This window comes from Thermococcus sp. (genome assembly GCF_015523185.1).
Taxonomy (GTDB): Archaea; Methanobacteriota_B; Thermococci; order Thermococcales; family Thermococcaceae; genus Thermococcus.
Genome location: NZ_WAKV01000022.1, coordinates 1 through 50,827, shown reverse-complemented (window position 1 = coordinate 50,827; position 50,827 = coordinate 1). Strand labels below are relative to the sequence as shown.

The 50,827-nt window shown below is 51.6% G+C and carries 76 protein-coding genes and 8 tRNA genes (1 of these 84 cut by a window edge); 14 read left to right on the top strand and 70 right to left on the bottom strand.

Going from position 1 to position 50,827, the window contains the following annotated elements:
• Positions 1-2,053 carry the 3' portion of a plasma-membrane proton-efflux P-type ATPase gene (locus F7B33_RS02720; protein ID WP_297072960.1) on the top strand. The gene continues 416 nt to the left of window position 1, outside the view, so 2,053 of the gene's 2,469 nt are visible here — the last part of the coding sequence; its start codon lies beyond the left edge, outside the window; the stop codon is at positions 2,051-2,053.
• Positions 2,054-2,113: 60 nt separating this feature from the next.
• Here the strand turns inward: F7B33_RS02720 and F7B33_RS02715 are convergent, their stop codons facing one another.
• On the bottom strand, positions 2,114-2,989 hold the full coding sequence (locus tag F7B33_RS02715) for an MEMO1 family protein (protein WP_297062568.1): 876 nt from the start codon (positions 2,987-2,989) through the stop codon (positions 2,114-2,116).
• A gap of 35 nt (positions 2,990-3,024) precedes the next feature.
• Entirely contained in the window at positions 3,025-4,089 is a 1,065-nt protein-coding gene (locus F7B33_RS02710) for a pyridoxal-phosphate dependent enzyme (protein WP_297072958.1), read from the bottom strand.
• A 70-nt stretch (positions 4,090-4,159) separates the two neighbouring features.
• On the opposite strand from F7B33_RS02710, the gene udp reads away from it, so the two are divergent.
• Both udp and F7B33_RS02700 read left to right on the top strand, forming a co-directional pair.
• Positions 4,160-4,993 (top strand): uridine phosphorylase, encoded by an 834-nt coding sequence (gene udp / locus F7B33_RS02705; protein ID WP_297062566.1) that lies wholly within the window; start codon positions 4,160-4,162, stop codon positions 4,991-4,993.
• A gap of 1 nt (position 4,994) precedes the next feature.
• Positions 4,995-6,059: a hypothetical protein gene (locus F7B33_RS02700; RefSeq protein ID WP_297072956.1), complete on the top strand. Its 1,065-nt coding sequence runs from the start codon at positions 4,995-4,997 to the stop codon at positions 6,057-6,059.
• 1 nt (position 6,060) lies between these two features.
• On the opposite strand, the gene F7B33_RS02695 is transcribed toward F7B33_RS02700, so the two are convergent.
• Positions 6,061-6,138 (bottom strand) — tRNA-Arg (locus F7B33_RS02695).
• 112 nt (positions 6,139-6,250) lie between these two features.
• Here F7B33_RS02695 and F7B33_RS02690 point away from each other — a divergent pair.
• Positions 6,251-6,327 (top strand) — tRNA-Gly (locus tag F7B33_RS02690).
• A gap of 282 nt (positions 6,328-6,609) precedes the next feature.
• Here F7B33_RS02690 and F7B33_RS02685 read toward each other — a convergent pair.
• The 3 genes from F7B33_RS02685 to F7B33_RS02675 form a co-directional block, all read right to left on the bottom strand.
• Positions 6,610-7,038 (bottom strand): hypothetical protein, encoded by a 429-nt coding sequence (locus F7B33_RS02685; protein ID WP_297072953.1) that lies wholly within the window; start codon positions 7,036-7,038, stop codon positions 6,610-6,612.
• Positions 7,039-7,080: 42 nt separating this feature from the next.
• Positions 7,081-7,902 carry a hypothetical protein gene (locus F7B33_RS02680; protein ID WP_297072951.1) on the bottom strand — a complete coding sequence of 274 codons (822 nt, stop codon included), beginning with the start codon at positions 7,900-7,902 and terminating at the stop codon, positions 7,081-7,083.
• 398 nt (positions 7,903-8,300) lie between these two features.
• The gene (locus tag F7B33_RS02675) at positions 8,301-8,843 is read right to left on the bottom strand and encodes a hypothetical protein (RefSeq protein ID WP_297072949.1); all 543 of its coding nucleotides are present in this window, start codon (positions 8,841-8,843) and stop codon (positions 8,301-8,303) included.
• A gap of 284 nt (positions 8,844-9,127) precedes the next feature.
• On the opposite strand from F7B33_RS02675, the gene F7B33_RS02670 reads away from it, so the two are divergent.
• Entirely contained in the window at positions 9,128-10,633 is a 1,506-nt protein-coding gene (locus F7B33_RS02670; protein ID WP_297072947.1) for a hypothetical protein, read from the top strand.
• 4 nt (positions 10,634-10,637) lie between these two features.
• Positions 10,638-10,805 (top strand): hypothetical protein, encoded by a 168-nt coding sequence (locus F7B33_RS02665; RefSeq protein ID WP_297072945.1) that lies wholly within the window; start codon positions 10,638-10,640, stop codon positions 10,803-10,805.
• Between the two features lie 26 nt (positions 10,806-10,831).
• On the opposite strand, the gene F7B33_RS02660 is transcribed toward F7B33_RS02665, so the two are convergent.
• The 11 genes from F7B33_RS02660 to F7B33_RS02610 form a co-directional block, all read right to left on the bottom strand.
• The gene (locus F7B33_RS02660; protein WP_297072943.1) at positions 10,832-11,089 is read right to left on the bottom strand and encodes a hypothetical protein; all 258 of its coding nucleotides are present in this window, start codon (positions 11,087-11,089) and stop codon (positions 10,832-10,834) included.
• A 62-nt stretch (positions 11,090-11,151) separates the two neighbouring features.
• Entirely contained in the window at positions 11,152-11,316 is a 165-nt protein-coding gene (locus tag F7B33_RS02655; RefSeq protein WP_297072941.1) for a hypothetical protein, read from the bottom strand.
• A 108-nt stretch (positions 11,317-11,424) separates the two neighbouring features.
• Positions 11,425-11,673 carry a hypothetical protein gene (locus F7B33_RS02650; RefSeq protein WP_297072939.1) on the bottom strand — a complete coding sequence of 83 codons (249 nt, stop codon included), beginning with the start codon at positions 11,671-11,673 and terminating at the stop codon, positions 11,425-11,427.
• A 137-nt stretch (positions 11,674-11,810) separates the two neighbouring features.
• Entirely contained in the window at positions 11,811-11,969 is a 159-nt protein-coding gene (locus tag F7B33_RS02645) for a hypothetical protein (protein ID WP_297072937.1), read from the bottom strand.
• On the bottom strand, positions 11,966-12,259 hold the full coding sequence (locus F7B33_RS02640; RefSeq protein WP_297072935.1) for a hypothetical protein: 294 nt from the start codon (positions 12,257-12,259) through the stop codon (positions 11,966-11,968). The genes F7B33_RS02645 and F7B33_RS02640 overlap by 4 nt, the downstream gene beginning before the upstream one ends.
• Positions 12,260-12,323: 64 nt before the next feature.
• Positions 12,324-12,989: an integrase gene (locus tag F7B33_RS02635; RefSeq protein ID WP_297072933.1), complete on the bottom strand. Its 666-nt coding sequence runs from the start codon at positions 12,987-12,989 to the stop codon at positions 12,324-12,326.
• An 809-nt stretch (positions 12,990-13,798) separates the two neighbouring features.
• Complete coding sequence (locus F7B33_RS02630) at positions 13,799-15,142, bottom strand: FAD-dependent oxidoreductase (RefSeq protein WP_297072970.1); 1,344 nt, start codon at positions 15,140-15,142, stop codon at positions 13,799-13,801.
• A gap of 99 nt (positions 15,143-15,241) precedes the next feature.
• A complete protein-coding gene (gene mtnP / locus F7B33_RS02625; RefSeq protein ID WP_297072930.1) occupies positions 15,242-16,045 on the bottom strand; it encodes an S-methyl-5'-thioadenosine phosphorylase in 804 nt (267 codons plus the stop codon).
• A gap of 42 nt (positions 16,046-16,087) precedes the next feature.
• On the bottom strand, positions 16,088-17,389 hold the full coding sequence (locus tag F7B33_RS02620; RefSeq protein ID WP_297072928.1) for a hypothetical protein: 1,302 nt from the start codon (positions 17,387-17,389) through the stop codon (positions 16,088-16,090).
• A 79-nt stretch (positions 17,390-17,468) separates the two neighbouring features.
• Positions 17,469-17,678: a hypothetical protein gene (locus F7B33_RS02615; protein WP_297063704.1), complete on the bottom strand. Its 210-nt coding sequence runs from the start codon at positions 17,676-17,678 to the stop codon at positions 17,469-17,471.
• 78 nt (positions 17,679-17,756) lie between these two features.
• Positions 17,757-18,611, bottom strand: a complete 855-nt coding sequence (locus F7B33_RS02610; RefSeq protein ID WP_297072926.1) for a damage-control phosphatase — start codon at positions 18,609-18,611, stop codon at positions 17,757-17,759.
• 409 nt (positions 18,612-19,020) lie between these two features.
• Between F7B33_RS02610 and F7B33_RS02605 the strand changes: the two genes are divergently transcribed.
• From F7B33_RS02605 to F7B33_RS02585, 5 genes are read left to right on the top strand one after another with little or no spacing between them, the layout of a single operon-like run.
• Positions 19,021-20,367, top strand: a complete 1,347-nt coding sequence (locus F7B33_RS02605; RefSeq protein WP_297072924.1) for a signal recognition particle protein Srp54 — start codon at positions 19,021-19,023, stop codon at positions 20,365-20,367.
• Positions 20,364-20,603 (top strand): Lrp/AsnC ligand binding domain-containing protein, encoded by a 240-nt coding sequence (locus tag F7B33_RS02600; RefSeq protein WP_297072922.1) that lies wholly within the window; start codon positions 20,364-20,366, stop codon positions 20,601-20,603. The genes F7B33_RS02605 and F7B33_RS02600 overlap by 4 nt, the downstream gene beginning before the upstream one ends.
• A 1-nt stretch (position 20,604) precedes the next feature.
• Entirely contained in the window at positions 20,605-21,096 is a 492-nt protein-coding gene (locus F7B33_RS02595) for a YkgJ family cysteine cluster protein (protein ID WP_297072968.1), read from the top strand.
• A gap of 56 nt (positions 21,097-21,152) precedes the next feature.
• Entirely contained in the window at positions 21,153-21,869 is a 717-nt protein-coding gene (locus F7B33_RS02590; protein ID WP_297063662.1) for a phosphoribosyltransferase family protein, read from the top strand.
• Position 21,870: 1 nt separating this feature from the next.
• Positions 21,871-22,200, top strand: coding sequence for a hypothetical protein (locus F7B33_RS02585; protein WP_297063660.1), 330 nt, complete (start codon positions 21,871-21,873; stop codon positions 22,198-22,200).
• Here the strand turns inward: F7B33_RS02585 and F7B33_RS02580 are convergent.
• Entirely contained in the window at positions 22,183-22,632 is a 450-nt protein-coding gene (locus F7B33_RS02580) for an Lrp/AsnC family transcriptional regulator (protein WP_297063700.1), read from the bottom strand. The genes F7B33_RS02585 and F7B33_RS02580 overlap by 18 nt on opposite strands.
• A 67-nt stretch (positions 22,633-22,699) precedes the next feature.
• On the opposite strand from F7B33_RS02580, the gene F7B33_RS02575 reads away from it, so the two are divergent.
• Both F7B33_RS02575 and F7B33_RS02570 read left to right on the top strand, forming a co-directional pair.
• Positions 22,700-22,777: transfer RNA gene (locus F7B33_RS02575), tRNA-Arg, on the top strand.
• A gap of 610 nt (positions 22,778-23,387) precedes the next feature.
• Entirely contained in the window at positions 23,388-24,149 is a 762-nt protein-coding gene (locus F7B33_RS02570; RefSeq protein WP_297063658.1) for a metallophosphoesterase, read from the top strand.
• A 7-nt stretch (positions 24,150-24,156) separates the two neighbouring features.
• On the opposite strand, the gene F7B33_RS02565 is transcribed toward F7B33_RS02570, so the two are convergent.
• Positions 24,157-24,456, bottom strand: coding sequence for an FUN14 domain-containing protein (locus tag F7B33_RS02565; RefSeq protein ID WP_297063699.1), 300 nt, complete (start codon positions 24,454-24,456; stop codon positions 24,157-24,159).
• A gap of 105 nt (positions 24,457-24,561) precedes the next feature.
• On the opposite strand from F7B33_RS02565, the gene F7B33_RS02560 reads away from it, so the two are divergent.
• Positions 24,562-24,891 carry a PadR family transcriptional regulator gene (locus F7B33_RS02560; RefSeq protein ID WP_297063656.1) on the top strand — a complete coding sequence of 110 codons (330 nt, stop codon included), beginning with the start codon at positions 24,562-24,564 and terminating at the stop codon, positions 24,889-24,891.
• Here F7B33_RS02560 and F7B33_RS02555 read toward each other — a convergent pair whose 3' ends face one another.
• From F7B33_RS02555 to F7B33_RS02305, 51 genes are all read right to left on the bottom strand, one after another.
• A complete protein-coding gene (locus F7B33_RS02555) occupies positions 24,892-25,047 on the bottom strand; it encodes a 50S ribosomal protein L40e (RefSeq protein WP_014122450.1) in 156 nt (51 codons plus the stop codon).
• A 57-nt stretch (positions 25,048-25,104) separates the two neighbouring features.
• Positions 25,105-25,192: transfer RNA gene (locus tag F7B33_RS02550), tRNA-Leu, on the bottom strand.
• Between the two features lie 41 nt (positions 25,193-25,233).
• Positions 25,234-25,839, bottom strand: coding sequence for a 30S ribosomal protein S2 (rpsB, locus tag F7B33_RS02545; RefSeq protein ID WP_297063653.1), 606 nt, complete (start codon positions 25,837-25,839; stop codon positions 25,234-25,236).
• A 14-nt stretch (positions 25,840-25,853) separates the two neighbouring features.
• Complete coding sequence (locus tag F7B33_RS02540) at positions 25,854-26,879, bottom strand: hypothetical protein (protein ID WP_297063652.1); 1,026 nt, start codon at positions 26,877-26,879, stop codon at positions 25,854-25,856.
• 6 nt (positions 26,880-26,885) lie between these two features.
• Positions 26,886-27,059: a DNA-directed RNA polymerase subunit K gene (locus F7B33_RS02535; RefSeq protein WP_042692889.1), complete on the bottom strand. Its 174-nt coding sequence runs from the start codon at positions 27,057-27,059 to the stop codon at positions 26,886-26,888.
• Positions 27,060-27,115: 56 nt separating this feature from the next.
• Positions 27,116-27,193, bottom strand: a tRNA-Pro gene (locus tag F7B33_RS02530).
• Positions 27,194-27,210: 17 nt separating this feature from the next.
• A complete protein-coding gene (locus F7B33_RS02525; protein WP_297063650.1) occupies positions 27,211-27,408 on the bottom strand; it encodes a DNA-directed RNA polymerase subunit N in 198 nt (65 codons plus the stop codon).
• A 32-nt stretch (positions 27,409-27,440) separates the two neighbouring features.
• Positions 27,441-27,848 carry a 30S ribosomal protein S9 gene (locus tag F7B33_RS02520; RefSeq protein ID WP_015859569.1) on the bottom strand — a complete coding sequence of 136 codons (408 nt, stop codon included), beginning with the start codon at positions 27,846-27,848 and terminating at the stop codon, positions 27,441-27,443.
• A gap of 10 nt (positions 27,849-27,858) precedes the next feature.
• Positions 27,859-28,287, bottom strand: a complete 429-nt coding sequence (rplM, locus tag F7B33_RS02515) for a 50S ribosomal protein L13 (RefSeq protein WP_297063647.1) — start codon at positions 28,285-28,287, stop codon at positions 27,859-27,861.
• Positions 28,288-28,293: 6 nt separating this feature from the next.
• On the bottom strand, positions 28,294-28,659 hold the full coding sequence (locus tag F7B33_RS02510; protein ID WP_297072919.1) for a 50S ribosomal protein L18e: 366 nt from the start codon (positions 28,657-28,659) through the stop codon (positions 28,294-28,296).
• Positions 28,660-28,717: 58 nt separating this feature from the next.
• Positions 28,718-28,805 (bottom strand) — tRNA-Leu (locus tag F7B33_RS02505).
• A gap of 1 nt (position 28,806) precedes the next feature.
• Entirely contained in the window at positions 28,807-29,589 is a 783-nt protein-coding gene (locus tag F7B33_RS02500; protein WP_297063644.1) for a DNA-directed RNA polymerase subunit D, read from the bottom strand.
• 29 nt (positions 29,590-29,618) lie between these two features.
• Positions 29,619-30,038, bottom strand: coding sequence for a 30S ribosomal protein S11 (locus F7B33_RS02495; RefSeq protein WP_297063642.1), 420 nt, complete (start codon positions 30,036-30,038; stop codon positions 29,619-29,621).
• A complete protein-coding gene (locus tag F7B33_RS02490; RefSeq protein ID WP_297063640.1) occupies positions 30,035-30,577 on the bottom strand; it encodes a 30S ribosomal protein S4 in 543 nt (180 codons plus the stop codon). The genes F7B33_RS02495 and F7B33_RS02490 overlap by 4 nt, the downstream gene beginning before the upstream one ends.
• A gap of 10 nt (positions 30,578-30,587) precedes the next feature.
• Complete coding sequence (locus F7B33_RS02485; protein WP_297063638.1) at positions 30,588-31,037, bottom strand: 30S ribosomal protein S13; 450 nt, start codon at positions 31,035-31,037, stop codon at positions 30,588-30,590.
• Positions 31,038-31,079: 42 nt separating this feature from the next.
• Positions 31,080-31,166: transfer RNA gene (locus tag F7B33_RS02480), tRNA-Ser, on the bottom strand.
• The gene (locus tag F7B33_RS02475) at positions 31,152-31,739 is read right to left on the bottom strand and encodes a class I SAM-dependent methyltransferase (RefSeq protein WP_297063637.1); all 588 of its coding nucleotides are present in this window, start codon (positions 31,737-31,739) and stop codon (positions 31,152-31,154) included. The genes F7B33_RS02480 and F7B33_RS02475 overlap by 15 nt, the downstream gene beginning before the upstream one ends.
• A gap of 75 nt (positions 31,740-31,814) precedes the next feature.
• On the bottom strand, positions 31,815-32,825 hold the full coding sequence (locus F7B33_RS02470) for an RNA-guided pseudouridylation complex pseudouridine synthase subunit Cbf5 (protein WP_297072966.1): 1,011 nt from the start codon (positions 32,823-32,825) through the stop codon (positions 31,815-31,817).
• 58 nt (positions 32,826-32,883) lie between these two features.
• Positions 32,884-33,600, bottom strand: coding sequence for an SDR family NAD(P)-dependent oxidoreductase (locus tag F7B33_RS02465; RefSeq protein ID WP_297063695.1), 717 nt, complete (start codon positions 33,598-33,600; stop codon positions 32,884-32,886).
• A gap of 71 nt (positions 33,601-33,671) precedes the next feature.
• On the bottom strand, positions 33,672-33,923 hold the full coding sequence (locus F7B33_RS02460; protein ID WP_042692860.1) for a 50S ribosomal protein L14e: 252 nt from the start codon (positions 33,921-33,923) through the stop codon (positions 33,672-33,674).
• Positions 33,924-34,502: a (d)CMP kinase gene (cmk, locus tag F7B33_RS02455; RefSeq protein WP_297063635.1), complete on the bottom strand. Its 579-nt coding sequence runs from the start codon at positions 34,500-34,502 to the stop codon at positions 33,924-33,926.
• A gap of 9 nt (positions 34,503-34,511) precedes the next feature.
• Entirely contained in the window at positions 34,512-34,781 is a 270-nt protein-coding gene (locus F7B33_RS02450; protein WP_297063632.1) for a 50S ribosomal protein L34e, read from the bottom strand.
• Between the two features lie 41 nt (positions 34,782-34,822).
• A complete protein-coding gene (locus F7B33_RS02445; protein ID WP_297063629.1) occupies positions 34,823-35,347 on the bottom strand; it encodes an EMC3/TMCO1 family protein in 525 nt (174 codons plus the stop codon).
• On the bottom strand, positions 35,340-35,930 hold the full coding sequence (locus tag F7B33_RS02440; RefSeq protein WP_297072915.1) for an adenylate kinase: 591 nt from the start codon (positions 35,928-35,930) through the stop codon (positions 35,340-35,342). The genes F7B33_RS02445 and F7B33_RS02440 overlap by 8 nt, the downstream gene beginning before the upstream one ends.
• 69 nt (positions 35,931-35,999) lie before the next feature.
• Positions 36,000-37,451 (bottom strand): preprotein translocase subunit SecY, encoded by a 1,452-nt coding sequence (gene secY / locus F7B33_RS02435; RefSeq protein ID WP_297063625.1) that lies wholly within the window; start codon positions 37,449-37,451, stop codon positions 36,000-36,002.
• A 29-nt stretch (positions 37,452-37,480) separates the two neighbouring features.
• A complete protein-coding gene (locus tag F7B33_RS02430; RefSeq protein ID WP_297063623.1) occupies positions 37,481-37,927 on the bottom strand; it encodes an uL15m family ribosomal protein in 447 nt (148 codons plus the stop codon).
• 11 nt (positions 37,928-37,938) lie between these two features.
• Positions 37,939-38,406, bottom strand: a complete 468-nt coding sequence (locus tag F7B33_RS02425) for a 50S ribosomal protein L30 (RefSeq protein ID WP_297072913.1) — start codon at positions 38,404-38,406, stop codon at positions 37,939-37,941.
• An 11-nt stretch (positions 38,407-38,417) separates the two neighbouring features.
• Positions 38,418-39,122: a 30S ribosomal protein S5 gene (rpsE, locus tag F7B33_RS02420; RefSeq protein WP_297063619.1), complete on the bottom strand. Its 705-nt coding sequence runs from the start codon at positions 39,120-39,122 to the stop codon at positions 38,418-38,420.
• Positions 39,119-39,724, bottom strand: a complete 606-nt coding sequence (locus F7B33_RS02415; RefSeq protein ID WP_297072911.1) for a 50S ribosomal protein L18 — start codon at positions 39,722-39,724, stop codon at positions 39,119-39,121. Before F7B33_RS02415 ends, rpsE begins: the two co-directional genes overlap by 4 nt.
• Positions 39,725-39,734: 10 nt before the next feature.
• The gene (locus F7B33_RS02410) at positions 39,735-40,187 is read right to left on the bottom strand and encodes a 50S ribosomal protein L19e (protein ID WP_297063615.1); all 453 of its coding nucleotides are present in this window, start codon (positions 40,185-40,187) and stop codon (positions 39,735-39,737) included.
• Complete coding sequence (locus F7B33_RS02405) at positions 40,187-40,570, bottom strand: 50S ribosomal protein L32e (protein WP_297063614.1); 384 nt, start codon at positions 40,568-40,570, stop codon at positions 40,187-40,189. The genes F7B33_RS02410 and F7B33_RS02405 overlap by 1 nt, the downstream gene beginning before the upstream one ends.
• Positions 40,571-40,580: 10 nt before the next feature.
• Positions 40,581-41,135, bottom strand: a complete 555-nt coding sequence (locus F7B33_RS02400) for a 50S ribosomal protein L6 (RefSeq protein WP_297063611.1) — start codon at positions 41,133-41,135, stop codon at positions 40,581-40,583.
• A 10-nt stretch (positions 41,136-41,145) separates the two neighbouring features.
• On the bottom strand, positions 41,146-41,538 hold the full coding sequence (locus tag F7B33_RS02395; RefSeq protein ID WP_297063609.1) for a 30S ribosomal protein S8: 393 nt from the start codon (positions 41,536-41,538) through the stop codon (positions 41,146-41,148).
• Between the two features lie 11 nt (positions 41,539-41,549).
• Positions 41,550-41,720, bottom strand: a complete 171-nt coding sequence (locus tag F7B33_RS02390) for a 30S ribosomal protein S14 (RefSeq protein ID WP_011250478.1) — start codon at positions 41,718-41,720, stop codon at positions 41,550-41,552.
• Position 41,721: 1 nt separating this feature from the next.
• Positions 41,722-42,273, bottom strand: coding sequence for a 50S ribosomal protein L5 (locus tag F7B33_RS02385; RefSeq protein ID WP_297063601.1), 552 nt, complete (start codon positions 42,271-42,273; stop codon positions 41,722-41,724).
• 11 nt (positions 42,274-42,284) lie between these two features.
• Positions 42,285-43,016: a 30S ribosomal protein S4e gene (locus F7B33_RS02380; RefSeq protein WP_297063693.1), complete on the bottom strand. Its 732-nt coding sequence runs from the start codon at positions 43,014-43,016 to the stop codon at positions 42,285-42,287.
• Entirely contained in the window at positions 43,016-43,381 is a 366-nt protein-coding gene (rplX, locus tag F7B33_RS02375; RefSeq protein ID WP_297063599.1) for a 50S ribosomal protein L24, read from the bottom strand. Before rplX ends, F7B33_RS02380 begins: the two co-directional genes overlap by 1 nt.
• Before the next feature lie 10 nt (positions 43,382-43,391).
• On the bottom strand, positions 43,392-43,817 hold the full coding sequence (locus tag F7B33_RS02370) for a 50S ribosomal protein L14 (protein ID WP_042692821.1): 426 nt from the start codon (positions 43,815-43,817) through the stop codon (positions 43,392-43,394).
• Positions 43,818-43,821: 4 nt separating this feature from the next.
• Positions 43,822-44,166 carry a 30S ribosomal protein S17 gene (locus F7B33_RS02365; protein ID WP_297063596.1) on the bottom strand — a complete coding sequence of 115 codons (345 nt, stop codon included), beginning with the start codon at positions 44,164-44,166 and terminating at the stop codon, positions 43,822-43,824.
• Entirely contained in the window at positions 44,163-44,540 is a 378-nt protein-coding gene (locus F7B33_RS02360) for a ribonuclease P protein component 1 (protein ID WP_297063595.1), read from the bottom strand. Before F7B33_RS02360 ends, F7B33_RS02365 begins: the two co-directional genes overlap by 4 nt.
• The gene (gene yciH, locus F7B33_RS02355) at positions 44,426-44,692 is read right to left on the bottom strand and encodes a stress response translation initiation inhibitor YciH (protein ID WP_206205113.1); all 267 of its coding nucleotides are present in this window, start codon (positions 44,690-44,692) and stop codon (positions 44,426-44,428) included. Before yciH ends, F7B33_RS02360 begins: the two co-directional genes overlap by 115 nt.
• 36 nt (positions 44,693-44,728) lie before the next feature.
• On the bottom strand, positions 44,729-44,929 hold the full coding sequence (gene rpmC, locus F7B33_RS02350) for a 50S ribosomal protein L29 (RefSeq protein ID WP_055429654.1): 201 nt from the start codon (positions 44,927-44,929) through the stop codon (positions 44,729-44,731).
• Positions 44,916-45,545, bottom strand: a complete 630-nt coding sequence (gene rpsC, locus F7B33_RS02345) for a 30S ribosomal protein S3 (protein WP_297063593.1) — start codon at positions 45,543-45,545, stop codon at positions 44,916-44,918. Before rpsC ends, rpmC begins: the two co-directional genes overlap by 14 nt.
• Before the next feature lie 5 nt (positions 45,546-45,550).
• Entirely contained in the window at positions 45,551-46,021 is a 471-nt protein-coding gene (rplV, locus tag F7B33_RS02340; protein WP_297063591.1) for a 50S ribosomal protein L22, read from the bottom strand.
• Between the two features lie 10 nt (positions 46,022-46,031).
• Positions 46,032-46,433: a 30S ribosomal protein S19 gene (locus tag F7B33_RS02335; protein ID WP_297063679.1), complete on the bottom strand. Its 402-nt coding sequence runs from the start codon at positions 46,431-46,433 to the stop codon at positions 46,032-46,034.
• A 2-nt stretch (positions 46,434-46,435) separates the two neighbouring features.
• Entirely contained in the window at positions 46,436-47,155 is a 720-nt protein-coding gene (locus F7B33_RS02330; protein WP_297063589.1) for a 50S ribosomal protein L2, read from the bottom strand.
• A gap of 11 nt (positions 47,156-47,166) precedes the next feature.
• Positions 47,167-47,427, bottom strand: a complete 261-nt coding sequence (locus F7B33_RS02325; protein ID WP_297063587.1) for a 50S ribosomal protein L23 — start codon at positions 47,425-47,427, stop codon at positions 47,167-47,169.
• A gap of 6 nt (positions 47,428-47,433) precedes the next feature.
• Positions 47,434-48,201 carry a 50S ribosomal protein L4 gene (rpl4p, locus tag F7B33_RS02320; RefSeq protein ID WP_297063585.1) on the bottom strand — a complete coding sequence of 256 codons (768 nt, stop codon included), beginning with the start codon at positions 48,199-48,201 and terminating at the stop codon, positions 47,434-47,436.
• Positions 48,202-48,211: 10 nt separating this feature from the next.
• Entirely contained in the window at positions 48,212-49,252 is a 1,041-nt protein-coding gene (locus F7B33_RS02315; protein ID WP_297063584.1) for a 50S ribosomal protein L3, read from the bottom strand.
• Between the two features lies 1 nt (position 49,253).
• Positions 49,254-50,021, bottom strand: coding sequence for a putative RNA uridine N3 methyltransferase (locus F7B33_RS02310; RefSeq protein WP_297072909.1), 768 nt, complete (start codon positions 50,019-50,021; stop codon positions 49,254-49,256).
• Positions 50,022-50,676: 655 nt separating this feature from the next.
• Positions 50,677-50,754, bottom strand: a tRNA-Val gene (locus F7B33_RS02305).
• Positions 50,755-50,827: the final 73 nt, after the last annotated feature.

The following is a 50,827-nucleotide window of genomic DNA, read 5'->3' as shown; positions in this document are numbered from 1 at the left end:
GGAGCTCGTCCCTGGGGACATAATCCGGCTGAGAATGGGGGACATAATCCCCGCGGACGTCAAGCTAATTGAGGGTGACTTTCTGACGGTTGATGAATCTGTGTTGACAGGCGAAAGCGTGCCGGTAACGAAAAAGGTTGGGGACATGGTTTACAGCGGCTCGATAGTTAAGAGGGGTGAGATGACAGGAGTCGTTGTCGCAACGGGACTTCACACGTACTTTGGAAGAACTGTTCAGCTCGTTCAGTCCGCAAAGACGACAAGCGAGTATCAGAAGCTCGTCATAAACATAGGCAACTACCTCATAGTCCTGAGCCTCATAATGGTCTCCATAATGTTCCTGGTGGAGTTGCACAGGGGCAAACCAGTTATTGAGCTCCTCAGGTTCGCCCTCGTCCTCACGGTTGCGGCAATTCCCGCGGCGTTGCCAGCTGTGCTGAGCATCACGATGGCCATAGGGGCCTATGAACTTGCCAAGAGGCAGACCATAGTAACGAAGCTCGTGGCAATCGAAGAGCTCGCGGCCGTGGACACACTCTGCGCCGACAAGACGGGAACCCTCACCAAGAACCAGCTGACCGTTAACAATCCAATCGCGTGGGACGGCTTCAGCGTCGATGAAATGCTATTCTACGCGGCACTGGCAAGCAAGGAGGAGAACAAGGACCCGATAGACCTAGCCGTCCTGAGGGCCGTCAAGGAAAAGGACCAGCTCAAGGCCTGCAAACAGGTGAAGTTCGTCCCATTTGACCCTGTAATAAAGCACACCGAGGCAGAGGTTGAATGCAATGGAAAGAGATTCAGAACGGCGAAAGGTGCACCACAGGTCATCCTCGACATGGTAAAAGCTGACGAGAAGCTTAGGGAGGAGGTTATGAAGAAGGTAGAGGAACTCGCGAGGGAAGGCTACAGAACCCTCGGTGTTGCAGTGGATTTTGGCGACGGCTGGAAGTTCGTCGGGCTGATACCACTCTTTGACCCGCCGAGAGACGACTCCGCCAGCACTGTCAAGTTCCTCCAGAGGAACGGGATAAGGGTTAAAATGATAACCGGCGACCACATAGCGATAGCAAGGCAGATAGCGAAGATACTCGGTATTGGGACGAGGATTCACACGGCCGAAGAACTGGACAGGGCTAAGGGTCATGAGCTCATTAAGCTCTGCGAGGAAGCGGATGGATTCGCGCAGGTTTATCCCGAGCACAAGTTCAAGATAGTTAAGGCCCTCCAGGAGGCAGGCCACAAAGTTGCCATGACAGGCGACGGCGTGAACGATGCCCCTGCACTCAAGCAGGCTGACGTTGGGATAGCGGTTTCAGGCGCAACGGACGCGGCAAGAGCCGCCGCGGACATAGTGCTCCTAGCATCAGGGATAAGCGTTATAAAGAACGCCATAGTCGAGGCTAGGAAGATATTCCAGAGAATGTATAGCTATGTCATCTACCGCATAACAGAGACCATAAGGGTTCTCTTCTTCATAACCCTCAGCATACTGGCCTACAACTTCTATCCCGTAACCGCTGTAATGATAATTCTCCTAGCGTTGCTCAACGACCTGCCGATAATCACTATAGCTTACGACAACGTGAAGATAAACCGCAGGCCCGAGAAATGGAACATACGGGAGATACTCACCGTCTCGACGATAATAGGAAGCATGGGTGTCATAGAGACGTTCCTGCTGATGTGGATACTTATAAACTACTTTGGCATCTCCTACAGGACAGCCACTGGACTCGCACTAATACAGAGCATGATATTCCTAAAGCTCGCGGTTGCGGGACACCTGACGATATTCGTCACGAGGACGAGGGGGCCGTTCTGGAGCATAATGCCCGGCAAGTGGCTCTTCTGGAGTGCTGTGGGGACAAAGATACTAGCGACGCTGATAGCAGTCTACGGCTGGGGTGTGGCCGCGATAGGATGGAAGTACGCAGCCTTCATATGGGTGTACTGCATAGTCTGGTTCTTCATAGAGGACATCACAAAGAGGGCCGCATACAGATTCTTCAGCTGGGAGGTCGAACACCAGCGCCACAAGGCGGCCTTCTGAGTTCTCTTTCTTTTCCTTCTTTTAATCCAAGTCATATCAAAAGAATCAGAAAGGTAGGAATCAACGCCTCATCACTATGCTCGCGTAGCCAACCACCGCCTCGGTGCTTCTACTGACCTCGTAGCTCGTCGTGTAGTGCAAAAGTTCAGCCTCAACCGCTCCAGCGAGGCGCGAGTAGACTATCGCCGTTCCAACGCCACCGGGGCCGCACATCGTGTGCCTCATCTCGCGAAGCTCCCTGAAGAGACCGTCAACGTCAAAGTCAAGTATTCTCCTGATTAGCCTGAAGTCCCACTCCTTGATTCTATGAGGGAGCTCATCGGCCCTAGCCCTAAACGGCACGTAACCATAAACGGGGCCGTAATGCATGAAGTCCGTGCTGGCTATGACAACAACGTCCCTGTCGAGCTCTTTAGAGGCTTCGAAGATTGCCTTTCCAAGTGCCCTCGAAACTTCCTCATCCTGGATGCCAAGGGTTATCGGGACGATTTGAACGTCCTTTCCGGCCTTCTCAGCGAGATACTGGATGAAAGGAACCTGAACTTCTATGGAATGCTCGTACTTGTGGGCGAGGTCGTCCAAATCCGCTATTCCCGATAGCTTCGCTATGGCCTTGGCCATCTCGGAATCGACTTCTATGCTCCCGAGTGGGGTAAGCCACTCGCCTTCAGGATAGACTGCTATGGGCGAGCCCAAGCCAGTATGGTTCGGCCCGAGGATTACGAAGGTCTCGGGCAGGCCGTCCTCGAATATCGCCTTGTATGTCCTGCTGGCTGTGTAGCCCGAGAATACGTAACCAGCGTGGGGCGCAACTCCAGCTGTGATTCTCCGCTCATTACCTTCTTCGCCAAGGTCGCTGAAAAACTCCTCCAGCATCTCTATGAGCGTATCGTCAGCCGGATAGAAGCTACCTGCAACCGCTGGATACCTAATCATCTCTCTCACCTCCACCCTTTAGTTGTCGCGAGACTTTAAATACCTTCGGTTAGTTTAAGGCCCGAGCCCGTGAGGGGGAGCAAGACCTTGGAGCCATTGGGTATTTCACCGGTTTCAATCAGCTTCCAGAGGGCGCTTAGAACAACGGCCGAGGTGGGCTCAACGAGAAGGCCCATCCTCTTCAGCCAGCTCAATGCACCTTTGGTTTCAATTTCATCAACGCTAACGCAGAGGCCGTTGGTCTCTTCCAAAACCCTTCTCATCTCCTCAAGACGCGGGGGATTTGGAATGGCTATGCCGTCAGCCAAGTTGTTCTTCACCGTGGAGCGTTCGCAGAGGCTCTCATAACCAGAAGCCTGGACGGCGACGAAAACGGGAAGCTTTGATATCTCGCCCATCTCCTCAAGCTCCTTGAAACCCTTCCAGAGGCCGAGGAAGAGCGTTCCGCTTCCCGTTGGAACCAGAACGTAGTCAGGAAGGCCGACCTGCTCGTAAACCTCAAATGCAACCGTTTTGGTCCCCTCGATGAAGTAGGGGTTGAGCCAGTGAGAGACGTAGGTTAGGCCCTCTCTTTTAGCAAACTCCTCGGCTTTGCCGTGGACTGTCATCCTGTCCCCATCAACGAAGTGAAGAACGGCACCAAGCCTCTGGAGGAGGGAAACCTTCCCGGGCATTGCATCGTAGGAGACGAAGATATGCGCCTTTACGCCCGCCGGCAGGGAGTAAAGTGCAAAGCTCAGGGCGGCGTTTCCAGAACTGTCGAGAACGACTTCTCCGATTCCCTCCTCCATGAGCTTTCCCACGGTTACAAAGGTCCCCCTGTCCTTGAAGGAACCGCTCGGCTGGAGGTAGTCGAGCTTGAAAATGGCCAAGACGCCGTTGATGTCAAGTGGAACAGTTGGAGTTATTGCAGGAACAGCCGGAGGGAGGTAGTTACCGCCAATGGGAAGAAAGTTGAGGTAGCGACGCATATCCAGGTAATTCAACAGACTCCCGAAGAAGTCGTAGTGCTCCCTCTCAACGAGCAACGTTCCTCCACAGTCGCATTTCAAACGGAAGCTCTCGGGATAGGTCTTCCCACAGCGGGTGCACCGGAGCATGCTCCCAACCCCAAAGGCTTTTTAGTTTAACGTCGATTATAGTGCAAGAATGCATAAAAAGGTGGTTGCCATGGTAGAGAAGTTTATCTCCGCTGAAAGGCCACAGACCGAGGAAGGTTACCAGTACCACATAGCCTGCAAGCCGGGTGATGTTGCGCGCTACGTCCTCCTTCCAGGAGACCCCGAGAGGGTTCCAAAGATAAGCTCCCTCTGGGACGAAGCTAAAGAGATAGCCTTCCACCGCGAGTACAGGACTCACACGGGCAAATACAAGGGCGTTCCCATAAGCGTCACCTCCACCGGAATAGGCGGGCCTTCCACTGCCATAGCTGTTGAAGAGCTTGCCGCGATAGGTGCCGATACTTTCATCAGGGTTGGCTCAACCGGAGCGATACAGCCGGGAATGGAGATAGGGGATTTGATTATAGCGAGAGCGGCGGTGAGGCTTGAGGGAACTTCAAAGCAGTACGTCCGCGTTGAATATCCTGCGGTGGCCGACCTGGAGGTAACGATGGCTTTGATTGAAGCAGCAGAAAGCCTGGGCGTTAGATATCACCTCGGCATTACCGCTTCAACCGACAGCTTCTACCTCGGCCAGGGAAGACCGGGTCTAAACGGCTACTTCCCGAGCTTTGCCAGGAACATACTCGACGACCTGAGACAGGCGAGGGTTACGAACTTTGAGATGGAGGCGGCGACCCTTTACACTCTGGCCAACATCTATGGCCTAAGGGCCGGTTGCGTTTGCGCGGTCTTCGCCAACAGGATTACCAACGAGTTTGGAAAGGCTGGAGAAAGGGAAGCCGCTTTAGTTGCGAGTGAAGCGGTTAAGATACTCCACGAGTGGGACGAGGAGAAAGAGAAGGCCGGGAAGAGGGTATGGTTCCCCGGGCTGAGGGGTTGAGATGGACGAGAGACTTTTGCTCGTCAGACAGCTCCTCGGGGAGGGGGATGTTGAAAAAGCCAGGGAAGTGGCACAGAAAATAGAAGACCCCTACTGGCGCTCCTACGCACTCAAATGGGTTTCAGAGGCCATAGCGGATAATCCCCCGAGAGCCATCGAGGTTGCAACCTCCATAGAGGAGCCAACCATAAGGGATGAAGCCCTTCGCTCCCTCGCCTATATGTTTTCCAGAGACGGGAGGTTCAAGGAGGCCCTCGAAACGGCCAGAAGGATTGGGAACGCCTTTCTCAGGAAGAAGGCCTTCCGGGCGGTTAGCAACTTTCTGGCGAGGGCAATAGCAACGAAGGGCATCGAGATTCGCCTGAGCGACCTAAAACTCGACGAGAGAGATTTAGAAGACCTAAAACCCCTCCCATACGGGATTGTCTATAAAGACGGCAAACTAATGCCCGGCTCTGTAGTTCATAGGATAAAAGGGGAGATAAAGACCGGGTTAGTTGAGAGAACCGAGAAAGCACCAAAATGGGAACCACCGAAGCCAGTTTTTGAGACAGAAAGGGAGCCCGAGAGCTACGTTTTTGAATACATCCAAAAACTAATCGAAGAGGGAGAGCTCGAAGAGGCCGAAAAACTCGCCAGAGGCCTACCAGAACCCTTCAGGAGCTTTTACCTTGAGGAAATAGGCGTGAAACTTTTCGAGAGCGGTGACGTAAGTAAGGCCGAGAAAGTTTTTGACGAGCTGGAGTCCTCCCAGGCCCTTGGTTCGCTTCTCGCGAGGGAGAACGTCCAAAACCCGGAACTCGTTCTGAAATACCTGGAAAAAACCCACAACCCAGTAACGAGGCTGATGGTAGCCTACGAGGTCACAAAGGAGAGGGGCATTGATAGGGATTTCCTGAGGAATGTCCTCATCTGGGCCACCGATGGCTGGAAAAGAGGTAGAATTCTCAAGTTCCTCGCCTTTGAGATGCTGGAGGAAGCCAAGAGGAGAGGCGACGAGAGGCTAAGGAGAATCTCAAGGGAGCTCTTTGAACTTGGTATGAGTGTTGAGAGAAACGAGGTTTAACTGGCGCCCCGGCGGGGATTTGAACCCCGGACCTCGAGGTCCGCAGCCTCGCGCCCTATCCAGACTAGGCCACCGGGGCACTGCCCTCTAACCCTTTTGGGACAGTGTTTATAAATTTAACCTTTCTAATCCCGTCGCTCCAAACCGAAAAATTTATAAACGCTCTCCTGATGAGTTAGTATCGGGCCTGTGCGGTGGTAGTCTAGCCTGGCTAGGACAGCGGCCTGCCACGCCGCTGGCCCGGGTTCAAATCCCGGCCACCGCACCAGCTTTTTTCAAAATCTGAGCTTTCTGAGCCGAGCAAAGCCAAATAAGCCAAGCCAGCAGCCTCGAAAAAAGAGCTGAGCTGATAGCCTCTTTTGCGAATCTGAGCGAGCAGAGCCGAGCTTATCTTTATGTGAACATCAACTCGATGACTCATTCTCCACACCTCCACAGTGTGTTCACAGTACGAACATATTGGGCCGCTGGCCCCCTATATCTTTTACTATTCGATTATCAACAATCAGCGAGAAAAGAAACGAGAAAAAACGGAGGAATGGACGGCAAATCAACGGCGGCGTCGTCTGCTCTTTTCATCCTCTTCAAGACCCAAATGACGCTCTACTTTCTTCGCAATGGCAAAGGTTTTGTCTGTGTAGCTCTTGAGATCATCAAGCTTGTCAGAAAGCTTCTTTATATCCTCTTCACAATCAACAAGGCGTCGGTCGAGGTCATCTACTTTCTCTTCAAGCGTTACGATATCTGTTCTCAATGTCTTGATTTCTTCAATAATTCCATCGACAACTTTTTTCAACTCCTCGATTTCTGCCCTCTTCTCGTCCTTTTCCCGTTTCTGCTCCTTTTCGAGGCGTTCAACTCGGGCATAAAGCTCGTCTATCTCCTCCTCAACGACGTAGAGTCTCCGTGATGCTGTTCTCAGCTTCTTGTAGAGTACTTCAAACTCGTCGTTTTCGAGCTGTTGTTTCTCCTCCGCCACGATGAAATCACCATAATAAAATCAGAAGAGAAAAGAAAAGGGTTACGGGGCGGGGGCAACGTAGACGACGTCGATGAAGTCGTCAAGCAACTCGTCACTCGTCACAACGCGCCGCTTCAAATCAGCTGCACCGCCCTCCTCGCCCGCCCCCTCGCTCTTTTCAGTGAAAACAACCGCAGCAAGCTCTTCTATGAACAATTTGAACACGTCGAGCTTCTTCTGATTCGTCGAGAACACGCGCACCGCCACCGCGTCGAAAACCGATTTCAGCGGGCTGTATGGGACAATCACGAGGGAAATGCCCTTCTCGCGCGCGTAGCTCTCGAGCGCGTGCTTGTCGTAGTCTGAAACGTCTGCAATGATTACGTAGACGAACTTGACGTTCTTGTATTCGCTCCCCGCCTCCGCCAAGCCCCTGCGCAGGAATTGAATGCGGTCGAGGCCGAAGGAAACGTATTTTTGCCGGGCGGAGCCGCCATACGTGTTTATCTCACCCAAAACAAGACCCGTTACTCTTTTTTGCTCTGGATCGTAGATTGTAGCGTAGAAATCAAAGCTCAGAAAAATTTTCTCGATTTCATCGGCGGGGAAGTTGAAGTGCACTTGAGAGAAGTTTATGAACTCGCTCTCTTTCATGATACCAGCCTGCTTGAACTTCTCTGTGAAAAAGAAGTTTTGATAGAAGCTGAAGAGCGTTGAAATCACAGCGTCGCGCATTGCTGCTGCAATATCGACGTTCGCGTTCTCAATACGCGCGTTCAGGTTCCTCGTCGCGTACTTCATGAACTGCTCGATTACACGAGCTGATTTTACACGGGCATCGTGCAGGCTTTCAACGAAGATTTGACGTTCTGACTTACGCATCGTGCACCACCAGTAAAATAAGACAAAAATAGTAATAAAACTGGAATAAATGACAAACATGCGAGGGGTGTGTTGACAACCTTACTTTTTTTCGTGATTTTTGTATCAAAGAGGTCGTTCTACGATGAAAAATACACAAGAAATGAAACCGCACGAATGTATACATTTGCATATATAGAAGGGGGTGGGGTGTCAAGTGTCACACGTCACACGAACAAAATCGATGCCGCGCCCCAACCCTTCTTCTCAAGTCACAAACTTTGTGTGACGTGTGACATGTGACGTTCGAGTGAACCTACCTCGTTCGAAAATTTTTCGAAATAAAGCTTTCGCTGTCGAAAAAGTTTGTGTGACAACCCTCGCATTCTATAATAGAAGAGAGAAAAAGGTGATTGGCGCTATTCTTCGCCCCCGCTCTCTTCAAAATCCTCGAGGGCCTCGATCATCGCTTTGAGTATCTTCTTGAACTCACGGGAGTACTTGTAAACGTCGTCTTTCTTATACAAGAGTCCCGCGACGCGCATATCTTTTACGACGCGATTATAGATTTTTACGTAGTTGTAGAAACTGTAACCATCGCCGCGCCGCTGTTCTTTGAGGATTTCGTCAGCGCGGGCTTGGGACTCATTATTGAGCTTCGTCGTGCTCATATAACCGCGCTGATCGATGTAATACTCGCGAACGTCGCTCAAATCGACGCCCTCATACTCCTCAACGAACTCGCAGACTGTCAAGAACCAATCCTCGACCGCAAAACCTTCCCGCGCCGCCTTTTTCAACAGAAAAATGAACATCGAGCGGCGTACTGGATGTTCAGGGTAGAATAATCCTGCGAGGCGCTCGACGTCGTCGGGTTTGTGTTTTTTCGTGTCTTCGCTCAAATGAAGTTTTGCGTAGTATGTTTTCTTCACGTGTTCCACCCCCACATCGAGAACCGTCATATAATAGTTGCTTCTACTGATATAAAATTGTGGTATATGTTCGTGATAGACCCCCTGTGCTCGGTGAGTGAACCCGGGAACTCTTATAGAAAAGTTCTTTCTATATCACCCCTGTGTCGGACACAACCCGGGTCATTCATCGAACATTTCTGAAGAAAAACAAACTCGAATGATATAGAAAGAAACGTTCTATAATCAATCATTTCGATAGCAATCATCTATACAAACCAGTGACAGAAAAGATTATATCAAAAAGATAACAAAAATACCATCGGTGATCCCATATGGATCAAAGGAGTGGTCACAAGCCCTACAATGATATTATAGAAATGGAAGTAGTAGATCTACTTCGTTTTTATGGTTTTACTGCAACAGCAGAAGCCCCGGTAAAAATACCTGAGGGTGGTTGGGGCCGTGTTGATGTCGCCGGAAGAAAAGGAAACATCTCCGTCGGTGTTGAGGTTGTTGTTACTGGCGACGTGGCAAGAGATGCGAAGAAATTATCTATGAACCCATTTGATTACAGATATATCATAGCAACAAAATATCCAAAGCAGGTTGATGAAATCATTGTCAATGGAAAAAGAATAAAAGTTGTTGATAGCGTCCAGTCTTTTGAACACGAACTCCGTAGGGATCTTGGAATACCTCCAGATTATCCATACTTTTCGAGAGCAAACAAAGAAAGACCCCCGGAAGTTTTTGTTGGTGCCTCGGAGAGAGAAATCAACCATATAATTGAAGAGCTCGAGGAATACGGTCTTGAGAACTTTGCTGACGATGTCTTGAATGCACTTGGAATGGTTTATATTTCGAGGGACCTCCCCGTGGAAGTCCGCGTCCATTACAATCCAATGACCGGGCCAACGGCCCCAAATGAGTACGAGAGTGTAAATATAAGACCACAGGTTCTATCTATTCTCCAACGACTCAATTTGGTTGATATCTCAAGGAAAGGGACAGGATACGCCAGGAAAGCCTTTGCAAGCCCGAGCGAAAGAGGCCTGAAAGCTGGACACGAGCTTATTCTCAAACGTATCAGAGAGCACAAGGCGGAGCTTGAGGAACTCGCCAGAGAATATGGCGATAAGCTATGGATAATACTTTATGGGTCGCTTTGGTATAGACCGGATCACTTCTCACTTGAGGTCGTTCTCAAAGAATACGAGTACACACCAACAACAGGCGGTGGATATACCAAAAAGGAGGATCCAATACTCAAGGCGGCAAAGAGTGCGAGAGTGCTCGGTAGGTATGACTATTTTGATCTGGACTATATGGAGCCTCCCGAGAACCCAAGTATCTTGATGTTCTCGAACTTCCTCGTGAAAACAACATTGAGAGACGATGCTCTCAGACTCTTCAGTGAACTTGAAAGATATGGCCTGGCCATGCAAGATACCGAATGGGATTCCCGTGCCAGGCCAATATATGACGTCTTCAAAGCCCCAATAGAGGTCTTTCAGTATCTCGCAACAAAGACAAAACGCCCGGCCAACCTTGGGTATTATGCGCAGAAGTTTGGTGTACTTTACACCATACTCACAGTCGGTAACTTATACGATGCGGGCGTGGCCAGAAGGGAATACGAGGAACTTCTGCAAAAGCTGGAATTGAATGAAAGTGCGGTTGCGGAAGTACTCGCAGACATGAATAAGCGTGGCATCACGTCTCGGTTGATAACTGACCCAGGGAAGGCCCCATTCATCGTCCTTGACAGAAAGGGCTTTGAGGATTATCTCAAGTTCAGTCTCGCAACAATAGCGGATTATTTCAGCTCGAGGGGGTGATGGTGTGGAAGATTCTGAGTTGCAGGAAATGAAGAGGAAACTTGAAGAGATAGAAAGGCACAATAGAGAAATGAAAGAGGATATAAAAGAAATAAAGGAAATGCTGCAGGAAATCAAGGACGTTCTACGTGAGGGCCTCAAAGTCGAAGAAAAGAAGGGTTTCTTACCTTGATTTTCTATTTTGAGGCTTATCGTAACTTATTCAACTTTCCGCTCAAGCTTCTTCACAATCGCATAAACGCGCGCGAGGTGTCTGCTCTTCATGTTCTGCGCGTCGTAATCGATTGCCTTCTTGATTCCAGCTACGTCCTTCTCGATTTTCTCGAGGCGGGCGAGGACGAGGCGCCCCTCCGCGTCCTCTGCCGCTCCAAAGGCGCGGTAAAGGTCATCAAGCTCGTCGAGCGCGTAAATAACTTTTTGCTCAAGCTCGCGTATTTTTTGCTCGCAATCGTTCATACCGCATCACCGTAAAATAATGATAAATATGAAATAAATGTTCACGGAGAAAAGAAAATGGGTCAGGGGAAGAATTTTCTGTAATAATATTCAGCGCGATCGCGGTATAGCTTTTGAAGCTCTTCTTCCTCGCGAATGTTCTTGATAACGTCATATTCGTCGCGCGGGAACATTCTGCGCTTCTCAATCGCGCGTTCCTTTTCAGATATTATTTCATCGAGATACATGCCGCCCACCTCGATAATTCCATGTCACCAGACGTAATAAACTTATTTGTTCATATATAAAAATGTTTTAGCGAGATAAAAGTAATTAGGAGTGTCAAAAAAGAAAAGTCAAATGGGAATGGCCTCGAAATCCTCTGAATCCACTTCGAGCGGCTTCTTTTTGAAAAGGGCGGCGGCTATGGAAACGCTGAGCGGAATCAAGCGCAGTCGCTTGTTCTTTCTGAAGTGCCAGTACGCCAGCCAGGCGACAACCACGTATCTGAAATCCCGCCAGTCCGCGTTTTTGAACAGTTCTACGACCTGTCGAAGTGCTTCGGGGGGTATACTTTTTTCAATGACAAGCGTTCGCTTCGCCATGCTTCCAGCGCCCTCCAATACAGTTCTTCAAGCCTGTCAGCTATTTTCTGACGATACAGGACGTCCACATCCTCGTCATCCCGTAAAACCGTCAGCGCGTCCGCCAGGGCGAACAGGTCGTCCGTCCTGACGCGCATTCAGACCATCTCCCAATACAAGCGCTTCAGTGTCTTTATCTCCGCCCTCAGCCTGTCCGTTTCGCCCTTTACCACTTTTTCAGGGTTGAACTGCGCCCAGAACAGCTCGTCCTCTTTCTGTTGTATGAGTTTCTTGATTTCGTACGGGAGGTATGTCATAGCTCCCACGCCCCCATAGCGTCGTAGTAGCGCTTTCTGAGCACTTCGAGGGCGCCCTCGACGTCGAAACCCGTAGCCGCCGCCCAACGCAGGACGCTTTCCTCCTCGTCGGGCCGCAAGGCTTTTATATATTCTTTCTTACTCTCCATGTCGCCCACCTCGTATCTCTTCAACTCCGAAAGCAAGTCAAAGGGGCCGGGTCCACCGACCCCAATTTTACTACTCAGGAAAGGAAATAAAATTTTAGGATGGACAAGATATTGTATTTTCGCGCCCTGCATTTCGACCACCAATATAGTATAGTAAACAATATAATAAAACTGGATTTTTGAAAGGCATGGGACACATCGATACTCATACGGGTATGTTGTCGCTGATGTATTTCGCAACGCGGGAGTAGTAGATTTTTGTCATTTCGAGCATGTCAAGGTAGTGTTTTGCTCCAACTGAGCGAATAGAGCGCCCCTGCCAGTAATCAACTACGTCAGTGGGTATTTCAAGGCGACGGGCGGTCGTGTAGAACCACTTCCTGATTGCGTTGAAAAGTACGCCTTTTTGGTTGAGTTTGTGCACCTGGTTGGCGGAAAGCGTTGTTCCGTGCTTCTGAATCGCCAGGGCGAGCTGGGCGGGACACACGCACACGATTGCTTTCTTTGTGTTGTGCTGTATGTTCAAATCGAGTACTGCTATGTTTCCAAGCTTTTTGAACTCCGTGCCCGCCGCGAGGCGGTTGAACGCCTCAAGGGCGTGGATTTTCCTCAATCCGCTATAAACCACAAGCTTGAGGTAAAGCTCTTTTGTCTTGTCGTTCTTTATTTGCGCTTTTCTGAAGAGCTTTCTTATATCCGCGTCGCTGTAAATGCGGGTGTCAACGCCTGTCTGTGGCAACTCAACGATTTTCCTGAACCGCCCGGCTTCGTACTCGTCTATGTATCCTTCTTCCTCCAAAAACCGTATGAAAGCACGGAGCGCCAAACGGTCGTTTTTGCTTCCTTGCATCGCCCGCTCGAGGTCCTCCACCGTCCAAATCCTCGAGATGGTTCTTATATACCGCTTTTGCTGTTTCTGCTGTAGCTTTGTTGTCCAAATCCACTCTTCAAATTCGCTCTGCTTGCGCTTTATTTCGCTCAAAAGTTTTGCTTTCAGCTCCGCTTTACTATTGTGACGCTTTGCTTGCTCTGTTTCCGATTTCCAACTGCCACGCCGCTGGCCCGGGTTCAAATCCCGGCCACCGCACCATTACAAACTTTTGCCTGTGCGAAGTTTAATTAAGGTTCGTGATTCTTGGCTGAAAGCTTCTTATGGCAGGATTTCTCTTTAAAGTGTCATTTATGGGTGGATTCTTTTTGAAGAGTGTTTTTTGGATGGGTTCTAGCTTTTTAACGCTCCGAAGGAGCGCGGCGAGAGTGAACCTCTCAAGAGGGGACTCTCCAGCAGAATCCGCCCGTTAATACTCCAAATTTATCGTGAAATCCTTTTAGGTACGGGAGCCTTAATGAAGAATCACGAACTTTGATGAAACTTTGTAATGCAAAGTCTCGCGTTAACGGAAAGAGTGCGTGCGTTTCTGAAAATGCAGAATTTTCAGGGGTTATCTACCGAGGGTCATTTCCCAGTGTTTGCTCTCCTCAAGGTGCCCGAAAGTCACCAGAATAAAAGTGTAAACCTGTTTAAAGGCTTCTTTTGGAAACAACCCCTTATTCAACGGAAATTTGAAACGGGCACGCTGGTACAATCCATCAAATTGCAAGAGAGAGTCTCTTTAGGTCACGTTTTTTTCTAAAAGCTTGCTTACAAAGTTTGTTAAAAAGAGAACAAAAATGAAGCTTTCAAGCCCTCAACTTCGCCAGGGCGTCCTCCGCCGCCTGAAGAATCTGGTAACCAACGGGTGAAGCCGTCAGGAGTGGGTGAGTGGCTATCTGCAGGGTGTAAAGCTCGCTGGCGGTGAGCCTCTTCTGTATCGCCAATGCCAATACGTTTATCATCTCCCCGACGCTCTTACCTCCGGCTATCTGGGCGCCGAGGATGGCTCCCCTGTCGCGGGAGAATATAAGCTTTACCGTCACCATTGAGGTGTCCGGGAACTTCGCCGGGTGCCTGTCCGGGCCCTTGCCATAGCCAACTATGACCTCGAAACCTTCTTCTCTAGCCTTTTCTTCGGTTAAGCCAGCGGCCGCAAGGGTAAGGCCCGCCACGTGGGTAGAGTAGGCACCTATCGTCCTCCTGTTCTCCCTGACAATCTGGAGCTTGAAGAGGTTTGCACCGGCAATTCTAGCCTCAAAGGTGGCCGTCGAGGCAAGCATGAGGGGGTATGGCTTTCCGGTGAAGAAGTCCCTGTGCTCAACGCAGTCGCCAACCGCGAAGATGTCAGGGTGAGAGGTTCTCATGTACTCGTCGGTCCAGATACCATAGCGAGTGACCTTGAGACCGGCCTTAACGGCGAGCTCGACGTTGGGGCGATAGCCCGTTGAGAGGATTACCAAATCCGCCGGAATCTCGCTCCCGTCGAGAAGCCTGACCCTCTCCACCTCCCCGTCCCCTTCAAACGTCTCAACCTGACCGTGGACGACCTTAATTCCCGTTTCCTTAAGCCTCTCCTCGACCATCTCGCTGAACTCCGGGTCAAAGGAGCTCCTTAGCAGTCTGCTCCTGACAACGAGGGTGACGTCCTTGCCGAGCTTCCTTATCTCGTCGCCCACCTCAAGGGCAATGAAACCGCCGCCCACGATTACGATTCTCTCAGCTTCCTTAACTTTCTCGCGGAGCTTTTTGAGGTACTCATAGTCCTTGGGGACTGTGTATATCCCATCGAGCTCAACTCCGGGAAAATCTGGCTTTACCGGTCTGGAACCCGTCGCTATGACGAGTTTTTCCCAGGCTATCTCCCTCCCGGACTTCGTCCTGAGAACCTTTCCCTTGGGGTCAATGTCCGTGACCTCGTCGGTTAGCAGGTCAACCCCCAGGGGCTTTAAAAACCTCTCAACAGGCAATACATCATCGTCAACACTCTCCAGAGTCCCAAAGATGTAGGGGATTCCACATGGAATCATGCCGACCTCTTCCTTCTTGATGACCAGGACGCTCTTATCGGGGTAGAACTTCTTGGCCGAAATCGCTGCCGTCAGACCCCCGGCGGAGGCACCTATAATCACGACATCGTACTTCATTCCCATCACCGGGGAGAATTAGGTCGCCCTACTATTAAACACTTTCTTTAACCTTGAGTTTCCAACGTAAGCACCTTTTAGAGGGAGAATGAAAAGAAAAGAACATCACCCGCCCGTTGCACCCTTGAGGGCATCCTTGCACGGACAGCGACGTTCCTTCGGAATGTGCTCGACGGCTTTCATGAGGAGGAGCTTTATCTCCTCGCCCTTCTGGGCCATCAGTTCAACTACCTCGGTGTGAGTGAGCTTCTCCTTGCTTATTCCTGCGGCGTAGTTTGTCACGATGGCAACGCTCGCGTAGCACATCTCAAGCTCCCTCGCGAGAACGGCCTCGGGACACTGGGTCATGCCAACGACGTCCGCACCGAGTATCTTTAAGGCCCTGATTTCGGCCCTTGTCTCGAACCTCGGCCCCTCCATACAGGCGTAGGTTCCGGTGGGGTGATAGGTGAAGCCAAGCTCCTTTGCGGCGGTGATTAGGGCCTTCCTGAGCTCGGGGCAGTAGGGGTCGGTGAAGTCCACGTGGGCAACGAACTTCCTGTCGTGCGGGCTGTCCTCACCGTCGTAGAAGGTGTAGTGCCGGGTTTTTGTGAAGTCCATCAACTGGTCGAGGATTACGAAGTCGCCTGGCTTCATGTCGAGATTGAGCGAACCGACTGCAGAAGTCGCCAGAATCCTCTCAACGCCGAGCTCATGGAGAGCCCAGATGTTGGCGTGGTAGTTTATCTTGTGGGGCGGAACACTGTGCTTTTCGCCGTGTCTGGGGAGGAACGCTATTTCCTCGTCCTTGTACGTTCCAACCTTGACCCTAACGGTTCCGTAAGGCGTTTCAACTACCTCTTCCCTTATGTTTTCAAGCAGTTTCGGGTCGTAGACACCAGAGCCCCCAATAATCGCTATCCTCGGCATGGTATCACCTGAAAAGAGAATTGAAGGAAGGACTTTAAAACCTTAGCTGGTCTCCCACAGTTTGCGCTGTGCCTCTGCTCTCTCCTCGATGTCCTCCTTCAGCTCGCCACCGGCCTGAACTTCAAGGACTTTGGCAAGGATTTCGCTGAGAAGCCAGGAACCCCAGCGGGGGTCCTTGACCTCAAGGGACGCATCAATCGCTCCGTCAACGTCGTTCTCCTTGAGCTTCTCAACGGCAATGCTCCCGAAGGCCAGCGAGCGAAGGTATGGGTCGGTGACCTTCGAAGCGAGCTCCCATGCATCATCATAGGCGTGGAGCTTCGACAGGTAGCGGACCGCCTTGACGATTATCCTCTCCCTGTCGGTTTCAGAGCCGATTCTCTTAACGAGTTCGCGATAATTGCTACTTGGCTCCCTTTCAAGAAGGGAATCAAGTATCGAGTTCATAACGAGCTCTTTCTCGTCGCCGATTAGCCTATCAATCAGTCTCTCAAGGAGCTCAGGCCTGTCAAGAACGGCCTGCACAACTGACCTTAGAAGGCTGGGGCGAAACTCGCGCGGAACCTTTGAGAGCACCCCTATTACGAAGTCCACCTCTCCCTGCGAGGCCACACCAACAAGGAACGACATCAAAACCTCAAAGTCAACCTTGGACGATATGCTGAGGGCGACGTCAACGAACTTCTCGTAGGTTCCCTCAGGAACATTGGCCTTTTTAAGGTGAACGGCCACCGCCTTCATAGCTTCACCAAGCCAGTACTCGCTCCTGAACTCGGAGAGCACCCTTATGGCACTGCCAAACTCCTCCCTGTTGAGGTGTTCTTTGAGAACCTCGTAAGCAGCTATTGAGTGCCAGGGCTCGTCCTCAATGAGCTCGAGAATAAGCCTAGCCTTCCTGAGGTTGCCAGCTCCAATGTAATTGTGGAGAACCCTAAGAAGGGCATCGTTGCGCTTAACATTGTTCTCAATCTCCTTGGCGTAGAAGAAGGCGTCGTCAATCCTGCCGAGTTCCAGAAGTTTGTGTACGAGCTCCTCAAGCATCTCATCCCTAAGCGGTTGGGGGAACGTTTTAATTGATTCGTAAGCCTGAACAAACGTTTTGGTCGCGCTCTTGGAGCCGGTCTTCCCGAGAAATGTGGCGACCTCAATGAGGGCCTTTACAAGGAGAACCGGGTTATCAATTGATGCCACAGCTTTAAGGGCTCTTGTGAAGGCTTCTCCATAGCGCGGGTTTTTCATCCTGTGCATATAATATCCGATTCTCGCGTAGGTTATGGCCCTTAGGTATGGGTCTTTGATGCTTCTCGCTAAATAGAGTGCCTCATTGGAAAGGTCAACAGGCATGCTTCCACCGAGTCAGATAAAACAGGATCCTATTTATGACTTCCGGCCAGAGTCAGAAGTTGTAAGACAAAAGACGAAATCAGCCCATCTCATCGTAAACGACACCGACAACCTCGCCGTCATCAAGTGACACGAAGCTGACCTTCGTTTTCTTTCCGGTTTTGGGGTCAACAACAACAAAGTCCGGCCTGAGAAGGTATTTGCTTGAGGGCATTTTCCACACGTCGCCATAGTGGATGCTCATCTCTCTCAAAAACTTCTTGGGGTCGCGTTTAATAATCGTCGACATACCACTCACCACAGATATATACAACTTCAAAGTATAAAAAGCTTTCTGATAGACATTCGTTAAAAATAATATCGACAATCAGCGAAGACACGGGTTGAGGCACAGTAGGGAACTCATTGGGACGCCGATTTCCCTCGCTATCGCAGGACACTTAGCCTTCAGCAGGAAGAAAATCCTGGAATCATTAAGCTCGCTGAGGGTTTCAAAGTTGGCCTGCCCCTTGGCTATTATGACATCCACCGAGTGAAAGACCTTAAGAAACTCATCCGAAACGTGTTCAATAGGCGTTCCGGGCAACCGTGAGCCCGTCGAGATTACCTCCGCGAGCTCTTCAAAGCCCGCATTGACCAAGTCATCAACGGTTGCGTCGTTTATTATCGGGCCTTCCTTTCCAGCCACGGTAACTCCGAGATGAGGGAACTCCTCAAGTAGTCGCTCAATGAAAAGCCTGTCAAAGTATATTTCACCGCAATTGTCCACAAGGTATAGGAGATTTTTCGCATGCTTAAGCCTCTCAAAAAGTTCATCGCTGTGGTCTATGTAAAGGTCACCTTCGAGAACCTGCTTTATATCCCCCTCAAGCTTCTCGGGGTTATAACCGGTCGAGAAGTCAACAACATTACCGGCTATTGCCAGCTTTAACGCTATCCTCATGTCAGCACCACTGAAGTGACCAACGAGCCTTTTTGCAACCTCATTGGAGACCCTCTTGTAGTTCTCAAAGGGGTCGTCGTTCCCGATAAAGCCGTAGAGGTCAAGGAAAAGAAGGCCACCGACGACAGCCGGAATGGAATCCTCAGAGAAAAGCTCCGAGGCACTCTTCAGCGAGAACAACATTGCCCTCCTGCGGGAGGCTTCATCAGTCAGACTCATCTCGATTATCTTCTGACACTGGTTTACAGCACATGCAATGCACTCGTGATGAATCCTCATAGTATCACCGGAAGGAAATAGAAAAAGCCTTTAAATAATTCACCCGAGCATCTCGACGTACTCGAGTTCCTCGGGAATGGGCTTCCTCCTCTTTTTCTCCCGCATGAGCATGTACTCATACATGGCCATCGGCCAAATCATGTCTCTCACCCCCTTCCCATTCTCTCCATAATGTTATAGGCTTTTTCCGGTTTAAAAAGGTTTTCAGCGCTGTTTTTGGCAGGAATGACATTTTCAGAGTTATGCTCGCTCAAAAAATGTCTTAGGGCGGTTTTTGGACTTTAATGCTCATATTTGTTCAGAAAGCAGGGATATAAAATCCTCATTTCAAGAAAATGCATGCATTTATACAGGGATTGCCCACCCAACCGTTTATAAACTTCTCAACAATCATAGTAGCGGTGGTGAGATGGCGTTAGAAAAGCTCGGAAAGGCCCTCAACAATGCACTTAAAAAACTCGCCCGTTCCGGAACCGTTGATGAGGCAACGATAAATGAAGTGGTCAGGGACATCCAGAGGGCCCTCCTGCAGGCGGACGTCAACGTTAAACTGGTCCTACAGCTCACGAAGACGATACAAAAAAGGGCCCTTGAGGAGGAACCACCCGCGGGTGTAAGCAGGAAGGAGCACATAATCAAGATAGTTTATGAGGAGCTCACAAAGTTCCTCGGAACCGAGGCGAAGCCCCTCGAGATAAAGAAGAAGCCAACAGTCCTGCTCACCGTAGGTATTCAGGGTTCAGGAAAGACGACCAGTGTGGCGAAGCTAGCTAGATACCTCCAGAAGAGGGGCTACAAGGTCGGCGTCGTCTGCTCCGATACCTGGCGTCCCGGAGCCTACCATCAGCTCAGACAGCTCCTTGACCCCTACGGTATTGAGGTCTTTGGAAATCCGGAGGAGAAGGACGCGGTTAAGCTCGCGAGAGAGGGAGTTGAGCACTTCCGCGAGAAGGGCGTTGATGTTATCATCGTGGACTCAGCGGGGAGGCACAAGGAAGAAAAAGGACTAATCGAGGAGATGAGGCAAATAAGCGAGGCAATAAAGCCCCATGAGGTCATCCTTGTCATAGACGGGACCATTGGCCAGCAGGCCTACAACCAGGCACTGGCATTTAAGGAGGCAACCCCTATAGGCTCGATAATAGTGACGAAGCTCGACGGAAGCGCGAAGGGTGGAGGTGCCCTCTCGGCGGTGGCCGCGACCGGTGCGCCGATTAAGTTCATAGGAGTCGGCGAGAGGATAGACGATTTAGAACCCTTTGACCCCAAGCGCTTCGTGTCAAGGCTCCTCGGCCTCGGTGACATTCAAGGCCTCTTGGAGAAGATTGAAGAGCTCCAGAAACAGCAGGAGTTCAAGGAAGAGGACGTGGAGAAGTTCCTCAAGGGTAAGTTTAACCTCAAGGACATGTATGCCCAGCTTGAAGCGATGCAGAAGATGGGACCGCTAAAGCAGATACTCCAGATGATTCCGGGCCTCGGCTACTCCCTGCCCGATGACGCAATAAAGATTGGTGAGGAGAAGCTGAAAAGATACCGTGTGATTATGGACTCCATGACAGAAGAGGAGCTTGAACACCCAGAGATAATCAACTACTCAAGGATAAAGAGAATAGCCAGAGGTTCCGGAACCAGCACCGCTGAAGTCAGAGAGCTTTTAAACCAGTATAACCAAATGAAGAAGATGTTCAAGAGTATGAACAAAAGAAAACTCGCCAAGATGGCCAAAAAATTCAACCTTGGGGGGTTTGGGATATGATTGAGGCCTTTGTCTTGATAGTTGTTAATCCTGGAAACGAAGAGAAAGTCTATGAGAAGCTCAAGGATGACCCCCGGGTCAAGGAGGCGTACAGGGTTTACGGGGAATATGATATAATCCTTCGCGTTGAAGTCCCGACCATTGACGACTTGGACAAGTTCCACGACGAAACTCTCAGAAAAATAAAGGAAATCGAGATGACCGAAACTCTGATAGCCAGCACATATCGGGGGTGAACTGGTGAAAAGATGGGTCGCGACCATTGATTTAGAAACACTTGAAGTGGACTACGACCCATCTTTTAAATTTAAATGCGTTGAAAACTGTGGCAAATGCTGTTATGAGCTTGAAATTCCCCTACGGGATGAGGATATAGCCAAAATTGAGGAGCTCGGCTACAACGCCTGGGAGTTCATTGACCATGAGAAGCTCTTCTACCGTGGCGACAAGTTCCTAGGCTACGCAATAAGAAAGAGACCCTTCGACGGGGCGTGTATCTTCCTCGACCCCGAAACGAAAAGGTGCAGAATCTATAGCCACAGGCCCCTCGCCTGCAGACTCTATCCATTTATCTTCGTTAAACATGGAAAAAAGATGGAAATCTACGTGAAGGAGGACTCTTTCTGCCCCGGACTTAGCCATCCTGCGGGAACACCCGTAACCAAGGAATTTCTCCTGAGGGAATACGGGGATGTCATAGAGAGCTACCGCCGAAAGGTTCTCGGATGAACCGAAACGTATTTATACATTTTCTTGTTAAACCACGGGCACATGGAGGTGAGAGAATGAGTCAGCTAAAGTCCGTCCAGGAAAAGCTTAGACTCATCAGGGTTTTAAGGCTACTCAAGAAGAGCTACACCTACGACGAGCTGTCAAAGATAACGGGGCTACCCATAACCGTTCTGAACAGGTACGTTCGTGGAAAGGTTCTGCCAAGCGCTGAGAGAACCAGAGAACTGCTTGAACTCCTGTTACCTTACATAAACCTAGAGGAGGAAGTGAAGAAAAGAATAAAGTTCGATGAGCGGGGGTTCTTCGACAACATGCCTGTTCTAAGCGATACGGCATTGATGAGCCTCATAGCTGAGGAAGTAGCTGGGAGATACCTCGACAAGGACGTTGACAAGGTTCTAACAGCCGCAACCGACGGAATAGCCCTCGGCGTTCACATAGCGAGGGAACTCGGCGTTGATATCGTGTACGCCAAGAAGAAGAAGGAAGTCGGTGTCGAGAGGTTCTACGAGGTCAGCTACGTCCCAAGCGCATCTGGGACGGTCATGACCCTCTACCTGCCCCAGTGGGCACTGAAGAAGGGAGAGAACGTCCTCATAGTTGACGACGTCATAAGGAGCGGAGAGACCCAGAGGGCCCTTGTGGAAATGACTCGGCAGGCGGGTGCAAAGCCGGTAGGCATGTTCTTTCTCATAAGCGTCGGCGACATCGTGGAGAAACTCCGGGAGGAATACGAGTTCCCTGTTGAAAGCCTCATAAGGTTGGATTGAAATGAAGGGCTTCATCTACAACGCCGAGGGGCTGAGCCTGCCGATAGAGTTCGCCCCCGGCGTTCCCTTCAAATTTAAGTGTAGTGAGGAGGAGTGCGGTAAGACGGTTGTCATAGAGGGTATTGTGGTGGAGGTGGGGGAGGAGGAATTCACCAAAGTTTTGGAAAGAACAATTAGGAAGAACCCAGACTTCAGGAAGATAAGAGAGATAACCTCAAGGAGGTACGTCTTCAGGGGAAAGGTGAACGGGAAAGAAGTAGAGCTCCCGGTCGAGAGCTTTGAGGACTTCGCCAAGCGCTTCTTGGAGGACGTTCTAATCCTCAAGGGGTAGCCTAGGCTCTTCTTTGACCACCTGCATGGCAACGCTCGTGTTAGTCTTCTCAACACCATCGAGCGAAAGAAGCCACTTGACGAAGCGGTTCATATCGGCCCTGTCCCGGAACTTCGCTATGACGAAGATGTCGAATTCGCCCGTTATGTCATAAACCATCATTGCCCTCGTTTTCTCGGCAATCTGGCGCTCTATCTCGGCTATCTTCCTTCCCTGTGCTTTAATCCCTATAAGTGCAGTCAAGCCGAAACCGAGCTTCTCGTAGTCGAGAACAGGGGCGTAACCCTTAATAACACCTTCTTCCTCAAGCTTTCTAATCCTGTTGTAGATAGTCCCAACTGCAACGTTCAGTTCCCTAGCTATCTCCCTGTAGGAGAGCCTCGCGTTCTTTTGGAGGAGAGAGATTATCCTGAGGTCGAGCTCGTCAACCATACCCCTCACCGCATAAAGTAAACCGTAAACTTTAAATATCCTATCCTTGAGGGGATTAGCGGGCAGTGGACCGGTAGCCTAGCCAGGATAGGGCGGCGGCCTCCTAAGCCGCAGGTCCGGGGTTCGAAGCCCCGCCGGTCCGCCAGCTACAAACTTTGCCTGCGCGAAGTTTGACTAAGGCTTGTAATTCCATTTCAAAGGGCGATTTTAGGAGTGTTTGAACTATAAAAAATCTTTAAACTAGGAGTTTATCCCAAAACTCCTCCTTCAGGCAAGGTTTACCCCTTAAAAAGCACTCCTTCGAAGCGCGGGAAAATCGTAAAACCTAATACAAATGTTTCCTGATAAGAAATTCAAGCTTCAAGAGGCCATTCAAAAATATAAACACTCACAAAAGAACAGAACACTTAAAGAATCACAAACTTTGATGGAACTTTTCACTGCAAAGTTTCAGCGCTGGCGGAAGATTAGGTGCCTTTCTTGAGCGTGTCCTTGTTTCAAGTGAGGTTTCCTCTTTATTTGCTCCTTTGATTAGTAAAACAAAAGGAGGTGAAACAGATGATAGAAGACGCCCTCCTACTATACCTAGAGAGCATAAACAGGGAAAATAAGAGCAGAAAAAGAAGGAAAAAGATTCTCCCCTTCTGACCGCTCTCCTTTGGACACTCCAATATTTTGGATTATGGGCACTCCGAAACGTTTAAATACTCTGGATTTTTTAGTTTCTTTTGGTAAGAAAAAATGGGGGTGATATCATGGTATACGTGGCCGTTTTAGCTAACATAAACGGTAACCTTCCAGCTTTGGCCAAAGCCCTCGAAAAGATAGAGGCCCTTAAGGAGGAAGGATACGAGATTGAGAAGTACTACATTCTTGGAAACGTTGTAGGACTATTCCCGTATCCGCGGGAGGTTCTTGATGCTCTTGATGACCTTATCAGGAACAACACCGTCAAGGTCATCAGAGGCGAGTTTGACCAAGTGATAGCGGCCAGCGACCCCCACGCAGAGGGGCCGGATTACATTGACAAGCTCAACTATCCAGATTACGTCAAGAAGGCCCTCAAGTACACCTGGGAAAACCTTGGACATGAAGGCAGGGAGTTCATAAGGGACCTGCCGATTTATCTGGTGGACAAGATTGGCAAGAACGACATCTTCGGCGTCTACGGGAGCCCACTGAACCCCTTCGAGGGACAGGTTCTCCCGGACCAGCCGACAAGTTACTATGAGGCCATAATGAGGCCTGTGAAGGACTACGAGATACTGTTCGTTGCGTCACCGAGGTACCCAGTCAACGCCATGACCCGTTATGGCAGGGTAATCTGTCCGGGAAGCATTGGTTATCCACCAAGCAAGAACCACAAGGCGACATTCGCTCTGGTTGACGTTGACACACTTCACGCAAAGTTCATCGAGGTGGACTACGAAAAGGAGAAGAAGCTAGTAGAGGAGAAAATCAAAAGGGAAGGCCTTCCGGAGGAACTCATCAAGATTCTCTACCGCGGGAAGGTTTGATTTTTCTTCATCCTTTTTTAAAACCCAAATAAAAGCCTGCAACAAAGGCACTCGTCCCGGGGAGGATTCCAAGAACCTTCTGACCGGCGCTGACAACCTGCTGAGCGATGTTGTTCGTCAGGTTGAAAAGCTTGTCCGTGTTTATAGTTATAACACCCTTCTGCTGGAGGTAGAAAAGGCTAAGAATGTAGGCCCCAATCAGTGCCATAGCCAGTTTCATCAGTTTTTTAAATGCATAGCCTGTCACGAAACCCACAACAGCACCCACGCCAATATCGCTAAACATAGCATTTATGTTGAACTCCATGGCCCATCCCAACGGTGCTTAGTATGACTGTGTATAAAACCTTTCCCCAAAACGCTTAAATTACATGCTTCCAAAATATTTACAAGACATAAAACAGGTGGGAGCATGACGACGCCGATAGAGAGGTTGAGGAATAAAGTCACAAAGGAGGTCCTCTGGCTCTACATCCTGAGGCTCCTCCAAGAGAGACCCATGTACGCCTATGAGCTAAAGGAACGCATAAAAGAAGCCTTTAATTTTGAACCTGCAACGGTAAGCTCATACGTTGTTCTCTATAAACTTGAAAAGGACGGCTACGTAACAGCTGAATGGCAGGAGAGCGAGACAGGAAAACCGGCCAGAAAGTACTATAGGCTCACGCCCAAAGGAGAGGAATTGCTAAAAGAGGGAATAGAGTTCTTGGAAGAAATGCTGAAAAAGTTGAAGAAAACCTAATCAGCGTCCTCCACCGCGTGGTTCTCGGGCCTTGGGGCGAAGCCCCTTGTAGCCACACTTCCTGCATTTTTTTGCGCCCCATGGGTTTGTTGCACCACAGCGCATGCAGATAAGCTTTCTAAAGATTCTTGCCTCAGCCTCGGGAAATCTCGCCATTTCAACCACCTCAAATGACCTTGACGGGTTTCCTTCACGAAAGGACTTTTAAAGGTTTGGTGCGGGGGACGGGATTCGAACCCGCGAAGCCCTACGGCACCGGATCTTAAGTCCGGCCCCTTTGGCCAGGCTCGGGCACCCCCGCGCGAGGAGATTAAAGTGGAAGGGGAGTTAAAAACCTTCCCCTCAGGTCCTCACAATTTTCATCTCAAAGTCCTCAACCGGGATCTTGAAGTCCTCCCTGCTCTCGATTTCTTTCCTGTTGTAGAGTATCTCCCTCGCGAGTATCCAGTAGATGAGCGCGAGTGCTTTCCTTCCCTTGTTGTTGGTCGGGATGGCGAGGTCAACGTAGCTGAGGAAGTTCTCTGTGTCAACGAGGGCAACAATCGGAATTCCAATCTCAACAGCCTCCTTCATGGCCTGGTGGTCGGCCCTCGGGTCGGTAACGATAATAACGTCCGGCTCAAAGAAGTTCTTGACCTGCGGGTTGGTCATTGTCCCCGGGAGGAAACGACCAGGAATTGCCCTCGCACCGGTGACCTCGCCGAACTTCTTAACCGGCTTCTGACCATAGAGCCTGACGCTAACCGCAAGGATACTCTCAGGGTCAAACTTGGCCAGGAACTTACCCGCTACACGAAGCCTCTCGTCGGTCTTCCTCACGTCGAGGACGTAGAGACCGTCCTGCCTAACCCTATAGATAAACTTCTTCATGTCTTGGGTCTTCTGCTGGGTTCCGATGTGGACACCAGCCGCTAGGTACTGGTCAAGTGGAACTAGATATTCCTCCATCTTTTCACACCTCCTCATCCTTCAAAGGTTATTATCCTGCCCCTTTCACCCAAATCCTCAGCTATTCTTATGAGCTCGTTCAGCCTGGCGATGGAGTCTTTGCGGAGCACCATCGCCGGGCAACGGAAACCCACCGCGAGGTGGGCAAGAGCCTCATCGGAGGACTCATAGCGAGCCTCCGAGAGGATTGGAGCGATTCTCTCCGACTTGGCGTCATTTATGAGGTTGTACAAGTCGGTGAGAGTACCAAGATTTATGGGTTTTATGGAGAGGGCATTATAGTAGCGCCTGTCGAGTATGTCCTTCTCGCGGAAGAGATACTCGCCATCAACAAAAACCCCATGGGTTCCGGCTATTAGCTCGAGGAAGAGCTCCTCATCGCCCAAGGGTTTTATGTAGGCGACGTTGTTGTCCTCAACCGTTGAGAGGACCGTTTCAATATCGAGTTCCCTCTTCTGAACCAAGCCAAGGGCTACCTCAAGGCCGAGTTCATTGGTTGCTTTTTCCGTGGCTTTAGAATATGCCCCAACGGTGTTATTATCGACGTTCTCAAGAACGCTGGTGAACGCATCAACAACATCGGTTATTTCCATCAAATCGCGAACCATCACATAGTAGTCAAAATCATCACCGTGACCGAGCTCAAGGATTGGGACTGGCAACTCAGTAGTAAAGGTCCCCCCGAGGTAGCTGTAGAGGGGGAGATTCTTCTCGCTGGCAGCGGCCTTCGCGGTGGCTATTGAGACAGCCAACGCAGTGTTGGCTCCGATGTGTCCAAAGTTTTCGGTACCGTCTATCTCCCAGAGGTAGCTATCTATCAGCTCCTGCTCAGTTGCATCGAAGCCTATAAGCTCGGGGCCGATTATCTCATCAACCTCGCTCACGGCCCGGTGAGCTTCGGCTATGTAAAGGGTAGGGTTCTCGTCTATTGGGGATGCGAACCTACCGAAGCCCGAGCTCGTGATAACGTCTACCTCAACAGAATATTTGCCGCCATTGAGCACTGCAACCCTGCCGACTATGTTCTCTATCACCGTCATTTTTCATCAGCTCGGCCTTATTACGGTTAGGGGTATTATTCCCTTCTCGAACTCCATGAGGGCCGCCTGGAGAGGTGTGATTCCCTCAGGGACGTCTATAAGTACGGGAGCACCCATGGCTATCTGTAACGCTCTCGCACCGATGATGCGGGCCTTTTCAAAGCGGGTATACTTAAACATACTTACCACCCCTTCCCCAACGCCTTCAAGAGAGGTTTTTTCAGTGAACGTAATGTTGGTGGGGCCGCCGGGATTTGAACCCGGGTCTCCGGCACCCCAAGCCGGGAGGATAGACCAAGCTACCCCACGGCCCCGCCCAGAATTGCGGTTTTTAGTAGACCTTATAAACCATTACCTGGTCGATGAGCTCCACGTGGCTGAGGAGCGTTCTCCTGCAGCAGTACCTCTCGACACCGAGGTCATCCAGCACTTTAGCAGGATCTTCCCCGGCCTCGACCCTCTTCTTGAACTCGTAGTATTTATCGGCCAGCACCTTTCCGCAGGTGAAACACCTGACGGGAACTATCATTTTCCACACCTCAAATTGTTAAAGGAAAGGCATCAACGGTAGGACTTCTGCCTCTTCGCTCTAGGACCTTTGGTTGAGCGGTTGGGCTTGTGGGGCTCGGTCCTTCTGCTGTCGCCAACGAGCATAGTCCTGTCGTACTTCATAAACTTTTCCTTCAGATTCATGTCATTGGTCCACTCAACGAGGGCCCTAGCTATGGCAACGCGCGCGGCCTCGGCCTGCCCCATGAAGCCACCGCCCTCGACCTTGACGTCAATGTCAACCTTGCTAACTATCTCCTCGCCGGCAAGGATGAGAGGCTCCATTATGGTGAAGCGCGCTATCTCAGGCTCAATTATCTCGACGGGCTTGTGGTTGATTCTCACCCTACCCTTTCCTTCCCTTATGGTAGCCCTCGCGATGGCCGTCTTCCTCTTTCCGGCAGTCTGGATGACCCTCATCTTTCTCACCTCAGAACTTTCCACCGAGGAACTTAGCAACCTCACCAACGGTGACATACTTTGGAGTCGAAAGCCTCGACATATGAGCCTCGCTTATGGTCTCAAGCTCCTTGCCCTCGAACTCCTTTGGAACGCCAACATAGACCCTGAGCCTTCTGAAGGCCTTCCTTCCGCGATCGGTCTTCCAGGGGAGCATACCCCTGACGGTTCTCCTGACAATCTCGTCGCTCCTCTTCGGGTAGAAGGGTCCTCTTCTCGGGTTGGTTCTGGTTCTGAGCTCGGTTCTCTGCTTGTACTTGGCGAATATGTCCTCCCTGTTACCGGTGATAATGGCCTTCTCGGCGTTGACTATGACGACCTCCTCACCCTCGAGGAGCATCTTGGCAACCTTCGAGGCGAGCCTTCCGAGTATGAGTCCCTCAGCGTTAATAATCCTCATGGCCCATCACTCCATTATGATTACTCCACTACCCTTCGGGTTCCTCCCCATAAGCTCCTCGATGGTTATGGCCTCTCCCCCGGCCTCGACTATCTTCTTCTTAGCAGTCTCGCTGAACTTCCAGGCCGCAACGGTGACCTTGTGCTCAAGCTTTCCTGCACCAAGAACGCTTCCCGGGACGATAACGATGTCTCCTTCCTTGGTGTAACGGTTTATCTTGCTGACGTTTACCTCAGCCCTCTGTCTTCTCGGTCTCTCAAGGCGCCAGGCAATGTCCTTCCATATCTTAACTCCTTCCTCGTTTGATTTCTTCCTGAGTGCCCGAATGAGCCTCCTCAGGTTAATATCGGTGGGTCCTGTTCTCTTGACCATGAACATACCTCCTCAACGCTCTCGCAGGGAAACCGACATGTGGACGGGGTGAGCGTTATGGTGCGGGGGCGGGGATTTGAACCCCGGAACCCCTACGGGACGGGACCCTGAATCCCGCGCCTTTGGCCAGGCTCGGCTACCCCCGCGTCAGTCGGCTAATTTATGGAGTTCGTTTATAAATTTATCGCTCTTCCTCATTAGTATCTTGAGCGCTATGCTCACTATTTCCTCAACGGGGAGCTCTCCGTTAGTTTCAACGGTAAAGACGAACGTTTCGGGCACTACTTCTTCCCTAATCTTCTCGCCCTCGTATGGCTCGAACTTCCTCGGGAGGTAGAAGGCCTTGGTTGTGGTTATGACAATCTCGTCCTCCTTTTCCTCAACGGGCAGTCCTCTCCTCTCGGCAAGCTCCTTAAGCTCCTCCCAATCGGGAACTTCCTTGCTCACGTGGATTCTCGTGAGGTACTTGTAGTAAACGAAGCCGGGTTGCCACTTTGCGTGGTCCTTACCGCGGCCGAGCTTGGCGTAGGCGTTGAAAACTAACCGCTGACCCTCGGCAAGCTTGACTATCGGAATGTCTGGGTTGGCGGGTTTTATCCCCTCGTCGCTACTCTTGAGGTCGCCGGAATAAACCACGCCCGGACCCTCAGCTTCGAGGGAGAGTGTAACAGTGTAGTTGTCGAGCTCAAGTGAATCGAGTGAAAACCTTTCAACTGGGGTTGTGAGTGGAATCATAGCAAGCCTGTGGGCAATTATCTCGTCAAAGAGAGCCGAGTCGTTTTCAAAGAACTCGACCTCATCAACGGCAAAGGTCGGAACTTCGGCAAGAATAGTCCTCCTGAGGGCGTTGGCAAAGGCAACGTCTATGCCTTCAACGATGAACTTTATCGAGTCCTCCCTCTTTTCTAGAATCTTAAACTTCGGCTCCATTTGCACCACCAAAAAAGAAGTTGTAGGGGTCAGACGCGCCTACCGCGCCTACCGCCCTTGGGTCTGGTCCCATCGTGAGGTATCGGTGTGACATCTTCGACGCGCCCTATCTTAAGGCCTGCCCTAGCGAGAGCTCTAATGGCCGCCTGGGCACCCGGACCGGGGGTCTTGCTCTTGCTTCCTCCAGGAGCGCGAACCTTGATGTGGACGCCAACGAAGCCCTTCTCCATGGCTTCTTCGGCGGCTCTTTTGGCGGCAATCATGGCCGCGTACGGTGAGGGCTCATCCCTGTCGGCCTTGACGACCATACCACCGCTCCACCTAGAGACAGTCTCTGCCCCGGTGAGGTCGGTGATGTGTATTATCGTGTTGTTGTAGGAGGAGTAAATGTGCGCAACTCCCCACTTCTCCTTCTTCTTAAGGTTAACCTGCTGGGTTTCCTCGCTCATGCCTCACCACCCTGCTTGGCCTGTTCAATAACCATCCTCTCGGGGTGGGATTCCTTGGCGAAGGGAGAGTTCTTCGCGTAGGTTATGGCATCTTCCTCCTCGCGGAGGACGATGTAACCCGGCGAGCGGATTATCTGGCCGTTGACCTCAATGTGGCCGTGAACTATAAGCTGTCTGGCCTGCTTGATAGTCCTGGCGAGACCCTTCTTGTAAACGATGGTCTGCAACCTCCTCTCAAGGACATCCTCAACGGTCAGTGAGAGGACGTCATCGAGAACGGCATCGGCCGGGAGAAGACCGAGCCTGTAGAGCCTCTGGAGAAGCTGCTGCCTCTCAATCTCGGCCTGCTTTCCACGGGCCGCGAGGAGTCTTCTTGCCCTACGCCTAAACTCCTTGAGCTGGGTCTCATGTCTCCAGAGCTCCTTCTTGTTCTTGAGGGCGTATTTTCTCTTCAGAACCCTCTCGCGGTCGAGTCTCTCCTTAATCCAGGGGTGAGATGGAGTTTCATACTTCTTCCTCTGCCTCTTCGGGTCTCCCATTTACACCACCTCACTTCTTTCTCCTGCTAACACCGACAGTAGTTCCGTGCCTGAAGTTGGACCTCGTTCTCTGACCACGGAGAGGCAGGCCAAGCTCGTGCCTTATACCGCGGTAAGCCCTTATCCTCCTCAGCCTGTTGATGTCCTCACGCCAGGCCATGGCGAGCTTGGCCGTAATGAGGTGCAGGTCCTTGCCGGTCTCGTAGTCCTTCGGCCTGTTAACTGCCCAGGCAGGAATTCCGTGGGCGACTGGGTCCTCAAGGATTTTCTCTATGAGCTTGACCTGCTCGTCAGTGAGGTAACCGGCCTTCATGTAGGGGTCAAGCCCTGCAACCCTGAGCACCATAGTTGCAAAGTTTATTCCTATTCCTCTAATCCCTGTCAGTGCCCATCTCAACTGCTTATGTCCATCCAAATCAACGCCCGCAACACGGACTATGTGCCTGAAGTTCTCGGTCATTACGAATACACCTCCCATCCCTCTTGGGAATCAAAGGGATTTTGGCGCCGGGACGGGGATTTGAACCCCGGCGGGCAAACGCCCACGGGCTCTCAAGGCCCGCGCCTTCCCAGGCTAGGCAATCCCGGCGTACACGCGGTAACCGCTCCCCTTCGCGAGCTCTCTCACTTCAGTAAAGTGCTCCTCCATGAGAGCCTTAATATACTTTGCCCCCTGCTTCGTCTTAATCACCAGTTGCAGGAGGCCACCATCGTTGAGATGCTGGGGAGCGTTTATAACTATTTCCCTCAGGATTTTCTTTCCCGCGTGCACTGGGGGATTGGTGATGATTGAGTCGAATTTTTCCCCTTTAACTGGCTCGTAGAGGCTTCCCCACCTGACCTCGGCGTTTCTAACGCCGTTGATTTTTAAGTTTTTCCTCGCTATACTAACCGCCCTCCTGTTCACGTCGGTCATAATAACATAGTCAACGAAGCGGGAAGCGACTATTCCGATTGCCCCGTAGCCGCAGCCTAAATCCAGAACGCGCCAGTTCTCACCAAGAACCATGCTCTTTATCAACAGCTCAGTCCCCCTGTCGAGCTTGCCGAACGAAAACACACCACTCGCCGTAATGAACTTGAAGCAATGTCCCCTGATGCAGACCTCTATAGTCTTCGTCCTCAGCGGTGTGCTCGGCTCTTCTGAGTAGTAGTGGGTCATAGTGGAGGGTAAGAGAAGGGGTTTATCAACCTTTGCTTGCACAGAGTCGGGTAAAAAGATGTGGCAAAAGCGCACTCACTTGGCCCAAAGTTTCGGATACCAGTCCCTCGGCATGAAGACCTTGTCCACGTCAACCGCTATGCCCTTGCTCTTCCTCAGCATGTCAGCGCTGCTCATCTTGGCCTTTCCCAGAGCGACGAGCTCATCCTTGAGGGTCATTATGGCAACGAGGTCGCCCTTCTTGATGCCCTTGTGGAGCTTTACTATGCCGGGGACCGCTAAATCTGCACCATGGGTAACTGCCGCAACGGCGGAGTCTCTAATCCAGACCTTGGGGAGGTGTTCAACAGCCTTCTCCATCGGCTGTATCGCCTGCCTGAAATACTTCTCAACCCCATCCTCCTTCCAGAAGTGGTAATAATCAACGAGGTCGTGAAGCGTCACTAGCGTCTCGTCTTCCTTGAAAGGTCCACTCCTAGTTCTCCTGAGCTCGGCCATGTGGGCTCCAACACCGAGAGCCAAGCCTATGTGGTGGATGAGCGAACGGATGTAGGTTCCAGCCTCGACGCCCACCCTGAAGAGAACGTCCCTACCCTCTATCTCGAGGACATCAATGTAGTAAACCTTCCTTGTCCTCAGCCTTCTCTTCACCGCGCTCCTAAGCGGTGGCCTCTGGATAATCTCCCCCTGAAATTCCCTCATGACTGCTAGAATTTTGTCCTCAGGGACGTCACCGTGGAGGTGCATCAGAGCGACGTACTCCTTTCCTGCAGGAAGAAGTGCCTGAACAACTCTGGTGGCCCTCTCTAAAGCAACCGGCAAAACGCCACTGACCTTCGGGTCGAGGGTTCCGCCGTGACCAGCCTTGCTCAGGTTGAAGAGCTTCTTAATCCACGCAACAACTTCGTGGCTCGTCGGGCCGGGGGGCTTATCAAGGTTTATAATTCCGAACTGCATGTGCATCTCAATCGGTCTATTCTCAGGGGGAAAGCCCCACTTCGGGTTGGTCTCGGCCTTCTCGTCCTTAACTAGAACTTCCCGCTTTATATCTGCCGGAAGGATTCTCCTAACTTCATCCCTTGCCATGAGCATCACCAGATGAGCGTTATCGACCAAGACTCAAAATATTGCCTTATAAACCCACCTAATACCGGAAACGATACGTGAAAACGGGACAGTTGGGGAGGTACTTGATAAGCTTCAGATAACTGGGCACGAAAACCTCCCGCTTGCCTTTCTCAAGGCCTTTCATTATCGCATTAACGACATCTTCGGGCTCTATTGAACCCTTTGGATAGGGTACGTTGTTCCGTGTGAAAAACTCCGTTTTAACCTGCTTGGGATAAACACGCATAACGTGGATTCCTCTTTCCCTTAGTTCTCTCTCAAGGTTCACAGCTAGATAGTGCAAAGCTCCTTTAGCGGCGCAGTATGACGGTAACTCCGGGACGTTCACAAAGGCAACCCCGCTTATCACAAAAACAACTGTCGAGCCCTCACCAAGGAAAGGCAGAAGCTCACGGGTAAGTTCCACCGGAGCAAGGGTGTTTACCTTGAAAAGGTTCTCAAGTTCCTCATCAGAATGCTCTAGAAGGGGCTTCCTGATTGCGTAACCGGCGTTGTTTACGAGAACATCAAGCCTTTTAACACCAAACTCTCCAAGGGAATCGGAAATTTTTCTTGCGACATTGGGCTCGCTCAAATCGGCAAGGATATAGGAGAAGTTCCTAAGAGACTTTAGTTCCTCAAGCCTCTCCTTTCTCCTTCCCACACCAATAACGCGAAAGTCCTTCTCAACCAGAGCCCTGACAAGGAGCCTTCCGATACCCCCCGTTGCGCCAGTAACTAGAGCAGTTCTCATTCCCACCACCAAGAAAAAGAACATGGTAAGGTGTTAAGAAATTATTGAGGAAAAGAGTGAGGAATGTTTCCTCACTCGAGGCTTATGCCGGCCTCTTCGAGGGCCTTCTTTATCTCCTCGTCGGAAGCACCGCGCTCGATGTTAACTTTCTCCGGGAGGGGCTCAAGGTGCTTGACGTTCATCCTCCTGCGCTTGACCTTGTTTAGACCAGCGCCGGTAACAAGGACGAAGTTTTTGTCTATTATGTCGGCAACGACGACCTTCTGTCCGGCCCTCCTTCCGGCAATAACGACGGCAATCCTTCCGACCTCAATAGCTGGCATTCATCCCACCTCCTTACCTTTGTTAGACCCCGCGTCGCCGTCGGGGTAAAGGTGGTCGATGGCGGCCTTCACAATCGCGAAGACCCCATCGGGACCCCATTTGGCAGTGTTTATGATTAAATCATAAATCGACTTGTCCTCGATGTCAATCCCGTAGAGGTTTAAATACCTTTTCCTGTTCTGCTTCTCCCTCTCAGCAATCTGAACAAAGGCCTCCTCAACTGAGATACCTTCTCTCTTAGCGACTCTCCTGGCGCGCTCCATTATGGGAGCGTCGAGCCATATCTTAAGGTCGGCGTCCTTAACCATCCAGCCGGCTAAACGACCCTCAATGACGACGTTACATTCCTTGGCCGCCTCGACCTGCCTCCTGTCAACTTCCCTGTCTATCTCTGGATGAAGCTCCACATACTTCTGAAACTCCTCGAGGGTCATGCCCCTTTCCTTGGCCATCTGCCGGAATATCAAACCGGCGTAGATGTGCTTAAAGCCGTAGTGCTTGGCCAGGTTTCTGCAGAGGGTTGTTGTTCCGGACCCGGCCAGACCGCTGACTGTTATAACGAGGCAGCCCTTGGGCATAGGCGCACCTCATCCAAGGGAAGCCCTGACCTGGGCCTTCATAACCTTCCTCATACAGCTCGGGCAGAGGTTCGGATAGGGTCTCTCGGGCCTCTTTTTGGTCTTAGGGAGCTTTCTGAGCTCGCTCGGCCTTCCACGAGGAACTCCGTTGAGTGGCCTGCCACAGAGGGCGCAGTGGGCTATCTTTGGCTTTCTCCTCTCGAAGTGTATCACCGTTCTTCCTCCCGGAGTCCTAACGTACTTCCTCCTCCATGACCTTGAGCGATACATCGGCTTCATACTCTCACCTCGCAACCCCTTTCAGCGGAGCGTTTTTAAATTTATCCCATGTCAAGGAGCTTTCTTAGGACCATACCAATCACATAGCTCGAAAGGACGTACCAGCCGAGATAACCCAGTTCACTTCCCGAGAGGGCTGAGTGGTACATCCTGTGGAACCAGTCAAAGAGGAAGAAGTTGAAGGGGGCCTTGACTATGGCAACCTCCGTGTACCACATTCTAAGCCAGCTAAAGAATATCCAGAATATGGGCATCGTGAGAAGCATTGGAACCATTTGCTGTCTCATTAACTCTCCCTGCATTTTCATGAGCTCGAGCTGTTTTTGCTGGGCCTTCCGGAGCTTCTTCTCATCCCCGCTTTTCTGGGCTTCCCTCATTTCCCTCTGAACCTCCTTTGCGAGCTTCTGCAGTTTTCTCTGCTTCTCGATATCAGTGAAGAAGTAGTAAAGCAGTGTGTAAAACCCCCCGATTATGAACCCCATAAAAGTTATTACCCAGAGGGGCTGATAGTTCATTATAAAGGGCCCGAATACATTGTTGAGGGCTTGATATATACTCTCAATCATACTCACTCACCGCCAGGTCAAGCACTTGAACGAGTTCGTTAACAGCTTCCTCCAAACCCTTGTCTTCGTGATTCTCGATTATCTTTATTAGGGCGTTGGAGTGCATAGCATAACTTACTGCGGCAGCCCTGTTCAGGTCCTGATGCCTCTCAATCTGCTCCTCGGTTTCAACGTCCCTGTCCCTCTTGAGGTCCCTGAGACGTCTACCCAGAATCTCGCTAGGCGTTGCTTCAATTATAACTATGAAGTTTGGGTTTATAACCTCAATAACCTCCCTAGGAAAGCCAAGAAGGTACCCCACTGGGGTCCTTATTGTCGCGTGGGTATCGAGTAGAACAGGTTCCTCCTTGGCTATCTCTACTATCTTCTGCGCCGCTTTGAGCTGGAGCCCCCTTTGCGTTTTCGGGTCAAGCTTTCTCATCTCATCTCTGTGCTTAACGAGACCCGCTTTAACGGCTTCCTCAAACATTAGGTCTCCAAAGTTAACGAGCCTGAACTTGGCCCGGGTTCTCTTGAGGGCAAGTCTAGTGATGGTACTCTTACCAACCCCTGGAATGCCAGTAATCATGACCACAAACGGCATAGCTCTCACCCGGGAGGTTCTGATGGGTAAAGGAAAAACGGCCTTAAAAGGTTTTGCAAAAAAGGAAAGTCACTTGGCAAAGAACCTTCTAAGAGCTGGGAACATCTCCGTTGCCTGCTCCCTGGCTATCTCTTCGTAGAACCTGTAGAGTATACCAACGGTCAGCAGTATTCCAGTTCCCGTTCCCAAGGCACCGAGGAAGTCCGCAAGCACTGCAACTAATGCTAGTGTGAAGGAACCCCAAAAGGTAACGTATGGTATATAGCGCTGGAGGACTCTCTCAAGAATTCTCGGGTCGCGCCTGAATCCAGGAATTTGAAGTCCTGCCTGCTGGAGCTGCCTAGCTATGCTTTTGGCATCGAGGCCAGTAAGCTCAACCCACAGGAAACCGAATATCAGCGACCAGAAGATAGTCATTATAGCGTATACGAACGCCCTCCACGGGTCGGCGATAACATGGAAGATATCCCTAGGCGGGTAGAGGTAGGTGACGAAACCGCTGGCAGGATATCCGTTCTGGTCGAAGGTTCCTAGCCACGTTATGCCATAGTTGTTAAGTAGCCTAGCCCAGAGCTGGATGTTAGCGTAGAGGGCCATGGTGAGGATTATTGGAATGTTGCTGACGTACATGAACCTTATTGGATACCTACCGCGGACGGTAACGCGGCCGTAACTGAGTGGAATCTCAACACGCATGCTCTCGAGGTAAACGACGATTAGAAACACCACAATCGTTCCAGTTAACTTGACCATATCCGGCAGGGTTCCACCGCGGTAAATGGCACCGGTTATGTCCCCCTTAAGCAGGTGCTGTATAAAAGCCGGGATGGCACCGACTATTGCCGGCTGGCCTGTGAGCGGGTCTATGTACTCCTTGCTCGGAACGGGGGCAAGGGCCTTATAGATGACAGTCTGCGAGACTCCAGCGGCAATGAACAGGCTTATACCACTTCCGATTCCCCACTTGCTCACGAGCTCGTCGAGGAGTATGAGCATCGTTGATGCAAAGCCGAGCTGAAGGATTATCAGTATTGCAAGGCCTAGCCCAATATAGATGAACCCATCTGGACTTGTAACCGTCTGAAACGCTCCAATTGATGTGCTAACTTTACCAAAGGCACCGGCGAAGACGTAGATGGCCGCTTCGAAGAAGCTCATGAACACTGAGAATAACTTCTGAGTGGCCTGGTAAAACCTTCTATCCTCTGGATTCGAGAGATCGAGTTTAACTATTTCAGAACCGACGAGGAGTTGCATGATTATACTCGCGGTAACGATGGGACCGATACCCAGGGTTAAGAGGGAACCGCTTCTACCGGCGAGCACAAAACGGAGCGTTGCGAAGTAATCCTGAACCTTGGGCGGGATTCCATACAGTGGGATTTCAGCGAGGATGAAGTACAACAGTAAAACTATGCCCGTCCACATGAACTTCTCCTTAAGGGGAACGTGTCTTTTCGGCCTCTCAACTTCGGGGAAATAGCGCTCTATGGCGTAAACAATGTCCCTAACCTTTCCCATAGTCGACACCCGCCAAAAGTTGAAAGAAATCAGGCGAGGATAACCTCGCCACCGGCGGCCTTAATCTTCTCCTCGGCCTTCGGCGTAACGTAGTATGCCTTGACAACGATTGCGCGGGTAAGCTTTCCTGTGCCGAGAACTTTGTCAACGCCAAGCTGGGTCGCATCGAAGACGAGCTTTCCTTCCTCCTCGTAGATGACGCCCATGTCCCTGAAGAGCTCGAAGTTCTCGTCGATGTCGCTTAGGTTAATGACCTTGGGGATGTAAGTTACCGCCTTGGGCCTGTGGAAGCCCCTCTTCCCAAGGTGGTCAGGGGCATATTTGATGGTCCAGGTAAACTTCTGGTCCTTCCTCTTACCGGTACCAGCCATACCGCGGCCGCCCTTGCTTCCACCGCCGCGGTGCTTCTTCTTACAGCCCCAACCATGAGTGTGACTTCCTCGAAGTTTCCTAACCTTTTTCCTCCTCCTAATCATCTCTCGCCACCTCAGAGCATTCTCTCAATGAGCTCGTTAATCTTCTCGCCCCTGTAGCCGAGGGCCCCACCCTCCTTGAATGAGCGCTTCTTGCTTCCCTTGAGTCCTCCCCTCGGCGGGTGGAGCCTGAAGACGGGCTTGATATTCGGCAAGTCCCTGAGCTTCATCTCGCCGTTGATAACTTTTTCAGCGAACTCCTCAAGGCTCATCCCGAGTTTCTCTTGAACGTACTCATCTGTGATAGGCTTGTTGCCGACGAGTCTTCCGCGCTTTCTGAGGAGCTTGACGAGGGTTTCCTTGTCAATCTCGCCCCAGGTGATGTAGTCCTTGACCTTCTGTATCATCCCGCGGTAGCTGGGGGTGTCATCGACTATGACGAGGTGGTTAATCCTGTGAAGGCAGAGCATGGCGAGGGTATCCCTAACTTCACCCCTTGCCCTAATTCCACTCCTAAGCCTTATGAGCGCTAACTTAGCCATCTCCTCTCACCTCACAGCTCAAAGCTCTGGGGCATCGCCCTGCCGACGACGATACCGTACTTCTCCTCCATACCTGGCTGTATAGCTACGCGGTTGGTATTGTAGAGGGCGTTAAAGACAGCTTTGGCGAAGTTGACCGTTGTTCTCGTCTCACCGAGGGTCTGTGACCAGACGTCCTGTACACCAGCGAGGCTCAGTATCTTCTTGCCGACGTCACCTATGACGAGACCAAGGCCACGCGGTCCGGGCATGAGCTTAACTCTAACGCTACCCTCTTTGCCCTCGACGGCAAAGGGAATCGAGTGTGGCCTTCTGCACCTGCATTCCCAAGAACCACAGCCGCGCTTGATTTCGATGATGTTCATCTTGGCGTAACTGATGGCTTTCCTGATGGCTATACCGACTTCCCTTCCGTGACCGATTCCAAGGCCGACGTAGCCGTCCCTGTTGCCAACGGCCGCGAGAACGCGGAAGCGAATCCTCCTACCGCTGTCGGTCATTCTAACGGTCAAAGCAATGTCGAGCACTTCCTGGTTCTCCCTGAGGTTAACCTCGGGAAGGAGGACGTCAACTATCTCGGGCTCCTTTATCTGGTAACCCTTCCTGAATATCTCGTGAATGTCAGTTATCTGGCCTTCCTTAACGAGCCTTCCGAGTTTCGTTTTTGGCTCCCACTCCTCAAGAACCCTCTGGGCAATCTCTCTCGGGTCGCTCATTCTCTCGCCCCCTCAAACTTCTCGATTATCTTGGCCTTAACCTCATCAAAGTGCTCGGGGAGCTTCTCGGGCTCAAGGCCCTTGACAAGGTAGCCACCGAACTGCCTCCTGTAGAGGCTCTCGTCTTCTTCTTTAAGGGCCTTGGCGTACTCCGCTATGTGCTCGCCCCTTATCCTGTAGTCCTCGGGGAATATCTCCTCGCTGTGCGGGACGTTCAAGCCAGCATCTACAGCACCCTTTAGGACTGCGAAAACGCTTGAGCCCCTGGTCGGCGGGTGGAGACCTATGTCGAGTATGGCTTCCTCAACACCGGCCTGTTTCGCCTTATAACCTATGAGGAGACCGAGCAGATAAGCGCTCGGGGTGTTTCCGGTGTGACCCTTCCAGCCGAAGTCCCTGATAAGCTCCCTGGTGTGGGCGGAAACTATAGTCCTGTCGCCCTTGGGGTCGTAGACTATAATCTGGGCTATGTGATGGTTGAGGCTCTTTCTAACAACGAGCCTCGGCTTCTTGCTCTTGAGGAGCTTGAGCCTCTTGTGGTAGTTGGTCTTACCCTCTCTCCTCCTCCTAAAGGGAACCCTATACCTTGGTCCTCTCGCCATTTATCTCACCTCACTCCTTCAAGATACCGTGCTCCTGCATAAACAGGTAGAGCTGCCTCTTGTTCTTGAACTGGCCACCCTTGGCCCTTATGTAGAGCCTCCTGTAGGTGTGGGCGTCAATCTTGCCCTCAGCCTTAAGCTTCCTGAGTTCCTTCCTGAGAGCCCTTATGGTCATCATCCAGACTTCCTTCTTGCCCATCCTGGCAGTCTTCTTACCCTTCCTGCTTCCGGGGCCCCTGTGGCGCCCCTTCTTCCTGGCCTCGTGGAAGGCTCTCGCGCGAGCCCTGCTCTGGCCCTTGATGGGCTTCTTCTTTATGACGCCATCGTGAATGAGCCTCTTAATGTCCTCACGGGTTATCGCGGCGGCAACATCGTCAATCCTCTCGGGGTCAATCCAAACCCTGTTCTCACCGCACTTCAAAATGTCGGCGGCAATCCTTCTCTGCATCTTGAGCATGAACATCACCTCGCGTTGAGGACCTTAATCCCGAGCTCCTTGGCCCTGGCAAGTATAACCTCTCTCTTCCTCGCACCGACGGTTCTCGCTATCCTGGCGGCCTGCCTGGTCGGGTCTATGGCCTCAAGCTCCTTGACGTTGTGAACGAGGACTTCCTCGTAACCGCTCGGGTGAAGTCCGCGAACGGCTTTAGGTGAGCTCCAGCCTATGCTTGGTGAGCGTGGCTTGCCCTTCTTCTTGAGCCTCATCTTGCTGTCAATTCCCTTCGGCCTTCTCCACTTGGGGTCGTTCTTGAACTTCGGAAACCTCCACCACTCCTGGCGGAGGAACCTCGGCTTCTTCCTCTTGAGCTTAGCCCTCACCCTAAGGAGTCTCGCCTTCTCGTCCATTTCTCACACCTCAGAACTTTATCGGCTTGCCAGCCTTCTCAACTATGTAAATACCATCCTGGAATACTCTTCTATCCCACTTTGTTATCCTCGTGGCCTGCTCGATGTTTGCCGCGGTCTGACCAACGGCTTCCTTGTCAATTCCCTCAACGGTTATCTCCTGACCACGAACCTTAACGGTCACACCGGGCAGTATCTTGGCCCTCCTTGGAGCCTTCTCGCCAAGAAAGTTCTCAATGACGACCTCGTCACCCTGAACTTTAACTGAGATTGGGAAGTGGCTGTAAACAACCTTAAGCTTGTAGGTGAAGCCCTCAGTGACGCCCTTAATCATGTTGGCTATGTGAGCCTTGAAGGTTCTCGCTATGGCGATGTCCTTCTTCCTTGGGAACTCCTTGTAGATAACGACCTTACCATCCTCAGTGAATATCTGAACGCCAGGGTACTTGAACTCTCTCTCAAGTTCCCCCTTCGGCCCCTTGACCTTGACGATGTTGTTCTCAACGGTGACCTCAACGCCCTCTGGAATCTCAACCTCTTCCCTTACCCACGCGTCTATCGGCATTTCTCTCACCTCAGTAGACGTAGGCTATCAGCCTTCCGCCAATGCCCTTCTCAAGGGCCTCTTTGTGAGTCATAACGCCCTGGGAGGTCGAGACTATGAGTATACCGAACTCGAAAGCCGGGAGGAACCTCTTCTCCCAGTACTCGTAGTCCTTGGCCTTAACCGGGAACCTCGGTTTGATAGCTCCGGCCTTGTTTATCTTACCTATGAGCTGAACCCTGTAGATACCAGCCCTGCCATCGTCTATGAACTCAAACTCGCCGATATAGCCGTTCTCTTGCATAACCCTCAACACTTCGCCGATTAGCTTGGAGGCGGGCTTTATGTAAACTTCTTTCTTTCCAACCCTCTCGCTGTTGGTTATGTGGGAAAGAGCGTTCGCAAGCGGGTCAAGCAGAGTCATCGCCTCTCACCTCACTCATACTTCTTGAAGCCGAGTTTTGGAGCGACCTCGCGGAAGCAGTGCCTGCAGAGCATCAGGCCGTGTATCCTGATTATCGGGCCGTACTGACCGCAGCGCATGCACCTTCTCGCTCCCTTACCAAACTTCCTCGGCTTCCTCTTGTTGTAATCAGCCTTCGCCATCTCACAATCCCTCCACGTTAACCTTGAACTCCTCAATAGCGAAGACTATACCTTCCTCCTTCGTTAGCTTGTGCCTGTTCGGTATCTTCCTCCTCTGCCTCTTCCTCTTGGCGACCCTAAAGCCGGGCCTCTCAAGGGTGACGCAGACGTCCATACCGAAGATACCAATCTCGGGGTCGTATTCAACACCCGGTATGTTAATGTGCTCCTGGATTCCAAAGCAGAAGTTTCCATGCTCGTCGAAGTTGCCGACGCTGAGCCTCCTGTCAACGGCCTCCAAAAGCCTGTCAAGCATCTTGTAGGCTTTCTTCCCACGGAGGGTAACCTTGACGGCTATCGGCTCACCGCGCCTTATTCCAAAGTCCTTGTTGGTCTGTTTGGCCCTTCTCCTTATCGGCTTCTGGCCGACCAAGTCTTGGAGCATCTTCTCGGCTTTGGTAAGCCTCTCACCGCTCTCGCCAACGCCTATGTTTATCGTAACCTTCGCAATCCTCGGCTTCCTCATCGGGTGAGCTTCCCAGTCTGCGAGGATAGCCTCCCTGTTAATCTGCATCGTCTCTCACCTCACGGAAGGGAAATCTCCGGCTTGTCCTTACCAACGACAAAGGCGTACTCCTTCAGAGTATCAAAGAGCTCGCCGTTCTCGTCCTCGATTGTAACGACGTCGGGCCAGCCCATCGGGAAGTGCCTGACTTCGACTATCTTACCCTTTCTGGCAACGTTCTTACCCTGAGTGACGAAGACGTAGGCGCCGACCTCGAAGGGCAGTATCTTAACTATCTGCCTCTCCGGAACCTTCATGATGACGGTATAAGAAGTTCTATAGGCGTCCTTCTCGGCGAGGTTAACCAGGTGGTTGCTTCCATCGTGAAGGTTGAGCTGAACCTTGGCCCCCTTAACCATTCTCTTGTTGTCAATCCTGAAGGGCTTGAGCTTCGCTTCCTCCTCGCTTATTGGGTGGAGGATGAGCTTGCCAATCCTGTTGGGCAGAACCCTGTAGTGCTCGCCGGTTTCAGGTATTGAAATTACGTCCATGATTCCAACCGGGAACTTGTAGTCCTTCCTAACGCGACCGTCAACGAGCACCTTGCCCTCGTTGAGTATCTTCCTTGCCTCCCTAGCGGTTCTCGCGTAGCCGAGGTAGTCCCTGATTATGTAAATCAGGGGTATTGAAGTCTTCATGCTGTGCGGACCTGGACTCGGGCGAACAGCCCACTTGTAGGATTTCCTGTGAATGTACCAGGCGGTCGGGGCGGCAAGCCTCTTAAGGTGCCTCTTCGGACCCTTTCTCGCCATCACTCAGCCCTCCTCTTAATTATCTTCTCTCTCCTCTCATCGTCGAGGTTGAGTTCGACAATCATAACGTTCGACGGGTGAAGCGGGTAAAACACCTCGGTTCCATCGGTCCTCTTCTGAGTGACGCCCTCAACGTGAATCCTGTACCTCTTGAGGTCAACCTCGACGACCTTTCCTTCCTTACCCTTGAAGTCGCCACGTATGACCTTAACCTTGTCACCGACCCTAATCGGAAGGTTTCTGACGCCGTACTTCTCCCTGAGTTCCTTGCTCAGGGCAGCACTCATTATCTTGCCCCTGAGGTGAAGGGGAGCGTTGTAGAGGAACTTCCTCTGCTTTCTCGGCTGCTTCATATCAAGCTTCATAACTCTCACCTCACAGCACTATACTCGCTATACTACCGAGCCTGACCCACCTCTCGGCAGCCTCTCTGGCTATGGCACCCCTGATTTCGGTTCCCCTCGGGACGCCTTCGGGGGTGACTATTGCTGCCGCGTTGTCCTCGAACTTGACACGCATTCCGTCGAGGCGCCTGTATTCTTTCCTCTGCCTGACAACAACAGCTCTAACGACCTGGTGCCTCATATCGGGCCTTCCCTTCTTAACGGTGGCAACGACCATATCACCAACGCCAGCTGAGGCAAGTCTCCTCCTTGTTCCCTTGTAACCAACGACGCCTATTATCTGAATGACCTTGGCACCGCTGTTGTCGGCGACCTTGAGGTAGGCACCAATCGGAAGGGCGCGAGTTGGCCTGACGGGGCTAATTCCTCTGGTTGCACCTGCACCCTTCTTGGCCATGGCTTCACACCCCCTCCTTCCTCTCGGCCCTCTCAAGAACCGCCACGACGACCCAGCTCTTGGTCTTGCTTATGGGCCTAGTCTCGGCTATAAGAACCTTGTCCCCGACCCTAGCGTTGATGCACTCGGGGTTGTGGGCGTGAATCTTGCTCCTCCTGAGCTCGTAACGCTCGTATTTCTTGAGGTAGTGGTAGTACTGCCTCTCCACTACCACCGTCTTCTTACCTTTATCACTGACGACTACACCCTCAAAGTATCTCCCGTGTATCTTGAGGTTCCCGTGCCAGGGGCACTTGGGGTCATTACACACCTCAGCGGGAGGCTGAACCCTCAATCCAATCTCTCTCATTTCCGCCACCTCTTCTTCAGTCTCATCTCGGGCCTTCCAATCAAATCACGACCGTTGATTCGGATTTTCTCATCACCGAGGTCGAACTCAATCTCGACCACGTCCTTTGGAACTACCCAAACCCTCTCCCCACCTATGGTGAGGGTGTTCCTCGTCTCGTCAAGGACGTAGCCCTCGATGCCGACCAGCTCTGGATGAGATGCCCTTATAATCTTTGCTTTCAGCCCTATGAGCTCGTGCCAGATTATATTTTTCCGCGTTACTCGACCTCTATGAGCTCCTCTGAAAATCCAAGGTCGGCGAGCAACTTCTTGATACGATCCCTGTGGTCGCCCTGTAGCTCTATTCTTCCCTTCTTTACGGTTCCGCCACATGCCAGCTTCGCCTTCAGTTTCTTTGCTATGTCCTCAAGGTCAAACTCTTTCTCATCTATGCCCTCGATTATGGTCTTGAGCTTTCCGTAACGGGCCCTTTCGATGTAAACCCTAATCCTCTGCTGTTCCTTTAGCACTTCTTTAAAGAGCATCTCATCCAGAGGGTTAACAATCCTCGGCACCTAACCTCACCTTTTCTCCCTAAGCTTCTCCTTTTTTATTGTAAGCAGGCGCGCGATGTCGCGCCTGAGGTTCCTAATAACCATGGGGTTCTCCAAGGAAGCCCCCATGGTGAGCACGCCACGCTCCTTGGCAAGCTCAAGGCGGAGCTCCCTAATCTTCTTGTCTATCTCTTCAATGCTCATCTCCCTAATCTCACTGGGCTTCATTGCCACTCACCTCTTCCTCGACTATCTCCTTGACCTCAATCTCATCAGGCAACCTAGCGTCGGGCGGCATTATGGCGACCTTAACACCTATGACACCGAGCTTGAGTAGGGCCTGGGCGTAGCCCTTGCTGACGAGTGTTTCTGCCGGGTTTCCAACCTTAGCAAGGTAGCCCTGATAAAACCTGACGCTTTTCGCCCTTTCTCCGGTGAGCTTTCCGCTCAGACGAATCTCGACACCTCTAGCTCCGTTCCTCATGATGGCCCTTATTGCTGAATAAGCGGCCCTCCTGAAGTGGATTCCCCTCTCAAGAGCCTGGGCAAGCCTTACCGCTTGGACCTTGGCGTTGAGGTAGGGGTTCTTGATTTCCTCGACTTCAATCTGCGGGTTCTCGAGGCCAAACTGCCTCTCAAGGATTCTTGTGAGTTCTCTAATGCGTCTTCCACCCCTTCCTATAACGTAGCCGGGGTGGGCAGCAAAGATAATGACCTTGGTTCCAAGGGGGGTCTTCTTTATGTCAAGACCACCGTATCCCCCACGCCTGAGCTCCTTCTCAAGGTACTCGTCGATGAGCATTTCCTTAACTCCTTCCTTGATGAAGTACCTCTCGATGGCCAAAGGTCTCACCTCCTAATCTCCTCGACGACTATCTCTATGTGAGTCGTTTCCTCGTTGAAGGGGGTTGCCCTTCCAAATGCCCTCGGAATGTAACCCCTAAGGACGGGTCCCCTGTGTGCTGCCGCGTGGATTATCTTGAGCCTGTCAACGTCAAGGCCCTTCTGCTCGGCGTTGTTCTTGGCGTTGAGGAGTATCTTCTTGACGGCCTTGGCGACCTTGACAGGATACCTACCTGGACCAAAGCCCTTACCCGGCTTGTGGCCCTGGCTGTCATTGTAGCGCTTCATCGGAACCGGTCTCTTCTTGGCTATGACGTCGTCGAGGTAGCGGAGAGCGTCGTTAAGCATCATACCCCTTATTTCTCTAAGGAGCTCGACGCTGTGCTTGGGTGAGATTCTAAGGTCTCTACCGCTGGCACGAGCCATCCTCTCAGGGTCAAAATTTTGGAATGAGTAGGAAAACCTGCCCCTGCTCATCTAAACCACCTCACTTGATTGCCACGAACATCGAGGACCTAGTAGCTCCGACACCCGGTGAGCCGTGCTGGACGACCTTTCTAGTCATAGCGAACTCACCGAGGTAGTGACCTATCATCTCCTCTTTAATCTGAACTGGGACGAACTCCTTGCCGTTGTAGACGTGAATTGTCATGCCGACCATCTCAGGGAGGATGACCATATCTCTGCTGTGGGTCCTTATGGGCTTGTTGTACTTGCCCTTCTTAGCAAGGCGAATCTTTCTAAGGAGCTTCTTCTGCTCCGGGGAAAGACCACGCTTAAGGCTCCTCCTCTGTCTGGCCGGGAGAAGCTTGGCGAACTCTTCAAGGGACATGTTGAGCAACTCATCAAGAGTATAACCCCTGTATCTAAACTCCTTCTTTCTCGCCATCTTCACTTCCTCCTACCGGTTCTTCTCGCGGCTATGTGACCGACTTTCCTTCCGGGCGGAGCGCGCCTCGAAACGGTTGAAGGCCTACCGATGTGGTGCTCCTTACCACCGTGGGGGTGGTTGACGGCGTTCATCTTAACGCCTCTGGGCTTCGGCCAGAACCTGTTTCTGGCCTTGGCGATGTAGTAGGCCTTACCGGCCTTGACGATTGGCTTCTCAAGCCTTCCACCGCCGGCAACGACACCTATTGTTGCCCTGCACTCGGGCTTAAACTGCTTGAGCTCACCGCTCGGGAGCTGGACGATGACCTTGTCCTTCTCCCTGCTGACGACGAGGGCGTATGTTCCTCCAGCGCGAACGTACTTTCCACCGTCGCCCGGAATTCCCTCAATGTTGTAGACGTAGGTTCCCTCCGGTATCTTAGCAAGCGGAAGGGTGTTGCCTATCGCTATAGGGGCCTCAGGCCCAATGTAGACTTCCTGTCCAACGAGAACTCCCTCAGGAGCGAGGATGAGCTTCTTGGTTCCGTCCTCGAACTTAACGCGGGCAACCGGGGCTGTTCTTCCCGGGTCATGGAGGATTTCTTCAACGACTCCCCTGAGGGTCTTCTCCTTCACAACGTTAAGAGGAACGTATTTGACGGCTCCCCTGTACCTGTGAGAGGGAGCCCTAAAGGTCGTGGTTCCCTTACCCCTTCTCTGCTGGATGAGACTCTTTCCCATATCACATCACCTCAGAACAATCCCAACCTCGCGGCCACTTCACTCGCATCGTATTCGGGCTTGAGCTTGACGTAGGCCTTCTTCTCTCCCCTCATGGTTATGAGGGTGTTGACCTTTTCGACCTTGACGTTGAACATCTCTTCCACGGCCCTCTTGATGTCGGCCTTGGTGGCTCTTCTGTCAACTATAAAGGTGAGCTTGTTCTCCCTCTCGATAAGCGAAACGGCCTTCTCGGTAACGAGTGGCCTTATGATAACCTTATAGGGGTCCATCTCTCATCACCCGTAGATTTCCCTAAGCCTCTCTATAGCACCTTTCGTCCAGATGGTAAGCCTTCCGGGGTGGGTTCCCGGGGCAAGGAGCTCAACGCCGAGGTTGTCAACGGTAACCACATCGACACCCGGGTGGTTCCTCGCTCCCTGGAAGATGCCCTCGTTCTTGGCCACGACGATGAGCGGGCCCTTGGCCTTCTTATATCTCCTGCCGCGCATCTTACCCTTTCCAGCGCGAATCTTGGTGTTCCTCTTGGCCCTCTCAATGTCGTCCCAGACGCCGAGCTTCTTGAATATCTCCCTAGTCTGAGCGGTCTTGAAGACCTTCTCGAGGTCGTCAACGACGACGAGCGGGAAGGCGGGAACGTTGTCCACAACGTGCCCCCTTGCCTTCACAAGGTCGGGGTTAGCGGTGGCAGCAATGGCGCTCATTATAGCTAACCTGCGCTCCTTCTTGTTTATGTCCTCCCAGATTATCTTCTCGACCTTCGGCGGGTGGGTCCTTCTTCCACCAACGGCGAAGGGAACGAAAGCTGCGAACCTCGGCGGGGTCTTTATCCTCTCGACCCTCGCCATCCCGTGGCCCTTTCCGATGTTCTCGGTAACGCGCCTCTTACCGGCCTGCGGGTCCCTTCCCTGGGGCTGTATCCTGTGGGTCCAGGAAGCGATGACAGCTCTCCTGATGAGGTCGGGCCTGAAGGGTGTACTAAATACCTTGGGAAGCTCTATCTCCTCAACGGGCTCGCCTTCGAGGTTGAAGACCTTAACCTTCATTTATCTCACCTCACTGCTTGGACTCCCTACTGACGTAGGTTATCTGCGGCCTCTCAACGGGTGGCTTCTTCTTGGGCGGCCTTATGGCGGGCCTAACTCTAATTATCCTCTTGAAGGAACCAGGAACGCTACCCTCAATCATGAGGAAGTCGCTTCTTATGATGCCATAGTGCGGGAAGCCGCCCTTGGGGGTTATCTCAATCTCGTTGCCGTTAAGCTCAAGCTTCCCATTCTCGCCTATCGCAATAAGCCTCTTGTTGAACTCGGTCCTGTGGTGGAAACCCATCTGACCGGCCTGCGGAACTGTCCACATAACACGAGCGGGGTGCCACGGACCGAGGTTACCGATGTGTCTGCCCTTTCCAGCACGCTGGGCCTTATGGAACTGAACCTTAACTCCCCATCTCTTAACGGGGCCCTGGGTTCCCTTGCCCTTGGTTACGGCTATAACGTCGAGAAGCTCTCCCTCGTGAAGAACTTCGCTTGCCCTTATTTCCTTTCCTATCTTCTCCTTGGCGTAGGCGAACTTGGCCTTGACGTCGTCACCACCGATGGCGTACTCCATGACTTCCGGCTTCTTCTTGAGCTTGATGAGCCAGGGCTGGGTGTGGACGAGAAGTCTGATATCAACTATCTCGCCGTCGTTAACGAGGTCCTCAAGCTGACCAAGCTTGGCCTTGAAAGCTTCCTCGTCGTAGTTCTTCGGCAGGGTCTTTATGCGCCTCTTGACGTTGTCGTTGAGCTCGTGGAACCAGACCTCTGTGGCAGTTTCAAGTCCGAGGTAGCCCTGCTTGTAGGCCCTTATTCCATAAACGAAGAGCGGCGGAACCTCGACTATTGTCACCGGAACGAATATCTCCTTGCCCTTGGTAAGTCCAGGACTGTCGTCTATCATGAGGATGTGGGTCATTCCGGCCTTGTAGCCAGCAAATCCCAGCATCCTAACTTCACTGTCCTTTGGCCATCTCTTGATTCTCGGAACTACACTTTTAGCCCTCTTCCTCGGGCTGAAGGCGAGTGAACCTCTCCTTGGTCTGTGAACCTTTCCCATCTCAATCCCTCCTCATGAGATTGAACACCGCCAGCGTGGCTAACAAAGCTTCCTCGGTGCGGACGGTTTTAGTTCTCTGATTTGGAATCGTGTTGAGCACGAAATCAAACTCGTACTCGCCGCCGAGGAGCTCCATAACTCCCTTCCTCGGCGAACCGAAGACGATACCAACATCCCCCTCAAGGGGGGGAAGACGAACCTTTCTCACGTCGCGACCTTTCCGAGAGGTCGCGATTGCCAAATCCAGCCGAGCCTTTTTAAGTGTTTTCGCCAGGGGCTTGCCGCTCAGGTGGACTCTGTAACCCCAATATTCCACTGGCTTCGCTGGTACGACCTTCAAAGGTCGTGTTGAGACGATTCTGAACGTCGTCCTGCCTTCAACGTCCCCCTCTACGATTGCCAGCTCGTCGAGGCCGATGTCCGCGTAAACCAGCTTCCCCCTTCGAAAGGCGTAACCCTCCCGTATTTCGCCGACCTTCGGTTTTCCCTTGAGCTTGTGGTGGGGCGTTCTAAGGGGCGGAACAACGCCGATGTACTTCAACTCGGGCATTAGGGGGAACAGCCTCTTCCTGAGGTACTGCGGGGTTTCCATGTACTCGAGGACGGTTTTTATGAACTTCCCGTCCCTTCCGCCAGCTTTGTAAATCCAGATGTGCTCAACGCCAAATATTGCACAGGCCCTTGCAACCTGCCCAACTTTGTACGTTCGGATTTTTGGGTCGTCGGTTTCTTCAAGCAGGGAATCGGGAATGAAGACGTGCCAAGCCATTTTCCCTCATCCTGTCCCTACTGTCTCCCCTAAGCTGAAGGGAGCTTATGAGGACTATTTAAAAGACTTTCGAACCCTGCAACCCATTTTTGATCCGGAAAGTATGAAACTTTTTTGCAAAGGGAACTTCGCCCTCGCGAAGTTTGATTAAGGTCAGTAGCTCATCGCTGAACTTTCAGAGCTATGAGTGTGATCCTTTTTCAAACGCCCATTCCAAAAACGGAATTCAACTCGACGGACAGGGAGATTATTAGGAGTTCCTGCCCATTGACGCCCTTCGGGCATCGATTTAAAGTGAACTCACTCTTAGCGACTTGTTTTTGTAGGTTCCACAGAATTAAAAGTGTCAGTAGCTAGATCACCAGCCCAGATTAGCTTCACCAAAGTTCGTGATCCCCAATGGAGGCTCTACTCCGGGGGATTTCAAGTGAATTCATGGCATTAACGAGGGATTCACTCGATGGGCTCCCATTGAGAGAGGGTTAACTTTTACCGTGTTCCGGAGGAGCACTAAAAAGGCGGACCCACCTGAAAAACGCTCTTGATAAAGAATCCATCCCCAAAAGGCAACTTTAACGAGAAATCCCACCAAGATTGCCATTTTAAACCAGAATCATGAACCTTGATCAAACTTCGCGCAGGCGAAGTTTGTAACTGGTGGGCCCGCGGGGCTTCGAACCCCGGACCTCCGCCTCGTGAGGGCGGCGTCATAACCAGACTAGACCACGGGCCCGCCCGGAGTATGGGAGGCAAACAAAAATATAAAGCTTTCGCTAAACTTCCTCCAGAATCTCCTCCGGGGCGTT

What these genes read in the sequence shown, in the direction of transcription:
- F7B33_RS02715 (WP_297062568.1), bottom strand. Translation starts at nt 2,989, where the DNA reads ATGATTAGGTATCCAGCGGTTGCAGGTAGCTTCTATCCGGCTGACGAT.
- F7B33_RS02710 (WP_297072958.1), bottom strand. Translation starts at nt 4,089, where the DNA reads ATGCTCCGGTGCACCCGCTGTGGGAAGACCTATCCCGAGAGCTTCCGT.
- udp (WP_297062566.1), top strand. Translation starts at nt 4,160, where the DNA reads ATGGTAGAGAAGTTTATCTCCGCTGAAAGGCCACAGACCGAGGAAGGT.
- F7B33_RS02700 (WP_297072956.1), top strand. Translation starts at nt 4,995, where the DNA reads ATGGACGAGAGACTTTTGCTCGTCAGACAGCTCCTCGGGGAGGGGGAT.
- F7B33_RS02680 (WP_297072951.1), bottom strand. Translation starts at nt 7,902, where the DNA reads ATGCGTAAGTCAGAACGTCAAATCTTCGTTGAAAGCCTGCACGATGCC.
- F7B33_RS02675 (WP_297072949.1), bottom strand. Translation starts at nt 8,843, where the DNA reads ATGACGGTTCTCGATGTGGGGGTGGAACACGTGAAGAAAACATACTAC.
- F7B33_RS02670 (WP_297072947.1), top strand. Translation starts at nt 9,128, where the DNA reads ATGGATCAAAGGAGTGGTCACAAGCCCTACAATGATATTATAGAAATG.
- F7B33_RS02660 (WP_297072943.1), bottom strand. Translation starts at nt 11,089, where the DNA reads ATGAACGATTGCGAGCAAAAAATACGCGAGCTTGAGCAAAAAGTTATT.
- F7B33_RS02655 (WP_297072941.1), bottom strand. Translation starts at nt 11,316, where the DNA reads ATGTATCTCGATGAAATAATATCTGAAAAGGAACGCGCGATTGAGAAG.
- F7B33_RS02650 (WP_297072939.1), bottom strand. Translation starts at nt 11,673, where the DNA reads ATGGCGAAGCGAACGCTTGTCATTGAAAAAAGTATACCCCCCGAAGCA.
- F7B33_RS02645 (WP_297072937.1), bottom strand. Translation starts at nt 11,969, where the DNA reads ATGACATACCTCCCGTACGAAATCAAGAAACTCATACAACAGAAAGAG.
- F7B33_RS02630 (WP_297072970.1), bottom strand. Translation starts at nt 15,142, where the DNA reads ATGGGAATGAAGTACGATGTCGTGATTATAGGTGCCTCCGCCGGGGGT.
- mtnP (WP_297072930.1), bottom strand. Translation starts at nt 16,045, where the DNA reads ATGCCGAGGATAGCGATTATTGGGGGCTCTGGTGTCTACGACCCGAAA.
- F7B33_RS02620 (WP_297072928.1), bottom strand. Translation starts at nt 17,389, where the DNA reads ATGCCTGTTGACCTTTCCAATGAGGCACTCTATTTAGCGAGAAGCATC.
- F7B33_RS02615 (WP_297063704.1), bottom strand. Translation starts at nt 17,678, where the DNA reads ATGTCGACGATTATTAAACGCGACCCCAAGAAGTTTTTGAGAGAGATG.
- F7B33_RS02610 (WP_297072926.1), bottom strand. Translation starts at nt 18,611, where the DNA reads ATGAGGATTCATCACGAGTGCATTGCATGTGCTGTAAACCAGTGTCAG.
- F7B33_RS02605 (WP_297072924.1), top strand. Translation starts at nt 19,021, where the DNA reads ATGGCGTTAGAAAAGCTCGGAAAGGCCCTCAACAATGCACTTAAAAAA.
- F7B33_RS02600 (WP_297072922.1), top strand. Translation starts at nt 20,364, where the DNA reads ATGATTGAGGCCTTTGTCTTGATAGTTGTTAATCCTGGAAACGAAGAG.
- F7B33_RS02590 (WP_297063662.1), top strand. Translation starts at nt 21,153, where the DNA reads ATGAGTCAGCTAAAGTCCGTCCAGGAAAAGCTTAGACTCATCAGGGTT.
- F7B33_RS02585 (WP_297063660.1), top strand. Translation starts at nt 21,871, where the DNA reads ATGAAGGGCTTCATCTACAACGCCGAGGGGCTGAGCCTGCCGATAGAG.
- F7B33_RS02580 (WP_297063700.1), bottom strand. Translation starts at nt 22,632, where the DNA reads ATGGTTGACGAGCTCGACCTCAGGATAATCTCTCTCCTCCAAAAGAAC.
- F7B33_RS02570 (WP_297063658.1), top strand. Translation starts at nt 23,388, where the DNA reads ATGGTATACGTGGCCGTTTTAGCTAACATAAACGGTAACCTTCCAGCT.
- F7B33_RS02565 (WP_297063699.1), bottom strand. Translation starts at nt 24,456, where the DNA reads ATGGAGTTCAACATAAATGCTATGTTTAGCGATATTGGCGTGGGTGCT.
- F7B33_RS02560 (WP_297063656.1), top strand. Translation starts at nt 24,562, where the DNA reads ATGACGACGCCGATAGAGAGGTTGAGGAATAAAGTCACAAAGGAGGTC.
- F7B33_RS02555 (WP_014122450.1), bottom strand. Translation starts at nt 25,047, where the DNA reads ATGGCGAGATTTCCCGAGGCTGAGGCAAGAATCTTTAGAAAGCTTATC.
- rpsB (WP_297063653.1), bottom strand. Translation starts at nt 25,839, where the DNA reads ATGGAGGAATATCTAGTTCCACTTGACCAGTACCTAGCGGCTGGTGTC.
- F7B33_RS02540 (WP_297063652.1), bottom strand. Translation starts at nt 26,879, where the DNA reads ATGACGGTGATAGAGAACATAGTCGGCAGGGTTGCAGTGCTCAATGGC.
- F7B33_RS02535 (WP_042692889.1), bottom strand. Translation starts at nt 27,059, where the DNA reads ATGTTTAAGTATACCCGCTTTGAAAAGGCCCGCATCATCGGTGCGAGA.
- F7B33_RS02525 (WP_297063650.1), bottom strand. Translation starts at nt 27,408, where the DNA reads ATGATAGTTCCCGTCAGGTGTTTCACCTGCGGAAAGGTGCTGGCCGAT.
- F7B33_RS02520 (WP_015859569.1), bottom strand. Translation starts at nt 27,848, where the DNA reads ATGAGGGTCATCCAGACTGCCGGAAAGAGGAAGACGGCCATCGCGAGG.
- rplM (WP_297063647.1), bottom strand. Translation starts at nt 28,287, where the DNA reads ATGAGGATTATTAACGCTGAGGGACTCATACTCGGAAGGCTCGCCTCG.
- F7B33_RS02510 (WP_297072919.1), bottom strand. Translation starts at nt 28,659, where the DNA reads ATGGTCAAGAGAACAGGACCCACCGATATTAACCTGAGGAGGCTCATT.
- F7B33_RS02500 (WP_297063644.1), bottom strand. Translation starts at nt 29,589, where the DNA reads ATGGAGCCGAAGTTTAAGATTCTAGAAAAGAGGGAGGACTCGATAAAG.
- F7B33_RS02495 (WP_297063642.1), bottom strand. Translation starts at nt 30,038, where the DNA reads ATGAGCGAGGAAACCCAGCAGGTTAACCTTAAGAAGAAGGAGAAGTGG.
- F7B33_RS02490 (WP_297063640.1), bottom strand. Translation starts at nt 30,577, where the DNA reads ATGGGAGACCCGAAGAGGCAGAGGAAGAAGTATGAAACTCCATCTCAC.
- F7B33_RS02485 (WP_297063638.1), bottom strand. Translation starts at nt 31,037, where the DNA reads ATGACCGAGAACTTCAGGCACATAGTCCGTGTTGCGGGCGTTGATTTG.
- F7B33_RS02475 (WP_297063637.1), bottom strand. Translation starts at nt 31,739, where the DNA reads ATGACCCACTACTACTCAGAAGAGCCGAGCACACCGCTGAGGACGAAG.
- F7B33_RS02470 (WP_297072966.1), bottom strand. Translation starts at nt 32,825, where the DNA reads ATGGCAAGGGATGAAGTTAGGAGAATCCTTCCGGCAGATATAAAGCGG.
- F7B33_RS02465 (WP_297063695.1), bottom strand. Translation starts at nt 33,600, where the DNA reads ATGAGAACTGCTCTAGTTACTGGCGCAACGGGGGGTATCGGAAGGCTC.
- F7B33_RS02460 (WP_042692860.1), bottom strand. Translation starts at nt 33,923, where the DNA reads ATGCCAGCTATTGAGGTCGGAAGGATTGCCGTCGTTATTGCCGGAAGG.
- cmk (WP_297063635.1), bottom strand. Translation starts at nt 34,502, where the DNA reads ATGCCCAAGGGCTGCCTCGTTATAACAGTCAGCGGTCTGGCCGGGTCC.
- F7B33_RS02450 (WP_297063632.1), bottom strand. Translation starts at nt 34,781, where the DNA reads ATGAAGCCGATGTATCGCTCAAGGTCATGGAGGAGGAAGTACGTTAGG.
- F7B33_RS02445 (WP_297063629.1), bottom strand. Translation starts at nt 35,347, where the DNA reads ATGATTGAGAGTATATATCAAGCCCTCAACAATGTATTCGGGCCCTTT.
- F7B33_RS02440 (WP_297072915.1), bottom strand. Translation starts at nt 35,930, where the DNA reads ATGCCGTTTGTGGTCATGATTACTGGCATTCCAGGGGTTGGTAAGAGT.
- secY (WP_297063625.1), bottom strand. Translation starts at nt 37,451, where the DNA reads ATGGGAAAGGTTAGGGACATTGTTTACGCCATAGAGCGCTATTTCCCC.
- F7B33_RS02430 (WP_297063623.1), bottom strand. Translation starts at nt 37,927, where the DNA reads ATGATTAGGAGGAGGAAAAAGGTTAGGAAACTTCGAGGAAGTCACACT.
- F7B33_RS02425 (WP_297072913.1), bottom strand. Translation starts at nt 38,406, where the DNA reads ATGGCTAAGTTAGCGCTCATAAGGCTTAGGAGTGGAATTAGGGCAAGG.
- rpsE (WP_297063619.1), bottom strand. Translation starts at nt 39,122, where the DNA reads ATGAGCGACCCGAGAGAGATTGCCCAGAGGGTTCTTGAGGAGTGGGAG.
- F7B33_RS02415 (WP_297072911.1), bottom strand. Translation starts at nt 39,724, where the DNA reads ATGGCGAGAGGACCAAGGTATAGGGTTCCCTTTAGGAGGAGGAGAGAG.
- F7B33_RS02410 (WP_297063615.1), bottom strand. Translation starts at nt 40,187, where the DNA reads ATGTTCATGCTCAAGATGCAGAGAAGGATTGCCGCCGACATTTTGAAG.
- F7B33_RS02405 (WP_297063614.1), bottom strand. Translation starts at nt 40,570, where the DNA reads ATGGACGAGAAGGCGAGACTCCTTAGGGTGAGGGCTAAGCTCAAGAGG.
- F7B33_RS02400 (WP_297063611.1), bottom strand. Translation starts at nt 41,135, where the DNA reads ATGCCGATAGACGCGTGGGTAAGGGAAGAGGTTGAGATTCCAGAGGGC.
- F7B33_RS02395 (WP_297063609.1), bottom strand. Translation starts at nt 41,538, where the DNA reads ATGACTCTGCTTGACCCGCTTGCGAACGCTCTTTCCCACATAACCAAC.
- F7B33_RS02390 (WP_011250478.1), bottom strand. Translation starts at nt 41,720, where the DNA reads ATGGCGAAGGCTGATTACAACAAGAGGAAGCCGAGGAAGTTTGGTAAG.
- F7B33_RS02385 (WP_297063601.1), bottom strand. Translation starts at nt 42,273, where the DNA reads ATGCAGATTAACAGGGAGGCTATCCTCGCAGACTGGGAAGCTCACCCG.
- F7B33_RS02380 (WP_297063693.1), bottom strand. Translation starts at nt 43,016, where the DNA reads ATGGCGAGAAAGGGTCCGAAGAGGCACCTTAAGAGGCTTGCCGCCCCG.
- rplX (WP_297063599.1), bottom strand. Translation starts at nt 43,381, where the DNA reads ATGAAGCTTGATATGAAGCAGCCGAGAAAGCAGAGGAAGTTCCTCTAC.
- F7B33_RS02370 (WP_042692821.1), bottom strand. Translation starts at nt 43,817, where the DNA reads ATGGCCAAGAAGGGTGCAGGTGCAACCAGAGGAATTAGCCCCGTCAGG.
- F7B33_RS02365 (WP_297063596.1), bottom strand. Translation starts at nt 44,166, where the DNA reads ATGAGAGAGATTGGATTGAGGGTTCAGCCTCCCGCTGAGGTGTGTAAT.
- F7B33_RS02360 (WP_297063595.1), bottom strand. Translation starts at nt 44,540, where the DNA reads ATGTGGCGGAACCGTAAAGAAGGGAAGAATAGAGCTACAGGGCGACCA.
- yciH (WP_206205113.1), bottom strand. Translation starts at nt 44,692, where the DNA reads ATGCTCTTTAAAGAAGTGCTAAAGGAACAGCAGAGGATTAGGGTTTAC.
- rpmC (WP_055429654.1), bottom strand. Translation starts at nt 44,929, where the DNA reads ATGAAGCCCAGTGAGATTAGGGAGATGAGCATTGAAGAGATAGACAAG.
- rplV (WP_297063591.1), bottom strand. Translation starts at nt 46,021, where the DNA reads ATGAGCAGGGGCAGGTTTTCCTACTCATTCCAAAATTTTGACCCTGAG.
- F7B33_RS02335 (WP_297063679.1), bottom strand. Translation starts at nt 46,433, where the DNA reads ATGGCGAGAAAGAAGGAGTTTAGATACAGGGGTTATACTCTTGATGAG.
- F7B33_RS02330 (WP_297063589.1), bottom strand. Translation starts at nt 47,155, where the DNA reads ATGGGAAAGAGTCTCATCCAGCAGAGAAGGGGTAAGGGAACCACGACC.
- F7B33_RS02325 (WP_297063587.1), bottom strand. Translation starts at nt 47,427, where the DNA reads ATGGACCCCTATAAGGTTATCATAAGGCCACTCGTTACCGAGAAGGCC.
- rpl4p (WP_297063585.1), bottom strand. Translation starts at nt 48,201, where the DNA reads ATGAAGGTTAAGGTCTTCAACCTCGAAGGCGAGCCCGTTGAGGAGATA.
- F7B33_RS02315 (WP_297063584.1), bottom strand. Translation starts at nt 49,252, where the DNA reads ATGGGAAAGGTTCACAGACCAAGGAGAGGTTCACTCGCCTTCAGCCCG.
- F7B33_RS02310 (WP_297072909.1), bottom strand. Translation starts at nt 50,021, where the DNA reads ATGGCTTGGCACGTCTTCATTCCCGATTCCCTGCTTGAAGAAACCGAC.